Source organism: Salinarchaeum chitinilyticum (assembly GCF_055390775.1).
In genome coordinates this window covers 1,615,719-1,672,646 of the sequence record NZ_AP043888.1, presented here as the reverse complement: position 1 = coordinate 1,672,646, position 56,928 = coordinate 1,615,719, and the positions used below count along the sequence as shown (strand labels likewise).

The window sequence follows — 56,928 nt, the reverse complement described above, 5'->3', positions numbered from 1 at the left end:
ACGAGGGAGGCAGATCGACGTTCACACCACCGACACCACGACCGCCGAAATCGACCCCACCACCGCCTCCCAGACCGAGAATCCGGTCGCGATCGCGAGCAGGGTGTCCGCCGCGAAGAACGCGAAGATCGCCGCGCCGACGAAGTGAGCTTTCCGGAGGTCGATCCGGTGGGCGAAGCGGTGGAAGGCGTAGGCGTTCGCGAGGCTCACCGGGACGATCACGAGCATCTCGCCGAGCCAGATCGCGGACGTCGCACCGTAGGTCGCCGCGAGGCTGATGGTGATCAGCTGGGTCTTGTCGCCGAACTCGCCGGCGGCCATCAGCGCGAAGATCGAGCAGAACGTGCCGAGCCGGCCGTCAATTGAGCGACCGAACACCGAGAACTCGCCGTCGACGTCGGGCGCGATCCGGTGGGCTGCCGCGACGCCACCGTCGGTCTCGGTGCCCGGCGATCCGGCGCCGGGGGCCGAGCTGGGACCGGACGCCGTTTCGCTGGCGTCTGCAGTTCCGGCAGCGTTCCACTCCGCGTCCGCGGCCGGTGCCGAGCGGACGAGCATCACCGCGAACAGCAGGAACAGCGCGACGGTGAACCCATCGAGGACGATCGCGGGCAGCAGCCGCTGGATCGCCTGGCCGAACGCGATCTCGAGGGCGGTCCAGCCCGCGAAGGCCGTGCCGGCCGCGCCGACGACGAGCAGCGGATCGTACCGCGTGGCGAGCCCGGCGATGATGAACTGCACTTTCTCGCCGGGCAGCACCGTCAGCTGGGCGATCGCGGCGATCACGACGATCTCGAGGTAGCCGGCCATGGTTGGACTGGACTGCCGTCCGGTGCCGGTCGGGCGGCGCGGTGCCGAATGTCGGGCGCGCTCCCGACCGGATTAGCTCCGACGTAGATGGAAATTAGACGCGTCGAATGTATGGGTTGCGGCTCCTGCGAACGATGCGGACTAGACTCGGTCTGGTTTCCCGCCGGGTACTGGACGCGCGTCCACCCGGACGCCGGTTCGAACGCGGCTGCCGGTCCGCCGTTACTGGACCTCAGCCCGTGAGGCCCGCCGGAGCAGCCAGAGCGCGACCGCGCCGAGCACCAGGTTGCAGACCGCGAGCACCGCGATCGCCGGGACGACGGTGTTCCAGAGCCCGCCGAAGATCGCCAGCTCGAGCGTCGTCGACACGTCCTCGCCGAGCAGCAGTGCCCGGACGCCGTCGACGCCGTAGGTCACCGGGTTCAGGGCCGCTGCCGCCTGTATCCACTCGGGGAGCACCGACAGCGGCAGGAACGCACTGGAGAGGAAGAGGAGGGGAAACGTCAGCAGGTTCGCGATCAGGATCGTCGCCTCCTCGTCGCGAGTGACCAGCGCGACGACGTTCGAGAACGCCATGAACGCCCCGGCGAAGACGACCGCGATCGCGATCACGCCGAGGAGGCCCGGGACGCCGACAGCGACGTAGTCGCTCGGCGACGCGCCGGTTTTCAGGAACAGCAGTAGGTACCCACAGCCGAGGATGATCGCCGTCTGGACCACGATCCGCACGACTTCGGCGAGCACCTTTCCGAGGAACATCGCGCCGCGGTGCATCGGCGACGCGAGCGTCTTCTCGAACATCCCCGTGTCCATGTCCACGACGAGGCCGATCCCCGACACCGACGCCGCCGCCAGTGCCGACTGGATGACGATCGCCGGCGTCAGGTAGGTCACGTAGTGGACGTCCTCGCCGACCGCGCTCTGGATGGCGCCGCCAGCGACCGCGCCGAAGACCTCCGCCATCAGCACGAAGAAGATCACCGGTTGGACCAGCGAGGTGAACGTCACGAACGGGTTCCGGGAGGTCTTGACCAGCCAGCGCTTGCAGTTCGTCCAGGTGTCGGCCACGAAGCCAGCCTCTGACTGGCGCTCCGTGGGTCGTGCGCCGTCGAGGTGATCGGCGGTCATCGGCTCCCCTCCGTGCGCGCTCCGTCGTGCTCGTCGGGCTGCTCGCCCGTGAGCGAGAGGAAGACGTCGTCGAGCGTCGGCGAGCGAACGTCCATGCTCGTGACCGTGACGCCGGCGTCGTCGAGCGCGACGAACAGGTCCATCACGCCCTCGCGTGCGTCGGCGGCCGTGATCGAGAGCCCGTCGCTGGTGCGTTCGACGTGTACGCCAGCGGTCTCGTCGCCGTCACTCCGAGGGGCTGGATCGTCGAAGGCGTCGGCCTCGCGGACCGCCGTTTCCGCCCGGTCCAGGGCCGCCCTCGACGCGTCCGCCATCGATAGCTCGAGGACGTCGCCGCCGACGCCAGCCTTCAACGCCGCCGGCGTGTCTCTCGCCACGATCTCCCCGTCCTGGAGCAGCGCGATCCGGTCGCAGAGCCGGTCGACCTCCTCGAGATACTGCGTCGTGAGGAAGACGGTCGTCCCTGCGTCGTTCATCGCCTCGAAGTAGTCCCACAGCTCCATCCTCGCCTCGGGATCGAGCCCGGTCGTGGGTTCGTCGAGAAAGACGACCGGCGGGCGGTGGACCAGCGCCGTCGCCGCGTCGAGGCGCTTTTGCATGCCGCCGGAAAACGCGTCGGCTCGGTCGTCGGCGACGGGCGTGAGGCCGACGACGTCGAGGAATTCCTCGACGCGTGCTTCGCGTTCTGCAGCCGGGACGCCGTGGATCGTCGCGGCGAAGCGGACGTTCTCCCGCGCGGTCAGTTCGGGATCGACGCTGGTCGTCTGGGGCATGTAGCCGACGGCGGCCCGCACGGCGCGTGGATCGTCTGCGACGCCGTGGCCGTGGACGGCGACTGAGCCCTGCGTCGGGCGTATCAGCGACACGAGCGTCTTGATCGTCGTCGACTTCCCGGCGCCGTTGGGGCCGAGGAAGCCGAAGCACTCGCCGGGTTCGATCGCGAGATCGACGCCGCTGACGGCCTCCGTTCCGTCGGCGTAGGTGACGTGGACGTCCTCGGCCGCGATGGCCGGCGGCTCGCCGGACGTGCGGCTGGTCGATTGGCCGTCGCTTTCGGTGGGTTGGGACTGCATGAAGTGCTCCTCGCTGCCGATTCCCCGAAAGGATCGCCCTCAGTGGTGAGCCCGTTTTTACGCGACCCGGCGCTCGACGCCCCGGTCTCGACGGCGCATTCGCACCCGACCGGTCGGATTTCGTATCGCAAAATACGATATATCGTATAAATGGGCCGTCACTGGCGCCCACACTTTTCCAACAGGCGCTCGAACGGTCCGGTGTCCATGTCCGAATTCGAGAGCTTCGAGTGCCGGAACTGCGGCGGATCGTTCAAGGCGTTGCCCGAAGCCAATGCAGCGACGAAGCGCCTCTGCAGTCCGGCCTGTGAAACCGCACAGCTCGCTGTGAGTCAGTGATCGCGGATGCACTGCTCGTTCGCGCACGTATGGTGCGTGTGACAACTGTTGCAAAAGAATGACGTGCGGGTAGCCCGCCGCCGGCCTTTCCTGGGGAGCCTACTCCGCCAGAAACTCCAGTACCGGCTCGGCCACTGCGGCCGGATCCTCGATTCCGGCGTGGCCGACGCCCTCGATCTCGACGAGCGTTCCGTCCCGTAACCGCTCGTGGACTCGTCGTGCAGCCTTCCGGAGGGACGGCGGGCTGTGCTCGCCGGTGAGAACAAGGGTATCGGCGCCACAGTCGAGCGCCCCCGGGAGCTCGTACGTCTCGACGGCGGCAAACTCGCGCTGGGTCGCTTCGGCCAGCGCGATCACCTCGGGCCAGTGTGGGAGCGTTTCGACGTCGTCGATCTCCAACATGACGTCGAACGCGAACCGCATGGCTCCCTCCCGGTCGCCCGACTCGAGGTACTCGGCCATCCGATCGGCCGCGCGTGCGGTCTGGGGGTCGACCGCCGGTACTGCCGGCTCGTAGAGCACCAGCTCGTCGAGGTCGGTTTCGCGGGCGGCCTCGAGTGCACAGAGGCCGCCGAAGGAGTGGCCGAAAAGTCGGTTTGCGCCTGTTGCCGCCAGAACGCTCTGGACGTCCTCGACCTCGCGTTCGAGTGCATAGTCGTCGGCGTCGCCGCTACTGCCGCGGCCCCGACGGTCAACGGCGTGGAGCTCGGCGGCTTCCTCGAGATGTGGAACGTGGGGGTCCCAGGCGTCGCGGGTGGCGGTCGAGCCGTGGACGAGCACCAGCGGCTCGCCTGCGCCGTGCGTTTCGTAGCCGATCGTCGTCCCGTCGGTGGATTTCGTGGTTTGCATGGATGGACTGTCGCTCTCTCGCACTGCTCCCTGAAGGGTGCCCTAAACTGTATGGCGCTTTATCAAATCGGCCCCATCCGCTCCCGGGGCGTCCAGCGAACTGGCGATCAGCGCGTGCTGTGCACGGCGGAGTCGCTCGGAACAGGACGGGGCCGAGATGTCGAGTTCGTTCGCGACGTCCGTGAGCGTCGCACCGCGTGGGACCTCGAAGTAGCCCAGCTCGAAGGCCGTCACCAGGGCCGCTCGCTGGCGATCGGAGAGCGTCGCGGCGCCTGGTGGGCTGGTCTCACAGTCCGGCGATTCGACGAGCCGGTGGATCGTGACCGACCCCTCCTCGCGCCAGAACGACCAGTAGTTCTCGAAGGCTTCGCGGTCGGCACACCGCCGACGCTGGCGCCAGCCGTCGCGGACGACCTCGATCCGCTCGACGATCGCCTCAGTCGCGTGGAGGGATCGTAGGCGGTCGACATCGGAGACTGCCGGCCCGAGCTGTGCTTCCATCGTCGTCGCGGGAGCGATTCTGTAGCGTCGGGCCGCAGCGTCCGCGGCCAGCCGGACCATCTCCGCCACGAAGGGCGAGGCCTCGACGGCGTCGAGCTCCGATGCCCGCACCGTGATCGCGAACGGCGGCGGCCCACTCTGGTTGGGCTGCCCGACCGCGACCGACAGCGTCGCCGACGGGTGCTCGGCAGCGACGTCGACGAGAGGCAGCCGGTCGCAGTGGACCGTGTACTCGGCGAGATAGGCCATGGATCAGCCGGCTATTCGTCGAGATTCTAAAAGTGAATCGAAGTCGAGTCGGTCTCTCACCCGACCCCGCAGAAACTCATCGAAGCGAACTGCCGGCCGGACGAAGCCAGCTACTCGTCGCCGGGGCTGTAGTTCGGCGCCTCGTCCGTGATGACGACGTCGTGGGCGTGGCTCTCGGCCTGGCCGGCGGAGCTGACCCGCACGAACTCCGAGCGCTCCTTGAACTCGGGGATCGACTCCGCGCCGACGTAGCCCATCCCGGACTGCATCCCGCCGGTGAGCTGGTGGAGCTCGCTCTCGACGCTGCCCTTGTAGGGGGTCGCAGCCTCGACGCCTTCGGGAACGTACTCGTCCTCGTTCTCGGGCTCTTCCTTGAGGTAGCGGTTCTCCTCGGAGTCGCCGCCGGCCATCGCGCCGACGGAGCCCATGCCGCGGTACTGCTTGTAGCGCTTGCCGTTCATCGTGATGATGCGGCCGGGCGCCTCGTCGGTGCCCGCGAAGTAGGAGCCCATCATGATCGCGTCGGCACCGGCGGCGATCGCCTTGATCGCGTCGCCGGAGTAGCGGATGCCGCCGTCGGCGATCACGGGCACGTCGTACTGGCTCGCGACGTCGGCGACCTGCGCGACGGCGGTGATCTGGGGCATGCCGGCGCCGGAGACGATCCGGGTCGTGCAGATCGAGCCCGGGCCGATGCCGACCTTGATGCCGTCCGCGAAGTCGACGAGCTCGCGGGCGGCCTCCTGCGTGCCGACGTTGCCGACGACGACGTCGGCGTCGACCTCGTTCGCGATCTCGCGCGAGCCGTCGATGACGTTGCGGTTGTGGGCGTGGGCGGTGTCGATGAACAGCACGTCCGCGCCGGCGGCGTCCGCGCGCTCGGCGCGCTCGGCTTCGAACGGTCCAACCGCGACGCCGACGAGGAGCCGGCCCTGCTGGTCGCGCGCGGCGTTGGTGTGCTCGCGGCGCTGGAGGATCCCCTGCATCGTGATGAGGCCAATCAGCCGGTTCTCGTCGTCGACGATCGGGACGCGCTCGATCTTGTGCTCGTACATGAGCTCGAGGGCCTCCCGCGCGCCGACGTCCCCACCCGCGGTGATGACCTCGTCGGTCATCGCTTCGCTGACCTCGTCGCGCTCGCCGACTTCGAGGTACGGTCGAACGTCCGTCGCAGAGATGATCCCGAGCACGCGGTCGTCCTCGTCGACGACGGGGGCTCCGGAGACGCCCTCCTCGTCCATCATCTCGTCGACCTCGCGAACGGTCTGGTCGGCGGTCGCCGTGACGACGTTCTCGCGGTCGATCACGAGCTCGTCGGCGGTCTTGACGCGCTCGACGTGTTCGACGGTCTCGTCGACGTCCATGTTCCGGTGGAGGACGCCGAGGCCGCCCTGGCGGGCGAGTGCGGTCGCGAGCTCCGCCTCGGTGACGGTGTCCATCGCCGCGGAGAGCACCGGGACCTGCAGCTCGACGTTGGTAGAGACGCGCGTCGAGAGATCGGCCTCGTCTGGCTCGACCGTGCTCTCTTTGGGTCGCAGTAGAACGTCGTCGAAGGTCAGCGCCTCGGGGACGCGTAGCTTCTCGGTAAAGGGCTCCGTGTTAGGAACGTCGTTCGCCATGTAGTGGGTCCGCCGGGATGGGTGAAAAACGTTGTGAGACCGCCCGAACGACCGAGCGAAGCGAGGGAGAGAGGGCGGAAGTCACTAGCACACTCCGCGGTGCGGTGCGGTTGCTGTGCGGAGCTGTGCGGTGCGGCTGCCGTGTGGAGCTGTACGGTGCAGCACTGAAGCGGAGCTGTGCGGCAGCGGTTGCGGTTCTGAAGCTGTGCGGCCCAGTCGCGGAGCGAAGCTGTGTCGAAGCGGCTGCGAAGCGAAGCTGTGCGGAAACGAAGCTGTCCAGAACCGGCTGCGGCGGTGACTGGAACGCTGCACCCCAACGCCTACTAGCCATCCCCGAGAACGCCGTTTCCAAGACCCCGGACGTCTGCGAGTCGATCGACCGGCTGTTCTACGAACACCTTTCCGGCGACTGGGACTCCCTCCAGCGCTGGGCGTGGGTGTATCTCCACGGCTGTATCATGCTCGCGACCGTCCTCATCGGCTACGCCGTCGCTCGCGGCGAGCTGGCCATTGCGGCGCTTCTGTTGCCGTTTCCGGTCTTCTACCTCTATCGGCGGTACACCTACGCCCGGCCGCGTTCGTAAGGACGCTGTCGGTGCCCTGGCCTGGTGGCGCCCCGCGTGGCACCCGGATCGGCCAGTACCGATCGGTTGAAAGGCCGGGCGTGACACAGAGCCGTACGATGACTGCCGACCGCGTCCGTCGTCTCCTCCAAACGGACCGGCTCGCTCGATTTCTCCGGACGGATCGCGTCCGCGCGGAGCTCCAGCCGGACCGGCTTCGCCGCCGGATTCGTGCGAACCCGTGGCTCACGGTCGTGCTGATCGCCGCGGCGATCCTGCTCTATTTCGGCATCTGGCGCGTCGAGCCCCACCAGCTGATCCCCGACGAGTCCGGTGCGGTGGGCCAGCCGTTCACGCTGTTGCAGGGCCGCCCGGGCCTGACCTCCTTCGAGAAGGGCGGCAACCTCCACATCTGGCTGCTGACGCTCGCCTACCTGCCGGTGCTGGTTGTCGTCGGCGCGTACTGGCTCGTGACCGGCCAGATCGGCGAGAACGTCGAGAACGTACAGGAAGTCGCGAAGTACCAGGACGGCACGCAGTGGGACGTCGCGAACCCCGCCGTCGTCGACGCCTTCTCGGCGCTCGTGACGGCCGGCCGATTCGTCTCCGCGACGGCAGGGCTGCTCGCGATCCTCGGGGTCGCCCTGCTCGCCCGGCGGCTGTACGATCGCCCGGCGGGCGTCCTCGCGGGCGCCACGTTGGCGGTCAGTCTGGGGTTCACCCTGACCGCGAAGTACGCGACCGAAGACGTGCTCGCCGGCTGTCTGTTCGTCTGGACGCTCTACCCGCTCGCCGTCCACCACGACACCGGCGAGGACCGGCCGCTCCTCCTGGCTGCACTGGTCGCCGGGCTGGCGATGTCGGCGAAGGCGACGACGGGGATTCTCGCGCTCCCGATCGCGTACTACGCGCTCCGCCGGTACGAGCTCGGAGAGCTCACCAGCTGGCCGGCGATCCGCGAAATCGCCCGCTACCCCGCCGCCGCGATCGCGGCGTACGTCGCGACGACGCCGTCGCTGCTGATCAATCCGGACCTCTACGTCGCGGAGCTCGCCCGGTACGGCTCCGTTCGCGCCGGCGAGGCCGCCTACTACGCCCATCCCGACCCCGGCTATCTCGCCCACGCCGGCCACCTGGCGACGGCACTGGGTGCGCCGCTGTTCGCGCTCGCGCTGGTCGGAACCGTCGCCGCGGTCGCACTCACTGCCACCGGACGACTCGGCCGATTCACCGCGGTGCCACTCGCGCTCGCCGTGCTCTACTACGCCATCATCGCGAGCTGGGGGAACATCCAGTACAACCGCGCACTGTTGCTCCTCCCGCTGCTCGCGCTGTTCGTCGGCCTCGCCGCCGGGTGGGCGATCGACGCTGAGCGCCGGCCGTCTGTCCGGCGCGTCGCCGGGCCGATCGTCGCGATCGTCCTCCTGCTCTCGCTGTTCTACACCGCCAGCGGCGCCGTCGCCTGGAGCACCTCTCGTGCGGAGGCCACGGAGTGGACGCACGACAATCTCGATGACGGCGACGCGGTCACCACGCTCGGCCAGCGGACCTACCTGCCAGAGTTCCCGGAGGGCGTGAACGTCTCGCGGACGGTGATCGATCCGATCTACGACGCCGACAATGCGACGGCGAAACAGCGGGCGATCGCCCGCGTGGAGTGCAACCGGCCCGAACGGCTCGTGCTGACGAGCTTCCACTACGAGCGCTACTTCGAGGATTCGTCCGTCGCGCCGAACGTCACCGCGCTCTACGAGTCGTTGCTCGCCGAGGAGGACTACGAGATCGTCGCGAGCTTCGGACCACCGAACCCCAACCTCCGCGGTGACGCCGCCGAGCGGTTCGAGCGCGCGCTCGCCCTGGAGCCGCCCGCACGGAACACCAACAACCCTCGAATCCTGGTCATGGAGCGGACCGGCGAGCCTGTCGCCGACTGCCCCGGGCTGGAGGACTGAGCGGACCGACTTGCGACGGCGGCCGTTCCGGTCGGTCAGTCCCTACCGTGGTCCATAACGCGCCAGTGTAGCAGGACGCCGTCGTCGATCTCCTCGACGGTCTCCAGCTCGAGATCGACGAACTCGTCGTCGACGAACCCCTCGCCGTCGGCGAGCGTCGGGGCGTCCCGGCCGCCGATGACCGTCGGCCCGACGAACACCGAGAGCTCGTCGACGAGGTCGGCCTCGAAACAGGAGAAGAGGAGCTCTCCGCCGCCCTCGATCATGACCGAGTCGATCCCGTACTTGGTTTCGAGGACCTCGAAGGCCGCGGCGAGGTCCACGCGCCGTTCGCTCTCTCCGGCGCCGTTGGGGCCGGTGGAGCCCGTTCCGCTCGCGCCGGCGACGATCAGCTCCGCGCCCGCGGCGTCGAGCCCACGTTTCCGATCGGCAGGCGCGGCCTCGGAGACCAGCACGTAGGTCGTCGCGCTGTCGTCGAGAATCCGGGCGTCGGTCGGCGTCCGCGCCCGGGAGTCCGCGATCACGCGAGCTGGGTTGGCCGGCGCTCCGCGATCCTCGCGTTCGGCGCGAAGCTCCGGATCGTCGACGGTCAGGCTCGGGTCGTCGGCGAGCACCGTGCCAACCCCGACCATGACTGCGTCCGCGTCCGCGCGCAGCCGGTCGACGCGCTCGAAGTCCGCGGGACCGCTGATTGCCACCTGCTCGCGGTGGCGCGTCGAGAGCTTGCCGTCGACGCTCGTCGCGGCGTTGACGCGGACGTACACGTCGAGGCGTTGCGGCGGGCGGGGCAACGGCGTTTCGATTCTGGATAACGGCCCTGGCCATTCGATTCCTCGGCTCCGATCAGGACGCCTCGGGAAGGAGGAGCTCCACCACGCTCCCGCCGCCGTCGCGCTCCAGGAAGCGAAGCTCGCCGTCGGAGGCGTGGACGGTCCAGTAGACCAGCCAGAGCCCCAGCCCGTTGCCGTGCTCGAGGGCGGTCTCCTCTTTGGAGAAGAGCACGCCCGACTCGTCGGCCGGAATCCCCCCGCCCGTGTCGGCGACAGAGAGCACGACTCCATCCTCGGTCCTGCGACCGGCGGCGGTGATCTCGACGCCGGCGTCGTTGTGCACGACCGCGTTCTCGAGGAGCTCGTCGACGGCGAGCGGGAGGCCGACGTGGGCCTCGACGGTCAGGTCCGGCGGACAGTCGACGCTCGTCCGCACGTGTGGATACGACTCCCGGAGCGCTGCCACGCGCTCCTCGAACAGCGCAGCGCAGTCGAACTCGCTGACGACGTCCTGCTCCCAGATCTCGGAGATGCGGCGGGCCTCCTGGCTGGTCTCGAGGAGGTCGTCGAGATGTCGCCGAACCAGCTTGACCTCGGCCGATTCCTCGACGTCCTCGAGGTAGCCGAGGACGATCGTCACCTCGTTCCGGAGGTTGTGACGCAACACCCGCTGGTTCACCGTCAGCAGCTTCGCCAGCTCCTGGTTGCGCTCGTAGGCCTCCCGGGATTCCACCGTGGAGACCGTCGCGCGACCGCCGACGGCGCTGCCGAGCACGCCCGCGAAGATGATGACGAACTGCGTCTCCTCGGCCGTGCCGTGGTCGAGGTGCCAGATCAGGACGATCGCGGTCGCCAGCAGCAGGAACGAGGCCGTGAACGTGCAGGTGTAGACGAACGCGTCGACGGCACCGCGTTCGGAGAGTTCGCGACCGGAGAGCTCGCGGCCAGTGTACGCGGTGGCAGCGGCGAGCGCGAAGAGGATGACGACTTCCAGCACCGTTCCCACGGTGGCGCCCTCCGTAAGAAAGTGGCCGACGGCGAGCCCGACGCCCGCCGCGCCGAGCGCGTAGAATCCCAGCCTTGGATCGATGGCATCGATCCAGGGAGTCCACTCACGGAGTTCCATTGGCATCTCTCATCACGCCAACTCCTTAAGCGATGACCCGTCCATTCTCGGAAATCCGAACGACGTCCCGAACCGATCGACTCCACAGGAGTGCTCCGACCTGCGTCCAGTCCGCCCGCGAGTGTTCGGTACAGGTAACATCTGCCGGTTCGGTCCGATGGGTGCCGTCTGGATGGCATCGCCCGGAGCACTCGCACCGGCCACCGAGCCGGTGGTAGCGGCGGTCGAGGCTGGACTGGCCAGCGATCCCGGCCCCGGATCGCCGACGATACCGGCAACACTCTCCAGTTGCGGGGACCCCCGTCACCGCTCGCCCGAAGGAGCGTCCCTATATGTCCGGGCCCGTTCACAGGGTGTATGAGCGATACGTCCCGAAGCGGCGGCTGGCCCCCCAGGGGAGCGGGCTGGAGGGCAGCCAGATGAACGCCGATAGACTCGCTACGCTCGACTATCGAGCTCACGGCTCCCACACGAGGTGGTCGCCGTGAACGCCGTCGGAGCGAGCTCCGACGAGCTCATGCTCGCCACAAGGAGGTGGCTCGCATGAACTCGGTGGAGCAGTACAAGCAGAACAAACACCCCCTCGACGTGATCGAGGACGTCAAGGAGTACGCGGAGGAGGGGCTCTCCTTCGACGAGATCGAGGAGCGCGCCGGCGGCGGCGAGTGGGAGCGTCTCAAGTGGGCCGGCATGTACAGCCACGGGGTCCAGCGGGGCTACTTCATGATGCGGACGAAGGTTCCGGGCGGCAAGCTCACGCCCGAGCAGGCCGAGGTCATCGGCGAGGTCGCCGAGGAGTACGCGACCGCGCCCGAGGAGTACGGCGGCGCCGAGCAGAACGAGCTCTGGGGCGACGCCTATCTCGACATCACCACCCGGCAGGACATCCAGAAGCACTGGATCGAGGTCGAGGACGTCCCCGAGATCTGGGAGAAGTACGACGAGGTCGGGCTCACCACGATCCAGGGCTGTGGCGACTCCGCCCGGAACGTGCTGGGCTGCCCCGCTGCCGGGCTCGACGACCACGAGTGCTTCGACGCCCAGCCGGTCATCGACGCCGTCTCGGACTACTTCACGGAGAACCGCGAGTACGCGAACCTCCCGCGGAAGTACAAGATGACGATCACGGGCTGCCGCGAGGACTGCGCGCAGTCCCAGATCAACGACGTCGGGTTGACGCCGGCGCGGAAGGAGATCGAGCCCGCCGACGGCGAGAGCGGAGACGGCGAGGAGATCTACGGCTTCCACGCCAAGATCGGCGGCGGGCTCTCCGACGGGCCGCGAATGGCCTCCCCGATCGAGGTGTTCGTCCGTCCGGAGGACACCGTCGAGTTCTGCCGCGCCGTCGCCCAGACGTTCAAGGAGATCGGCGACCGCAACAATCGCGGCGTCTGCCGGATGCGCTACCTCGTCGAGCAGGTCGGCCCCGACACGTTCGAGCAGGCCATCCGCGACCGCTGCGAGGTCGACCTCCACGAGCGCGGCACGGACCTCACCGAGGGGTACACCGGCGACCACGTCGGCGTCCACGAGCAGAAGCAGGACGGCCTGAACTACGTCGGGTTCAACGTCATCACCGGGCGCATGGGCGGCGACGAGTTCGCCCAGGCAGCCCGAGCCGCCGAGAAGTACGGCACCGAGGACAGCACGATCCGCCTCGCGACCGACCAGAACTTCCTCATCACGCACGTTCCCGACGAGAACGTCGAGGACCTCCTCGCGGAGCCGTTCGCCCAGGAGTACAAGCCCGATCCCGGTCCCTTCGAGCGGGGCGCCGTCGGCTGTACGGGTTCGGAGTTCTGCAACTACGGCATCATCGAGACGAAAAAGCGGGTCAAACGCTGGGCCCGCGAACTGGAGGAGCGCATCGACACGCCCGACGACCTCGAGGTCGTCCGAATGCACATGTCGGGCTGCTCGGCGTCCTGTGCCCAGCCCCAAATCGCGGACATCGGGTTCCGCGGCGAGACGGTGAAGGTCACGGGAGACGCCGAGAGCGACGCGCCGCAGTCGCCGGAAGCCGAGAACGAGAACAGCGACATGGTCGAGGGGATGGACTTCGGTCTGGGCGGCGCGCTCGGCAGCGACAACGAGTTCCTCGACTGGGTCGAGACCGCCGTGCCCGCCGACGCCGTGATCCCGGCGCTCGAGGAGCTGTTCGACGCCTTCGCCGACGAGCACCACGACGGCGAGCGCTTCTACGAGTGGTGCCGTCGCGTCGACAACGACCGGCTTCGGTCGGTCATGCAGGACGCCGACGCGCCCGTGGCGCAGGGGGTGGCGTCCGATGACTGAGGACGAGATGGTCGAGGAGACGGAGTCGACGACGGAGCGCTCCGAGGAGTCCTCCGAGCAACAGCCTCGCCACCCCGCCGTCCCGAAGCTCGGTGACGGCGAGGACGGGCACTCCGTCCCGCGCGCCGAAGGGGTCCGCACCCACCGCCCCGCCAGCGAGCACGGGACGATTCCCGCCGACCAGATCGGCCCGGCCGATCCCGACGGCCCGGTGCCGGCTGCGCCCGAGCACGACCACGAGCACGAATCCGGTGCCGCCGAGAGCGGCGACGACTGCGGCTGCGGGAGTAGCTGTGGCTGCTCGGACGATGCGTCGGAGAGCAAGCCCACCGTCGCAGCGGACGGAGGGGCAGCACCCTCGAACGTCACCTCCGACGGCCAGCTCGAACTCGGCGAGATGACCGAGCCTGCGGAGGGGAAAAGCCAGGACATCGAGCACGAGGATCCCCCGGACGAGCGCGTGGGGCTCCCCGACGGCGTCGAAATCGACACGCCGAGCTACGAGATCCGCGAGCGGATGAACGACATCGAGACGCCCGACGAGAAGACCTGGTTCATGGAGCTCGACGAAGCCGTCATCGACGACGACCGCTGTATCCAGTGTGGGACCTGCGTGGCCGCCTGCCCCTCCGACTCCATCGGGATCGGCGAGGACGACCTGCCCGAACTGGTCAAGATGTGCACCGGCTGCTCGCTGTGCTGGGACTTCTGTCCCCGCGGCGGGCTGCGCTACGAACGTCAGTGGAAGCTCACCGGCGGCGACGACAACGTCAAGGGCGCCGGCGACCCGATCACGGAGTTCTCCGCGACGGTCGAGGAGGACTGGCGCGAGAACGCCCAGGACGGCGGCGTCGTCACCTCACTGTTGATCCACCTGCTGGAGGCCGGCGAGATCGACGGCGCGCTGGTCGCGAAGGAGTCCGAGGACGAGCCCTGGAAGGCGGAGGCGTTCCTCGCGACGACGCCCGAGGAGCTGATCGAGAGCGCCGGGAGCTTCTACAACCAGACGATGGCGCTCGGGGAGGTCGACCTCGGGCAGTGGGAGCACAAGCTCCCGACCGTCGATCCCGAGGACCTCTCGCTCGCGCTCGTGGGGACGCCCTGCGAGATCGAGGGGATCAGCGCGCTGCAGGACTTCGACTGGGACTACGCCGCCCAGGAGACGGGCGTGCGCGCGATCAACTACAAGATCGCGCTGATGTGCACGAAGAACTTCAACTACGAGACGCTGCTCGGCGAGATGGTCGAGGAGCAGCGCGGGATCCCGATCGAGTCGATCGGCAAGCTCGACGTCCTCCACGGCGACCTGATGGTCTGGGACACCGACGGCGAGATGGTGCTCCAGGAGGAGATCGAGAACTTCCACGACGCCGCGCTCAAGGGCTGTGACGAGTGTGCAGACTTCACCGGCTACACTGCCGACCTCACCGTCGGCTCCGTCGGCTCCTCCGACGAGTACTCCTCCGTCATCGTCCGCACCGAGCAGGGGCTGACGGCGTGGGACTGCACCAAGGACGACCTGGACTACCACGACCTCGAGGATCGCTCCGCGATCGGCAAGCTCCAGGGCTGGGACAAGAAGAAGGCCTTCGAGTCCCTGGAGCGCGAGTTCGACCCCGACGCGCCACGGTTCATCGACTACACCGACCACGCCGAGAACTACGGCACCGAGCTGAACCCCCACGAAGCGGGGCACTGAGCGCGAGGGACGGGCATCCCCGGCGCTCCCGCATTCTCCGTCGGACGGCACCGGCAATCACGGGCGTTCGCGGCGCTCTCCGGCCCGAACTCCTCCTCGGGGTAACGATGCATTCTTGCCGCGACGGTTCTGAAACGTGGGAAAGCCATGAGCGAGAAGGTCGAGGACGTGCTGGTCGTCGGTGGCGGCGACGTCGGGCTGTTGACGGCGCTCGGCATCCGGAAGAAGCTCCCGGACGTCGACGTCCGGGTCGTCGACGACTTCGGCACGCAGGTGCCACAGGTCGGGAAGAGCACCTATCTCAGCATCCAGAACATCCTTCACGGACAGCTGGAGATCGAGGAGCCGGAGTTCATCGCCGAAGTCAAGCCGATCTGGAAGGCGACGGTCTACTTCCGGGACTGGTGTGACGCCAGCGAGTTCCACTACCCCTTCGACGTCTCGGACACGTTCAAACAGCCCCAGACCCAGAACTCCGCGGAGCACTTCTTTCACTACTACGACTCCCTCTATCGGAGCTCGAACCACCAGACTCGCTGTGAGCAGATCGTCACCCACGGCAAGTCGCCGTGGTTCCGCGACCAGAACGGCGACCTCGACCGTTACCAGAAGTGCGCCTACCACCTCAACACCCGGCGGTTCAACGGCTACCTCCGCAAGCTCTGTCGCCAGCGCGGGGTCGATCTCGTGGACGACGAAATCACCGACGTCGAGACCACCGGCTCGCACGTCGACGCCGTCCACAGCGCGAGCGCCTCCTACGACGCCGACCTGTTCGTCGACGCGACGGGGTTCAACCGCGTGCTCCGATCCGAACAGGAGGAGGCCACGTTCCGCGACTTCGAGTTCCCACTCGACGCGGCGTTCAACGTCCGGATCGACCGGTCGCTCGACGACGTGATCCCGGCGACGGTCGTCGAAACGGGCGACTACGGCTGGTTCTGGCACATCGACACCTACGACAACCGCGACCTCGGCTACGTGTTCGCCTCCGACTACGTCGACGACGAGGACGCCCTCGACGAGTTCCGCGAGTACGTCGAGGAGGTCGCGACCGACGACGCCGATCCCGACCCCGTCGGTGACCTCGAGGAGGTCGATCGCTACGCCTTCACCTCGGGCTACTACGAGCAGGCCTGGGTGGACAACTGTCTCGCGGTCGGCAACGCGGAGGGGTTCGTCGAGCCGCTGCAGTCCACCGCGCTCACGGCGAACGCGTCGCTGTCGATGCAGTTCGCGAACCTGCTCTCCGCGCACGGCCGGATCGTCGACGACGACGTCCGCACTGCGTTCAACCGCGCCGTCGAGCGGACCTGGGAGTCGATCTACGACTTCATCGCCGTCCACTACAAGTACTCCTACGACGACACCGAGCTCTGGCGGGAGATGGCGACCCGGGAGTACAGCGACCGGCTGGACCGGATCGCCGAGGAGTTCGACCGCTACGGCTACGACTGGCAGATCGAGCGCGCCAACGAGGACGGTCTCTCCGAGCTGACGGTGTTCACCGTCCCGGACTTCTTCGCGATGATGCGGCCCCTCGGCGCGAGCTCCGTGTTCTACGACACCAACGAGTTCGAGGTGAGCAACGAACTCGTGCGGGAGCTCGACCAGTTCTACAGCCAGGTCCGGAAGCAGGTCACGAACCAGCATCTCACCGTTCGCGAGCTCTACGAGGGCGTCCTGAACGGCTGATCGCGGAGACCGACCGGGTCGCGACCGGAGTGTGTCGACCGCGGAGCTGTCCGACGAAGTGAGCGTGAGCTGATCGGGGCAGATCGCGTGACGGAGCGCCGAACGGCGAGCGACAGCTGGGCGGCCGGCTCGCCGCTGGCTGCCGATAAGCGACTCCTTACAAAGGCGGCGTAGTCGGAACCGGGCACCCGATGACCAACTCGACACCGTTCGACGACCACCTGGCCGCCGGCGAGACGCCAGTGGCCGACGGCTCGTCGGTGCTCTTCCAGGAGACGAGGTGGACGCCGGCGGCGGTCTGCGTGACGGACCGTCGGGTCCTGTTCGTCACCGAGGCGGACGGGTTCGTCGACGTCGCCCGAAACCAGGTGCTCTCGATCCGGAGCCGCCCGACGACGCGGCCGGCGAACCGGGCAATCGGCGCGCAGGCCGCGCTGGTCGGTGGCGTCGTGCTCGCGACGCTCGCCGCGGGTGCGCTCCTCGCGGGCGCGAGCGGCCCGCTCGTCCCGCTGCTCGCGCTCGTCGCTGCAGCCGGGAGCCTCACGACCGGTGCGCTGGTCGCGCTGGAGTCGGGGCTGCTCGGAGGTGCGGCTGGACCGCTCGAACGGGACGCGGGCGCCATCGACGACGAGTCCGGAACCACGGGCCCCATGGGACTCACCGCCGATCACGTCGAACTGGCGGTCGATCGCGTCGACGCCGCGCTCGCCAGGCTCGCCGACGTACTGGAGGGCACCCCGATCGACGACGCGGTCGGTGTCGCGGCGCCGGTCGCGGCCGTCGACGTCCACCGCCGACACGAGCGTCCAGTTGCCCGATTCGTCGACGAGCGGCCGCTCCTGCAGTGGCTCGCCGGCGCCGTCGGGCTGGTCGGCGCAGCCGGCCTGGCCGTCCTCGGCGCGTGGATAGCGCTCGGGCTGACGGCCGCGACGGTAGCCGGGATCGGCCTCGCGGCGTTCGGGCTCGACGGGAAACGCGCGCTCGACGACGCCGGGCACGGCGTTCGTCGCGAGCGGTCGGTCTGTCTCTACCTGCTCGGCGGCCGGACCGTCCGGTTCCGGATCGACGCGGACGCGGACATCGACCGCGAACTGAGCAGGCTCACCGTGGGCCGTCCCGCATTACCAGCCACCGACGGCGCGCCCGCGCAACTCGATGAGCGTCCGCCAGAGCAGGGTGCTTCGCCTGGTCGCTGAGCTGTCCTGGATTGGGACGACGCGGGGTGCACGATCGTCTTCGCTGGTGTACGCTATGCGCCCTTCTTGCCTCGGAGTGTCTCGGACTGGTCGGCACTCCGGTTCGGGCCTTCGGAAAGCAATTACCCCGCCGACGCAGTCTGTCGCACCGACGTGGTCGCGGCGACCGCTGGCCACGCGGACTGATTCGAACCGGCCGACCGCTCGTCGTCGCCCGCGTGACCGGACGACTGTTACTTGCGACCGAGCAGTCGCCTGAGCACCGAGCTATCGGTCGGCCGTTCGGCCATCGCGACGGAGCACTCGACCCGCTCGGCGACGTCCCGGTGGAGCGTCCCGTGGACGAGCCGGGTGAGGAGCCCTCGCTCGGTCGCACCCAGGACGACGAGCGTCCGGTCGGCAGCTGCCCGGACGATCGCGTCCTCGACGTCGCCGTGTTCGACGAGGATCTCGGCGCCGTCGAGGTCGTGGGCGTTCGCCCAGGCTTCCAGCTCGGCCTCGGTGTCGGGGACGGCGGCCTCGTTGTCCGCGACCTGTAGCAGTGTTATCTCCGCGCCGACCGCGGTCCGGAGGTCCCTCGCGACCGACGCCGAGAGCGTGGAGTCCGGGCCGCCCTTCGTCGGGAGCAGGATTCGCGAGGGGTCGAGTTCGCGGGGGTCCACGACCAGGAAGTCACAGGGGAGCTGCCCGACGAGCTGGTCGAAGGGACTCTCCGCGCGCGCCGCGTCCCAGTGTTGCCCCTCGCCCCAGCCCATCACGACGAGGTCGGGGTCGGCCTGCTCGGCCGCGTCGAACACGTCCTCGAACGATCGGTTGCTGACGATCGTGGAGTGGTGGTAGTCGACGTCGTGGCCGTCGACGGTCTCCCGGATGCCGGCCATCAGCCGATCGGACTCCCGGACGATCCGTCGGTGCTGCCCGCTGTCCCGATCGAGGTCCATCCGTTCCGGCGTCTGGACGACGTGGACGGTCTGGACGACGGCGTTGTCGTGGGCGCTCGCGAGCGTGCACGCGAACTCGACGAGTTCGGTTTCGAGCCGGGGGTTCGAGACCGGCACGAACACGTGGAAATCGTCGTCCTCGACCTCGAGATCGACGCCCTCGACGGAGTCGAACAGCGGCACGTAGGAGCGCCCGGCGACGCGACCGAACAGGACTTCCGAGGGCGAGAGCCGGCGGACGCCCTCGAAGCGGTCGATCTCCAGGCGACGGTCGCTGGTCTGGTAGTAGTTGACGATCGTGACCAGCACCACCCCGCCGATCGTGTTGCCGAGGAACACCGGGAGGACGAACTCCGTCAGCCCCGGCACCAACGCGAGCTCGCCCTCGGCGACGAGGTAGACGGTCTCCGTGACCGAGACCACGGAGTGGAAGAGGTTGCCCAGCGGGATCGCGAGGAAGGCGAGGTAGACCATCACGACGCGGGAGATCGTGTCCGTCGCCGAGAAGTCGACCCACACGACGCCGGCGACGATCAACCCGGCGAACGCGCCCTTGACGAAGAGGTCCCACCAGCCGGTCTCGATCCCCTTCTCGGAGATGTAGATCGCCTCCGCGGCGGCTGCGGGCTCGAACACGCCGGTGTAGGCGAGGATCAGCGCGCCGAGCACGCCGCCGGCGAAGTTCCCGCCGAAGACGATGAGCCAGTGGCGCAGGAGCGCGGGGATGCTCGCGAGCCGCTCGAGCACGAGGGCGACCGGCGGCAGCGTGTTCTCGGTGTAGAGCTGGTAGCCGCCGATGATGATGTAGAGGAAGCCCAGCGGGTAGAGGATCGAGGCGAGAAACGGGCTGTCGGTCTGTGCCGACAGCGAGGCGTACAGCAGGAAGGTCACCGAGATCGCGAGCCCGCCAGCGACGCCGCTGAAGAACAGCTCTCGCACCCCCGAGGTGATCTCGTGGTCCGCGTCCGCGACGATCCGCTGGAACACCTCGTCGGAGGAGAACCGATCCTGTACGACCGAGCCGGTCGAGGGCGCCATCGGCTCCTCGGGATGGTCGTCCTGGGCGTCGTCGAGGCCTGACACGTCGGGAGCATCGATCCGCTCGGTGCAAAGCGTTTGGGTTCGCAGCCGGGAGGCGCCGCTCGCGGCCGTCGCCGTGACTCCGCGTCGGCAGGTGTCGCCTTCACCCGAGCACGCCGTAGAGCCTCCAGGCACCCATCCCGAACAGTAGCTCCCGGCTCCCCGCGTCCATACGTATCCGGGAAGATAGGTGTGCAATACAAAACCGCTACTCGTCGCTACTCACCGCTACTCCCCGCCGTCGGGCAACACGACCAGCGGCACCGGCGCGTCCGTCAGCAGGTCCAGCGACGTGTCGCCGGTGAGCAGCCGGGTCAGCCGGCCGGCCTCCCGCGGCGAGAAGGCGATCAGGTCGGCGTCGAGGTCCTCGGCCGTCGCCCCGATCGTATCTGCGACGTCGGTGCCGTAGCGAATCTCGGTCTCGACGGTCCGTCCGTCGGCCGCGAGGTGGTCGCGCGCGGCCTCGAAGATCTCCTCGGCACGGAGCTCTCGTTGCTCCACGCTGGCCTTGTCCGGGGCGCCGCCGGCCTTCTCGATCACGTGGAGGAGGACGATCCGTCCCTCCGCGTCGATCGCCGCCGAGAGCGCCGCGGCGGTCGTCGCCGCGTCGTCTTCGCTGGCGAGCGGCACGAGAACCGTATCCGCAGTAATCGAGAGCATGCGTGGTTGTTCGCAGGGACGGGATAAGGGCGTTCGGGCGCGTCGGCGACGGCCCGCGAGGCAGTCGGGGGATCCGAGCGAGATCGACGGGGGCTCCGGCGACGTGGCGCTCAGTCGCTGCCGAAGAGCCGCTCCCGGAGCGAGCGCGTCCGGGCGCGCTCGGCCAGCAGCACGGAACAGTCGACGTCGTCGACCACGTCGACGTGGATCGAGTCGGTGACGAGCCGCGAGAGCAGCCCCCGCTCGGTCGCGCCGAGCAAGAGTAGCGTGTGGTCCGCGGCGGCGTCGACGATCGCGTCGCGCGGCGGATCGGCGGAGACGATCGTACCGACGCCCTCGAGGCCGTGCTCGTCGGCCCAGTCGTCGATGAACGCCTGGCCGTCGGCCTCGGTCTCGCCCTCCCCGAGTGCGTGCAGCAGCGTCACCTCGCTGTCGTACTCCGTCTGCAGGACGCGGGCGAGGTCGGCGCTGAGGTCGGAGTCCGGGCCGCCCGCGGTCGGGAGGAGCACCCGCGAGGGGTCCCAGCCGCGGTCCCGGAGGATCAAGAAGTCACACGGGAGGTCGTGGGTCAGCTCGTCCATGCGGGACTCCGCACGGGCGGGATGGTCGGGACTCCAGCCCATCACGACGAGGTCAGCCTCGTGACGCCGGGCGGCGTCGAAGACCTCCTCGAAGGCGCGGTGGGAGAGGATCGTGTGCGTCTCGAGGTCGACGTCGAACGTCTCGGCGTCCTCCCGGGCCTGCTCGAGCAGCCGCTCGGACTCGGCGGAGAGGTCGGCGACGTGGTCGGCGCCGGCCTGGAGCGTCGTCTGGTCGGGGACCTGCACGACGTGTGCGGCGTCGACGGTGCCGCCCCGGGAGCGGGCCATCGCGCTCGCGATGGAGATGAGGTCGGTCTCCGTTCGGGGGTTCGAGACCGGGACGAACACCCGGAACTCGTCGCCCTCGGGCTGGACGGAGTCGGCGGCGTCGACGGCGGCGTCGGGGAACGCCTCGGATCGCTCCTGGACGTACTGACCGAGGACGCCCTGCTTGGTCGCGTGGCTGCGGGCGTAGAGCAGGTACCACAGCGCGGCGAAGACGACGAACCCGACGGAGAGCGCGATGATCGTCGGTGCCATGAACCCGATCAGAGCGAGCGAACAGACGATCCCCAGTACCGGAATGATCGGGTAGAGCGGTACGTGAAAGGAGGGTTCGTACTCGGGCGGATCCGCCGTGCGCATCACGATCACGGCGACGTTGATCAGCGCGAAGATGATCAGGTGGAGTACGGAGCCGGCGGTCGCGAGCGGCTCGACGCCACCGATCGCGATGAAGACGAGAATGAGCCCGCCGGTGAGTGCGATCGAGCGGTAGGGCGTCGCGAACCGGTCGTGGATCTCGTTGAGCTGGGTCGAGACGATGCGATCCCGGCCCATCGCGAAGTTGATGCGCGAGGAGGCGAGGATCGAGGCGTTGGCGGAGGAGGCCGTCGCGAGCAACGCGCCGAAGAGCACGACGGCGCTGCCGACCGCGGCGAGCCCGAAGGGCTCCATCATGTTCTCGGCGGCGTCGACCGCGGCGGTCTCGTTGCCCGCGACGAGTTCGACGGGGACCGCGGCAAGCATGACGACCATCAGCAGGGCGTACATGAGCGTCACGACGACCACGCTGCCGACGATCGCCAGTGGGAGGTTCCGGCCGGGGTTCTTGATCTCCTCGCCGACGGAGGCGATCTGTCCGAAGCCGAGGTAGGAGACGAACACGACCGCGGTGACGGGCATGAGTTCGGCGACCCACGCGTCCTCGATCGGGGTGAGCGAGGACGGCTCGGCGTTGACGACGCCGACCGCCGTGAACGCCGTGAGGATCCCCAGCAGGATGATCACGATGACGTTCTGGAGCCGGCCGGTCTCCTTCGCGCCGACGTAGTTGACGCCCACGAAGAAGCTCCCGCCGACGAGGCCCCAGAGCTGGGCCGAGGAGAAGGTGATCAGGCCGAGATCGATCGCCGGGAGCGCGAGGAAGGCGGAGACGTACGCGCCGAAGCCGATCATGTAGAAGGCCGAGGCGAAGGCGAGCCCGAGCCAGTTGCCCCAGCCCGCGATCGAGCCAAAGAGCGGCCCGAGCGCGTGGTTCACGTAGTAGTACATGCCGCCGGACTTGGGCATCGCTGTCCCGAGTTCGGCGACGGAGAAGGCAGTGAGCAGCGCGACGGCACCACCGATGACGAACGCCGCGCCGGCGAGCGAGCCCGCGTCGGCGACGGCGGTTCCGGGGAGGACGAAGATCCCCGCGCCGATCATCGTCCCGATGCCGATCGTCAGGGCGGCGAGCGGCCCGAGGTCTTTGGCCAGCTCCTCGTCGGCGCTCATCCGTACTCACCGCCCGTCGAAGCGACGGTCGCGTTCGCGGATTGGGGCGCGTCCCGGTCCGCCGGCCACCAGATTCGCTGGGGCGACGCGCGGCTCGGGATTCGTTCGTGCACGTTCGAAGTGGCCGCTTTCCTTCCACATAGTCCTTCGGAGTGCGGCCGTTCTGTCGGGGACCGGCTCGCCCCGCTGTCGGTTCGCCGTTCCTGCGGTAGCCCCCCACAGTGGCGTCGCTGCCACCGAGGTCGTCGCCGAGCACACGCGGCAGCGACCGATTACCTGGCCGGCCACCGGTGCGTCCGGTGCGTTCGATCAGTCGCCGTCGAGCCCCGCGACGAACAGCGCCAGCACCGGCACGATCTCGAGGCGACCGATCCACATGAGGAAGATCATCAGCAGCTTGGAGCCGTTCGAGAAGTGGAGGTAGCTCCCGAAGGGGCCGAGCTGTCCGAACCCCGGCCCGATGTTGCCGAGCGTCGCCAGCGACGCACTGAACCCTTCGAGCACGGTCAGCTCCTGGGGATAGGTGTGGTAGGGGTCGAGCATGATGAACACGCCAGCGAGGACGAACAGCACCAGGTAGAGCAGCGTGAACACCATGATCCCGCGGATGGCGTCCTCGTCGACGACCATCCCACCGAGGCGAACCGGCTCGACCCGTTCGGGGTGTGCGGTCGTGGAGAGTTCGCGCTTCGTCGCTTTCAGCACGACCAGCCAGCGGATCACCTTGACGCCACCGCCAGTCGAACCCGCGGAGCCGCCGACGAACATCGCGAACAGCAGGAGTGCCTGGGCGTTCCCGTCCCACTGCGCGAAGTTCGCGTTCGCGTACCCCGTGGAGTTCAGCAGGGAGCCGATCTGGAAGGCGGCGTGGCGCAGCGAGCGCTCGGTCAGCCCCTGGGTCGCGCCGCCGATCTCCGGTCCCATCGTCGCGCCGCGGTAGAGCAGGGCGAACAGGACGGCGATCAGCACCGCGATCGCACCGGCGTACGCCCGGAACTCGGCGTTGCGGAACATCGCCTCGGCCTCGCCGCGGAACACGTGCCAGAACAGCGCGAAGTTGACCCCCGCGACGACCATGAACGGGATAATGACCCACTGGACTGCTGCCGAGAAGTAGGCGATACTCTTGGCCTGCGGGGAGAACCCGCCCGTCGGGAGCGTCGAAAACCCGTGTGCGACGGCGTTGTAGAGGTTCATCTCCGGCGCGTAGCCCGCGAGGTGGAGCGCGTACAGCGACGCCGCACAGAGCACGGTGAAGCCGAAGTAGATCAGCCAGAGCGCTCGCGCGGTCTCCGCGATCTTGGGGGTCAGCTTCTGGAGCTCCGGCCCCGGTGCCTCCGAGCGCATCAGCTGTGCGCCGTTGACGGCGATCTCGGGGAGAATCGCGATCATCAACACGATGATCCCCATCCCGCCGAGCCACTGGGTGAGCTGGCGCCACAGCATGAGTGCGTGAGAGTGCCGGTCGGTGCCGATATCGCCGAGCACCGTCGCGCCGGTCGTCGTGACGCCGCTGGTGGACTCGAAGAGGGCGTTGACGATCGAGTCGACGAACGCGCCGGGCGAGGCGAGGCTGAGCCCGACCGTCGACTCCGTGCCGTACCCCGCGAGCAGGTAGGGAATCGCGCCGATCACCGCCGCGGCCAGCCACGAGAGCGAGACCAGCAGGAGGGCTTCTTGCGGGCCGAGGTCAGGATCCGGATCGAGCCGGTCCAGCGCGAGCCCGATTCCGCCCGCGATCGCGATCGAGACGACGAACACCCAGACGTCCTCGCCGTAGGCGATCGCGACGGCGAGGGGCACCAGCATCGTCAGCGAGAAGTAGGTCACGACGGTGCCCAGCAGGCTCCCGGTGGCGCGGAGATCGACGCGCCACGCCATCAGTCGCCCACCCCGCGGCCGGTGACGCTCGCGGCGATCGCAGTCATACAAAGCGGATCTGCCCATCGCGACATGTAGGCGTCGAAACGACCCGTACGTGGCAACCGCACCGAACGGTCTGTCCACGGCGCCCGCGACGAGTGGCCAGTTCGCGACGATCGCGACGAGTGGGCCGTTCGCGACGAGCCACTGTCAGCGTGCGTTGGTGCCATCGGTACCGTTAGATGCGTTGGCTGACCTCGTCGAGGACGGTCGAATCGACGAAAATGACGACGTGGTCGCCGGGCTGAACCGTCGTCTCTCCCCGCGGGACCACCAGCTCGCCGTCCCGCGAGATCGCGCCGATCACGACGCAGTCTGGGAGGTCGGCGGTCGCTTCGACGATCGTCCGGTTCGCGAGCACGCTGTCCTCGTCGATCTCGATCTCGAGGACCTCCCCGCGGTCGTGTTCGAGCATCGAGACCTTCTCGGTCTGGCCCGCCCGGGTGAACCGGACGATCTCCTCGGCGACCTCTTCGCGAGGGTTGATCGCCGCGTCGATCCCGACGGCCTCGAACAGGTCGGCGTAGTCGACGGTTTCGACGACGGCGAGCGTCCGCGGGGTGCCGATGCGCTCGGCGAGCAGCGACGCGAGGAGGTTCTGCTCGTCGGTGCCGAGCGTGGCGACGACGACGTCGGACTCGTCGACGTGCTCGCGGACGAGGAACTCGGTGTCCGTGACGTCGCTCTCCATGACCGTCGTGTTCGGCAACCGTTCGGCGAGTTCGCGTGCACGGTCGTGATCGACCTCGATCAGTCGCGGTCGGTAGCCCCGGTCCTCGAAGAGCTTCGCGATCTGGAAGCCCAGCTCGCTGCCGCCAAGGATCACCACGTCGTCGGCGTCCTGTGCCGGCGCGGCGGTGACCTCGTCGGCGAACTCGCGGATCGAGTCCTCGCTTCCGATCACGACGACTCGATCGCCGGCGGCGAACCTCGTGTCGCCCTGTGGGACGATCAGGTCTTCGTCGCGGAAGACGCCCGCGAACGTCATCGAGTCGAACTGGTCGGCTTCGGCGACGGTCTTCCCGACGACGGGGCTGTCCTCGTCCAGCTCGAACTCGACCATCCGGACGAGCCCGTCGGCGAACTGGTCGACGTCCAGCGCCCGGGGGAGCCCCGAGATCCGGAAGATCGCCTCGGCGGTCAGCAGGTCCGTACAGACCATAAAGTCGACGCCGAAGGCGTCGTCGGCGTGCTCCCAGGTGTCGAGCAGGCCACGGCGCTTGACGCGGGCCACCGTGAACACGTCCGCGACGGTCTTGGCTGCGCCGCAGGCCACGATGTTGGTCTCGTCGACGTCGGTACAGGCCAGCAGCATGTCGGCCTGTTCGATCCCCGCCTCGCGGAGCACCTCGAGGTCCGTCCCGTCGCCCTCGACGGGCAGGATGTCCATCGAGTAGGTCAGCTCCTCGATCACGGCGGGGTCGCTGTCGATCACGACGACGTCGTGGGTGCCCTCGAGGTTCGACGCGATCGAGCGCCCCACCTCGCCTGCCCCGACGATGATTACTCGCACGACCGATCCCTCCGATACATTCGTTGGGAACTGCATCCGGACGGTGTGCTGAAGGGTGTTTCGGAGCGCGGACGGGCGCCCAACGCCGGCAAGCTGCCGATCACACCGCTTCTCCGTGCCTACGACGGAACGACGATCCGTTCGGCGCTCCGGCGAGCCCCGCCCGAACGCCGCTGGCTCACGACCCCGCTTCCGCCGACGCTCCGACGCGCCGCCAGCGCACGAGCAGGTAGACGACCGTCGTCAGCCAGAGCACGCCCATGAACGCGTAGATGGCGTCGCCGGCCGGGTTCGCCGAGTCCCAGAGCGGGCTCGCCAACAGGGCCGTTCCCACGCCCGCCACTGCCGGCGGCGCGAGGAACGCCGGCCAGTTCGGCCGCCACGCCGCGTTCGCTCGCTGCAGCGCCCGGACGTCCCGGAGCAGTGCGGCGACGGCGAGGCCCGAGCCGAGGAACGCGGCCAGAATCAGTGCGAACGCGACGGAGAAGAGCACGTCGACGCCGACGGCCACACCAGCCAGGGAGCCAGCCGCCAGCGGCACGACGACCACGTAGCCGAGGAGGGCGAGTCGCCACGGCTCGCGTCCGACCGTTCGGGCGGCGATCCAGCCGACGGCGTCGGGCGCGACCGGGTACGTCCACGCTTCGCCGAAGATGGCCTTGCCGGTCGCGATCAGCGGGAACACGAAGTTCAGCAGGGAGAGCAGCATGAGTATCACGAACCAGGCGAACACGAGCAGTACCGCCAGGAACCCAAACGCGGTCGCGACGACGTCCGGCACCGCAAACGCGTCCGACACGGCCTCGGGCACTGTGAACGCGTCGGGGACCTGGAGCTCCGAGAGGCCGAACACCGCCGCGACCGAACCGATGAACGTGACCAGGAAGAACAGCTGCCAGTTCGTCGCGTTCCGGGCGTTGCGCCTGGTGAACTCGTGCTCGGAGACCAGGTAGGCGACGGCGGGACCGGCAGCGAGCGTGAACAGCCCCAGCAGGTGGACGAGAATGCCCGTCAGCGGGCGCTGGGCGAGCAGCTCGGGACCCTGGTTCGTCGTCGATGCGGCCGTGGCGTCGCGTTCGTCGGACATTGGTAACGGGGAGTGCTGTCAGCGGGGATCGGCGTCGAGGCGGTCGGCGGACGTTCGACGGGGCGGTGGGAACAGTCGAGCGGTTCGATCCGTGCGCGTTCGGCGGGCAGTGCGCTCCGGTGGTTGGGGTGGCTGGCCCATAACACCCGGCGGGAATTTTGCGGCCGCAAAACGACCAAACCGGGCGGTACCGCGTCGAAGCGTCGCCCCACGAGACGGTACCGCGGGGTCCGGCGGCGCACACGGAGTCTCCCCCGAGTGAGCGAACGACACCTCAACCGGGCGTCCGCGGGAAACGGACGCCGAGAGCGGGGCGACGGCCGAGGCCCCGCGCCGTCTCACCGAGAGCAAAGCCTTTAGCGCGGCGCCCACCTACCCGGTTTCAAATGGTACTCGACGATCTGGGAAGCTCTCTGCGGGGCACCCTCGACGATCTCCGGGGGAAGGGCCGCCTCTCCGAGGAGGACGTCGACGAGGTCGTCCGGGAGATCCAGCGATCGCTGCTCCAGGGCGACGTCGACGTCGAACTCGTCCAGGAGCTGTCGGACTCGATCAAGCAGCGCTCGCTGGACGAGGAGCCGCCGGCGGGCACCTCCGCCCGCGAGCACGTGCTGCGCATCGTCTACGAGGAGCTGGTCGAGCTCGTCGGCGAGTCGACCGACCTGCCGCTGGAGGACCAGACGATCCTGCTGGCGGGGCTCCAGGGGTCGGGGAAGACCACGTCCTCCGCGAAGATGGCGTGGTGGTTCCAGACGAAGGGGCTCCAGCCGGCCGTGATCCAGACCGACACGTTCCGGCCGGGCGCCTACGACCAGGGCAAGGAGATGGCCGAGCGCGCGGAGGTCGACTTCTACGGCGACCCCGACGGCGACGACCCCGTCCAGATCGCGAAGGACGGCCTCGAGGCGACGTCCGACGCCGACGTCCACATCGTGGACACCGCGGGTCGGCACGCGCTGGAGGACGACCTCATCGCGGAGATCGAGGAGATCGAGCAGGCAGTCGATCCCGACCGCTCCCTGCTCGTCCTCGACGCGGCGATCGGTCAGGGCGCGAAGGAGCAGGCCCAGCAGTTCGACGAGTCGATCGGCATCGACGGCGTCGTGATAACGAAGCTCGACGGCACGGCGAAAGGTGGCGGGGCGCTCGCGGCCGTCGACCAGACCGACTCCTCGATCGCGTTCCTCGGGACCGGTGAGGGCGTCAAGGACGTCGAGCGGTTCGAGCCCGACGGGTTCATCTCGCGGCTGCTCGGCATGGGCGACCTCAAGCAGCTCGCCGAGCGCGTCGAGCGCGCGATGGACGAGACGGAGATGGAAGAGGAGGACTGGGACCCCGAGGACATGCTCGAGGGGCAGTTCACCCTCCGCGACATGCAAAAGCAGATGGAGGCGATGAACAAGATGGGGCCCCTCGACCAGGTGATGGACATGATTCCCGGGATGGGCGGCGGGATGATGGACCAGCTGCCCGACGACGCGATGGGCGTCACCGAGGAGCGCATGCGCGAGTTCGAGGTGATCATGGACTCGATGACCGACGGCGAGCTCGAGAACCCCCGGAGCGTCGGCCAGAGCCGCGTCGAGCGCATCGCGCGGGGCTCGGGCACGAGCGAGGACCGGGTCCGGGAGCTGCTCCAGCAACACAAGATGATGGAGCGCACGATCAAGCAGTTCCAGGGGATGGGCGACGCCGACATGCAGCGGATGATGAAGCAGATGGAGCAGGGCGGCGGCCCGGGCGGCCCCGGCGGTCCCGGCGGGATGGGTGGTATGGGTGGTGGCGGAGGCGGCGGCAACCCCTTCGGCGACTGAACTCGAGTTCGGTCCGTCGCGCGCCGGTTCTTCTCGCGCCAATTCGTCACGCAGTCAGTGACGCCCGACCGCTCGCGTAGCGGTCTCGCGTCGCCGCGAATCGTCGTCGACTCGACCGTTCAGTGCCACGTCTGCCCGCCCGGAACCGTTAACGGGCCTGACCTCACATGCAGCGCATATGCGACGCCGAGGACTGATCGTCGGTGCGGCCGGGCTCGCGGCGTCGGCGTTCGCGGGCTGTCTGGGGAACGGACAGACGGCGCTCTCCGAGCGGCCGCCCGAGAACGACGTCGAGGACGGCATCCGGACCGCCATCGGCGAGGCGAACGTCGTCGCGCTCGAACTCGCATCGGCGCGGGAGGACGCCGACGACGCTAGCGACGTGTCGATCGACGACGCGGCGCTCGAGGAGCAACTCGCCGCCGGCCGGCAGGAACTCCAGTCCGTCGCCGACGCCGACGCTGCCGCGGACTACGAAGCCCAGATCTCGGCCGCTGGCTCCTACCTCGACGTCGTCGAGGGGCTCCTCCAGGCGACTGCGACGCTCGCAGACGTCGCCGAACAGCTCCAGGGCCTCGAGCAGTCGCTGCAGGCCCAGGACTTCGACGCGGCCGCGACGGAACTCGACGCGATCGGGCCCGACGTCGAGAGCGCCCGGGCAACAGCGGGCGATGCCGAGTCCACCGCGGGGGAGTTCGACGCCGAGGCACTCGACGCCTACGGCGCGAAGATGGGTGAGCTAACGGAGGGCGTCACGACGGTCTCCAACCTCGCCGTGGGCTCCGACGAGCTGGTCACCGGTTACCAGGCCGTGCTGACCGGTCGGAGCGACCTCGAGGATGGCCGCGCCGCGATCGAGAGCGGGAACTTCGCGGCGGCCGAGTCCGACTTCCAGTCTGCGGAGGCCTCGTTCGGGACTGCCACGGGATACTTCGAGACCGCAGCGCAGGAGACCGACGGCGAGCTCGACACCGAGATTCAGACTGCGCTCTGTCGATCCACCGGGCTCACCGACGCCGCCGGCCACTTCGAGGCGTCCGCCGCTGCCGCTCAGGACGGCCGACTCGGTGACGCACAGGACCAGCAGGCCGCCGGCGAGGCCGCTCTGGACGCCGTCGGCGAGTGCGGGCAGTAATCGGCTGCAGGGACTGCTGTGGACTGCTGGCGGCCGCGACGCCGCTGGGGGTTAGCGACGTACTGCTTCGACCATCGCAAACTGGCCAGGGGACTGCCCAGGAGAGCGCTGCGGCTCGCTTGCGGTGCTGCCCCATCTCGAACGCGAGTACCGACCGGCACTGCCACTCGACTAGGTCGCCGTGCAGTCACCCCCGCTGCCGCGGCGTCACTCGTCCTCGTCGCCCTCGGGCGGCTCGTCCGACGCGAACTCGGCCGGCCCGACGGCGCCGTCCGCGCCGCCGAACTCGAACTCCTCGCCGCCCTCGCCGCTTCCTTCGCCGGGCGGTGCGCCCTCGGCGGCATCGGCGGGCGGCCCGTCGCCGTTACCGGGCGGCGTCCCCTCGACCTCCGGCACGTCCGAGTCGTCGCCCATGCCGAACGCCTCGAGGAAGGAGGGGCCCTCGCCCTCGCTCTGGCCGCCGGGCCAGGCGACGCGGTTCCAGTCGCCGTCCTTGCTGTAGTAGTAGACGACCTCGCCGCTGATGACGGCGAAGACGTTGCGACGGTCGTCGTAGACCACGCGCTGGTTCGTGTCGATGGCGACGTCGACGACGTCCTTCAGCGAGTTCAGCGAGACGTACTCCGTGCCGACGCCCATCGGGAGGTCGCCGTCGGAGATCCAGTCGTCGTAGCGCTGGCGGTGGAGCTCCTGTTGCAGCCAGTCGATGTCCGCCTCGACGCGGTAGGTCGCGGCGGCCGCGGCGCCGCCGACGGCGGTCAGCCCGAGCAGGACCAGCAGGACGACGGTGCCCCAGTCGATCGGCGCCGTGCGCTCGACGGTGACCGTCTGGCTCCGCGGGTCGCTGTCACTCGGGGTCCCCTCGATCCAGTAGGCCTGGCTGGTCACCGAGAGGGGTCCCGTCGCGCTCAGCGAACCCTCGTACTGGTCGGTCTCGTACTGCACGTCCGCGACGATCCGGGTCTGGACCGTGCCGACGCCCGCGAACTCGCTCTGGAGCGCCTGCCGTTCGGTCTGGACGGCCTCGACGTCGATCTCGGCGGTCGAGGTCGCCGTGCCGTTCGTCGCGGTGACCTCCTCCGTCGCGAGCGATTCGGTGCGCTCCCAGACCACCTCGCCGTCGCGAACGACGCGCAGTTGGAGGCGCGCGTCGTGGAACACCGTCGATCCCGGCGGTGCGTCCGTCTCGATTTCCACGTCGAGGACCGGCGAGGCGTTCAGCAGGTACGCGGGATGATCCTCGAGGACGGTGCCCTGCTCCCAGGGCGAACTGCTGGACGTGACCGTCGCGGAGTGGGTCACCTCCGTCTCGATGGACTGCACGTCCGTCCGCTCCTGCGTGGACTCCGTCGCCGGCGTCGCGACCGTCCAGATCGCGAGCACCAGCATGACCGCACCGAGCACCGCCAGCGCGATCGCGATCTGGCGGCCGCGCTCGGCGAGCGCGAGACGAACCCGTGGGTTCTCGATCACGAGTTCCCCTCCGGGGCCGACGGCTGGCCGACCCCCCGCACGACTCCCACCATACCCACTGTCTATTTGTACGTACTGTTAAGTCCTCTGGCAGGTCTGACGGCCGTCAGACTGTCGTTTGCGGGCGATTGACACGGTTGTGTGCGATGTAATTGCACGTAGAATCGACGCCGCAACGCGATGAATGGAGTCCGGAACAAGGTAACCCTTAAGGCTGGCACTCGGGTAGTTTCGGATACCGGGTTGGTGGTCTAGTCCGGTTATGACAGCTCCTTCACACGGAGCGGGTCGGCGGTTCGAATCCGCCCCAACCCATTCTGGTGTCGAACGCGACGAGCGCAGCGAGGAGCCTGCGTCACCAGAATGGTGCCGAAGGATTCGAACCCTGGAAGACACAGCCCGGGAGCGCAGCGAAGCGAGCACCCCGGACTGTCTTCCTCCGGTTCGAATCCCGTCCCAATCAACTTCTGCCGAACGCAGGCCAAGTAGAGCGAACTACTCGGGCGCTCTGGCAGCGGGCGTACGAAGCAAAACCTACGAGCTTGTGAACGAGCGCGCCGGTTCAGCTTAGGACAGAAATTCGGGACAGCTCACGTCTCCTTGGTGAACTGTGGGACATCATTCCGGCGGCGACCAGCGATGTTCTGCCCATCCCTCGTAGTGTTTCAACCGCAACTGAATCTGGTCCTCCGTCCATCCATCACATCGAGCATAGAGATAATCCGCCAGCGTCCCGAAGCTACTGCTATCCAATTCGATCCCACGGGCACCACGGTCGACGACGAATGGGGCCTCCTCCCGAAGCTCCTCGAACGCCTCTTTTGCCTCTCCCAATTGGTCGCTACGCACGCCCGCTCTGTTCACAGCAAATTCCTTCCCGGTCGGCGACCCGTAGCTGTGTTCGCTAATGAGGAACGCGAGTACGCTACAGATCACCTCGTGTGACGCCATCGGGGTATTTATTCGATGTACTATATGGGGAAATAGGTTGGGTGCCAATATGGTTTGGCAGACTGCCAAAACTTATCCCGGGGGACGCACAATCGTCTTCCATGCCGACTGAAGACGGGAGTGAGTTCGATATGAAGCAATCACGGCTCGACAATCCGAGTGGGTGGATCGAACTCACCCGGTACGAAACCGTACGGCTGCTCATCGATGCGTTACTCGAAGCGCCGCCAGGATATCAGTTCAACAAGTCCGAACTCGAACGCCGAACTGGGGTGAGCCGTGAGGCGATCCGGGAGCATCTCCCTCGCCTCATCGAGCTCGGTATCGTAGAGCGCCTCGAGAGCGGAGCGTGGCCCGAGTACCAGCTCAACGACGACGGGAAGGTGACGAAAGAACTGTTCGAACTGAACAGCGCGGTGAACTCGGTTCTCAGTGGAGAGCCAAAGAGCATCGACGAAGACGTACGGATGCCGATCACGCTCGACGACTTTGGAGGCGACAACGACGAGGGCCGGAGCGATCTCCACCCACCGTTTGAAGACATCGACAACGCATCGCGGGACGACCGGGACGACGATCTGATCGACCAGCCACCGGCCGGACTATCAACGACCAATGCCGCGTAGGGAACGGGTCCGGGGCGCGATCGTCGAAGTGGCCGAACTACTGCCCAAACTTGGCTACGAGGCCCACGACGTCATTGGGCCTGTCGACGAACAGGGAGAGGACGTACCGATGGAGGCCCTGGAAGCCGAGGAGGAACTCGAACGGAGCGTTCAGTATTATCTCACTGGAAGTGCAGGCGGTGCGAACTTCTACGTCATGTTCGAACTCGACAAAGAGTTCGCGTTGATCGTCTATCCGATGGACGTCCTTCGCCACCTCGGATCACTGCTCGACGAGGACGAGGCGCGCCAGATTCTCGACGAGCCGATCGATTGGGACGACGTCGAACCCCAGGCCGAGGATCGACTCTACAGAACCGCCGCCAGGACGGTCGTGAACAATACGGATCCCGAGCAGTTCCACCGAGCTGCGTTCACCCTCTCGGCACAAGCCAGCACGTCTATCGTCGATTATCATCACACGACAACGGAGAACGGATTTCCGGTCGAGTTCCAGTGTGCCCGTGGCATGTTCCCCTACACCGAGCGCCTGTCGATCGAACGTCTCGATAATCGACTGTTTCCCGTCAGAGTCGCCGGAGAACGTGGCCGGCGATACGTCGAATACTCGTTCCACATCGCGAAAGAGGATCGAGAGCCAGCGGAGTACGAGTTCCGGAATCTAATCTAACCAGCACCGGCCACGAGCCGTGTCGGGACGAACGCGGACGGCCTGCACTCAGAACACTTTGAGATACTCCTCCACCACGTCCCGCTCGTCCTCGGTCAGCTCGAACAGGTCGTAGACCGCCTCGTCGATCTCGGCTTCCAGCGCCTCCGCGTCGGTCTCTGCCACCGTCTTGCGGTCGGCTTCGAGGTGCTGCAGCAGTTCCTCGACGCCGTCGTCGCTCCGGAGGGGATCGTTATCTCCTCGCCGCTCTTGACGTTCCGGCCGTCGACAGCGGCGTGGACGTGCTCCGCGCGACGCTTGCGGGCGTCGCGATCGACGGCGTACATGGCAGGGTCGTTGATGACGTCTGAGCGACCGACCGGGCATGGTAGCGAAACGATCGAATGAATTTGAGTGGTACTATTCGAATTGCTCTTACTTACGCTCAGAGGTATTCCTTTGCTCGCCGTTCAATTTCATCGAGATGAGCGACTGATTCACGTGCAACGGACCCGATTCTTCTAGCACGGCATGCCCGCCCTTCTGACAGACAGATGCGATACACCTTCCACCCACTCGGCTCCTCCTTCACCCCGACGCCGACAGCGGCCCCACAGTGCGGACAGTCCCGATCGTCCAGTCGTCGCACCAACACGCCACTGCTTCGCTCCGGCTTCGGATTTCAACCTGTGGCCCCAGTAGATATTTGAAGCTAATCGACAAATCATCGGAACATGGCATACGACGGGCCGGAGATCTTTCTCGCGCCGTACGGGAACGACGCGGCGCTCGAGAACTTCGAGAACACCGTCGTCGAGGGGATCCCTTCCGAGCGGATCGCGAAACTGAGCGACGACGTGCCAGCGGATGGCGACGTCGTTCGACTGTGGGGAACAAAGTCGACGCTCGACGGCACTTGGAGTGACGTCGATCCCGACGACTATCTCCTCTTCTACCGGGACGGAAGCTACACCCACTCGACGAGAGTTCTCGGCACTGAGCTCAACGAAGCACTCGGCCGCGAGATATGGCCGAACTTCGACGACGAACCGTGGAGCCGGATCATCTACCTCGACGCACCGAACGAGATCGACGTCTCGTCTGCGGAGGTCCACGACCTCGCGGGCTACGACCGCGAGTTCCCGATGGGATTCAGCCCGCTCAACGAACTCGGCGTCGGTGGGATCAGGGGCCGCTACGGGTCGGTCGCAGCGTTCGCGGAGGGCGAGGAATCCGCTCAGCAAACACTTCCAGACGTGGCAGAGACCGAGGATACTGCTATCGACGTTCACTCTGCCCCGGAGATCGATCTCGACGCCGACATCCTCGACGGCCTCTACTTCCCCGACGATCGCGCCGAGGAGATCCTCGATCAGGTCGCGTCGGCGTTCGACAGCGGAAAGCACGTCATCTTCACCGGTCCGCCCGGAACGGGGAAGACCGAACTCGCCCGACGTGTATGCTCCGAGATGGTGGCTGCGAACCCTGGCATCTACTCGGGCCAGCAGATCACCACCGCCACCGCCGATTGGTCGACGTTCGAGACCGTCGGCGGCTACATGCCGACCGAGACCGACGGCGAGAACCTTTCCTTCGAGCCGGGCCAGGTCCTCCGCCGGTTCAAGCAGGACGGACGGCAGGAGAACGAACTCCTCGTCATCGACGAGATCAACCGGGCGGACATCGACAAGGCGTTCGGCCAGTTGTTCACGCTGCTCTCGGGGCAGTCGGTCCAGCTTCCGTACCGCAGAGGCGGCGAGGAGATCGTCATCCAACCAGCCTCCACGACCGATGGAGCGCCGGCACCGCACGAGTACGTGATGCCCGATTCCTGGCGGCTCATCGCAACGATGAACACCTACGACAAGACGTCGCTCTACGAACTCTCCTACGCGTTCATGCGCCGATTCTCCTTCGTCCACGTCGACGCGCCGACGATCCCCGAGGATCGGGCTGACCGCATCGAACTCCTCCGCGAGTACACCGACGGCTGGGATCTCGACCCGAGCGAAGAGACGCTCGACGCAGTCTCGGAGGTATGGCGCGTCCTGAACGGCGGTCGCGTCGATCGGAAGATCGGCCCAGCGATCGTTCAGGACATCATCCGCGGCGTCGAGCACGGCCCCCACCGCGACCAGCGAACCGCGGTAACTGCAGCCGTCGGGAACTACGTGCTTCCACAACTGGAGGGTGCTCCGCGAAGAGAAGCGATCGTCAACAGGCTCTCCCGGATCGAAGCGATCGATCGCCCGCGACTCGCCGCCCTCTCGCGGGACGTACTCCAGGTCGAGATCGATGGATAGGGAGGCGCTCATCGACTCGGTGTCGGAGGACCTGTTCGCGTACGTGATGGGTGGCTCGATGCCGGAGGACCACGTCGCCGCGCAGATCAAACCGAACGGGCTCGACGAACGGTTCGAGGACTTCGACTCACTCGTCGACCTCCACTTCGTCCTGCGGCCAGACGTGGTCGAGTTCGTCGAGTCCCTCTCTCACCGGATCCGGAGCATCAAGACCCAGACCAAGAACGTCACGACGGCGAGTCGGGGCGAGATATCCGGCCGCATCGACTGGGAGTCGACGATGACGACGCGGGCATCGAGCGCCCCCGGCGATCGGTCGCTGTTCGTCTGTGACACCCGCCACGAGAGCTACGACATCGACGAGAACGTCGTGCTCAAGCGGCTCCTCTCGCTAATCTACACGACGCTGGAGGAATCGGAGGCGTATCTCCGTGCCGAGTACGACTGGGTCACGGACCGCTGGCAGGAGAACCTCGAACTCGTCGATCGGATGCGGGACCTCTTCGAACGGAACGTCCACGTCACGCGAATTCGAGAGCCCGAAGGATACGAGCCGACCGATCGGATGCTCCTGCGTGCGGAGACGGCCCGGAACGAAATCTACCGGGACGCGGCGTCGCTGCTTCGTGACCATCGAGCGAGCCGCCGCGGCGACGTCGACGCGATTCGGAATCTCCTCGAAGAGACGACGATTACGCCCGACGACGAGGAGACGCTGTTCGAGCTGTACGTCCTCTTTCAGTACGTTGGCGCGATCGAAGATCATCAGGACGGCGATGCGAGGGTCGCGACGATCGAGACCGATCGACAGGAGGTCGCGCGGATCGAGAGCGAGGACGGCTCCGACGTCGTGCTCTATCACGACAACTCCGCGCGAGATCGAAACCTCTCCTTCGTCCGTGCGCCGATCGAGAAAACCGATGCCGAACTCACTCGCTCCGAGCGCGTCCGGCGAGAGTCCCGTCGGGTGCTCGATCGGTACTTCGAAGACGACGAGTTCCACCTACACACGAACCGTCCCGACGTCATCGTCCTCGAGATCCAACGCGACGATCGGTACGAGTATCTGGTGACGGAGGTCAAACACTCGACGCGAGCGGAGACGATTCACGAGGGCGTCACGGAGACGCTCGAGTATCTGGCCTTCCTTCGAAAGGACGAACAGCTGGTCTTCGAAGAGGGATCGCCATTTGGTTCGGGGTGGAACGGCGTGCTAGTGGTGCAGGACATCGATGGCCGCTCGACTGCGCCGATGAACGATCAGGAGACGATCCGCATCCTGCAGGCGTCGGAGCTCTCGGATTCGATTCCGGAGGTGCTCGAAGAAGTGCTGTGAGTGAAACCGAATACTGGCGGTGACAGTTCACTCCGCTCGCTTCCGAACCGTCTCCAGCACCGCCGGCACCAGCTCCTCTGCTAGCGGCGAAAGTTCGTACACACGACTGTTACCGTCGTGGAACTTCCCGACGAGCCCGGCTTCCTCGAGCCTGTTCAGATGATGGTAGAGGTCGTTCTGCCGCCTGTCCAGCAACGTCGCGAGTTCGCCACTCGGTAGCTGTCCCTCCTCTGCGAGCAGGTAGAGCAACGTAAATCGCGTCCGCTCGCCCATCGCGTCGAGTCGCTGGACTTCGCGCTCCAGGTCCAGCGTCTCACCGAGTAGCTCCGATTCGACGCGTTCGATGCCCGGGGGCGTGGAATCGGCCGTCACTTCCCGTTCGCTCATACGCAACGGTTTGCCTCCACGGCAAAGAGATTAACGGATATTAAGACAGACAACAGATAGTACGTACGTATTTCAGCGATACCGCGGCGATTGCTCTCCGATGGCTGCGCTGGAGCGCTACCAGGGACGGTCGATCGAGTCGATCATCTCCGAGTCGATACCCAGAGCATCGATCGAGGACGAATTCGTCTTTCTCATGGGTCCGTACCGACAGCTCGATCCCTCGTATCTGTATCCAGCCGATCGATATCCGCTTCCACCAGACCCACTCGCACCGAAGCAGGACGACGTGGCACCGGACGTGGTCGAACGAACGCTCCAGCGAGTCGCCGAACGAGTATCGAACGCCTCGGGAGTAACGGCGTTCATCGCGACCGATATCGACCATCCGACCCGACAGACGGTGGCAATCGAAGATCTCGACGAACCGGGAATGCCCGTCATCGACCAGTCGATTGCTTTTGCACGCGCGAGTGACGGTTGCGCTTTCGTCTTCACGAAGGCAGGGTTCACGACTGGGACGGGCGCTGAAGCGGATGCGATTCCCGAGCACTTTCGCTTGCGAAGCGCCGATGATCGCCGGCGAGATCCCCGGTGTTTTTGTTGCTTCATGGAAGCCCGACGGAGCGGATCTGCCGAGAACTACGTCTTCGAGTACGAATTCACAAGCGCGTCGATCGACGAAATGGACGACGCGTACGGTCTCCGACATCGTCCGTTCGTCGATCGCGACCACCTCGTCGACGGCCTCGTGCAGTTCGCGGAATCGTACGTGGTACCGCTGGCTCGCTGATCCTCCGAACCCACCAGCCGCTCACCACCTGCTTCCCACATTCTGACTCCCCACAACCAACACTTATTGTGCAAACGGACGAACTGTTTGCACATGGCACACGCCCCCGAATCGATCGAGCAGTACGTCTGTGCAGCCTGTCAGACGATGCACGCCGGCACGCCGGTCCACGAATCCGGTGGCACGCACAGCTGGGATCCGCCCGCGGTTTGTGGCGCCTGCGGCGACGACGAGCTGGTCCCGGTCGACGAGTGGACGCACCATCACGAGTAGGCCGACGGCTGTCCCGTCGGGAACGCCGTCGCAGGCCCCTCCCGCCCGATCAGGCCACCGAATCGCGTCCGTCGCTCCGGTCCTGTTCCCCGCGGCCGAATCGCCCGCCGAGGTGGCCGCCGATCGCTCCGAGGCCGCCGCCGATCGCGACGAGGAAGGTCACCACGAGCAACGCGCCCGCGACGACCACGAGCGCCGGCCCGGCCTCCCCGATCGCGAGCAGCCCCGACGTGACGCCGCCGCCGACGAACACGAGGACGACGATCGCGGGTACCGTCGACAGCGCGCCAGCGACCGCGCCGACGCTGGTCTCGCGATCGGACGTGGGGCTCTCGAGGTAGCCCGCGACGAACCCGCCCAGGGCCTGCGAGCCCGGGAGAAACGCCAGGACGACCGCGACGAGCGCACCGAGCACCGCGTTCGCGCCGTAATGGCTGACCGGCTCGCCCGCCGCGGCGCGGCTGTGGGTGCGCCGGCGCAGGAGGACGTACGCGATCCCGGCGACGGCCAGGATCGCGCCGGTCGCGATCAGGCCAGCGGCGCTCCAGTTCCCGAGGGCCTGCACCACGTCGACCGTTTCGGGGTCCGAGAGCCCCTCGATCTGGACGTTCTCGTTGGCGACGGCCTCGCGGATCTCCGAGCGGTCGACGACGGAGTACAGCGCCGCGCCGCCGAGCACCGAGGCCAGCCCGACGATCACGAGGACCGTGCCGACGAGCCAGTCGACGAGCTCGGGAATCGGGCGGTCCGCTGACGGAACCGCGTCCGACGTGTCGGACGTCGCTGCTGATGAGGAGGGCATCGTATCAGTGGTCTTCGTTCCGAACTCGCTTGTAACTGCTGGAGCGACGCCACAGCGTGCTGGACCGATGCAACAGCGTGCTGAATTGATGCAGCAACGGGCTGACAGATCGCTACAGCGAGCGGGCGTGCGAATCGTGGAACGAGACTGCCGTGCACCGGTTTCGAGCGCCAGAAACTTGCCTCGCTCGCGGAATGCGATCGGCCAGCCCTAGCCCTCCCAGGTCAGCGCCGTCGCCGCCCAGGTGTAGCCGGTACCGGCCGCGAGGAAGAGCAGAACGTCGCCGGGATCGAGCAGCCCGGCGTCGAGCGCCTCGTCGACGGCCAGCAGCTGGTCGACGCTCTGGACGTGGCCGTACTGATCGAGGTAGTAGCCGTCAGCTTCGGGGTCGACGCCTAGCTCTTCGAGCAGCGTCTCGTGGAACGACCGCTTCATGTGCGTGACCGCGACGAAGTCCAGGTCCGCTCGATCGAACCCCGATCGCTCCAGGGCCTCGTCGGCCACGTCGAGGTAGTTCGGCAACGAGACGGGCGCGAGTCGCTCCTTCATCCCCTCCTGGTCGGGGACGTCGAGGGTGTGCCGACCGGCTTCCACGCTCTCGTGGGAGGGCGGTTCGACGGAGCCTCCGGCGGGCACGATCACGTCCCGCGAGAAGGAGCCGTCCGTGATCGCGGCGGAGTGGTGGACCGTGGCGCGGGTGCGATAGGCAGCGAGCTCGGTTTCGAGGACGGCCGCCGACGCGCCGGAGCCGAAGTTGAACATGAACGAGGACCGCTCGTTGGCGTAGTCGACGAGGTCCTCCTCGCGGCTCGCGCTCACGAGCAGGGCGGTGTCGATCGGCTCGGCGAGCAGCTGTGCGCGGGCCTGTCGCAGCGCGATCGGTGCGCCGGCACACAGCGAGTAGGATTCCGTCGCGTAGGCTTCGCTCGCGCCGAGGCGCTCGGCCACGTCCGCGGCGGCGCTCCAGACGACGTAGTCCTTGAACTCGCTGCCGTGGAACAGGACGAGGTCGACGTCGGTGGGTTCGACGCCAGCGTCCGCCAGCGCGCGTTCGCCCGCTTTCACGCACATGTCGCTGACGTGATCGCCGTCGGATCCATCACCCGAATCCCGCGGGCAGACGCGCTTCTCCCGGAGGCCCATCTTCTCGACCACGACCTCTTCGGGGATCCCACTCGCCTCCGCAATCTCGGCACCGGTGACGATCTCGTCGGGCACGTAGACGCCGTAGCCGGTGATGCCGACCGCCGTCGCGGTCCCGCCGCCAGCGCCGCTGGTCACTTGCTCTCACCCGGACCGCCGCCGCGGTAGCGCTGGAGTCGCTCGGGGAGGCGCTCGGCGACCGTCCCGCCGAGGCGCTCCCGGAGCGTCCCCAGGATGCCGTTCGGCACGTAGAGCACGAAGAGGATGAACACGATCCCCACGTACAGCGGCCCGCGCCCGTCGATCAGGAGGTTGATCGCCTCCAGGACGGTCGCGTCGCCGACGCCGGCCTCCAGCACCGAGCCGGGGAGGTTCTCCCGGAGATAGCGCGCGAGTCCGTCGCTCTCCGTCGAGAGGATGCCCTCGAGGACATCCTGGAAGAGCACGCCGTAGAGCGCGCCGGCGAGGGTGCCGAAGCCGCCGATGATCGCCGCCAGCAGCGCGTCGGCGGTCACGAACAGGTCGAAGCTGTTCGAGGGTGCGGCGTTCCGGCGATACGCCGCGATCAGCCCGCCGGCGATCGCCGCGAAGAAGGCGCTGATCGCGAACGCACCCATCTTGTAGTAGAACGTGTTGAAGCCGATCGCCTCGGCGCGCTCCTCGTTCTCGCGGATGGCGACCATCACCTGGCCGAACGGCGAGTGGACGATCCGCTGCATCGCGAAGTAACACAGCATGACGACCACGCCGATCGCCCAGAAGGAGACGTCGGCGTCCGTGAACTCCAGGCCGGTCCCCAGGACGTTCTGGTAGCTGTCTCCGACGATCCGGCCCACGTCGACGCTGAACACCCCTGGAATTCCGATCGAGAACCCGCCGTCGTGGGAGACTCCCGTTCGGGGGTTCGAGCCCACGTAGTCCCAGTTCCGGATGAACACGTGGGCGACCTCCGCGAACCCGAGCGTGATCATCGCGAAGTAGACGCCGGTGAGCCGGAAGGAGACGGCACCGACGAGCAGCGCCGCCACTGCCGCGAGCAGCCCACCGACCACCAGCAGGACCACCAGCGGCGTCCCATCCGGAAGCAACGGCACCTTCCCGTTCGCGACGAGCACGACGAAGTACGCGCCGATGCCGTAGAACATCGCGTGCCCGAAGGAGAGGTAGCCGGTGTAGCCCGAGACGAAGTCGAAGCTCATCGCGAACAGGCCGACGCAGAGCACCAGCACCATCGTGTCCGGATCCGGGAAGAAGACGTCGAGCTCGGTGCCCAGCGGCGACGCCATCAGCTGCGTGTAGAGCAGCGGGTAGATCGCGAAGAACGCGATCACGGCGAGGTGGACGCTGTGGTCGGCGATGATCCGTCGGAGCGTCCCTGCAGGACCGCCGTCCTCGCCACCGCCGCCGTCGCTGGCGTCGCCGTCCTCGTCACCGCCGCTTGCGTCCCCGCGACCGGGCTCGGGCGAACCGCCGTCACGCAGCGCGATCTTTTCGGACCGCTGTGGGTCCCCGTCCGTTCGGCGCGGATCGGTGGGGCTAATGGCCACCCACCTCCGCGATGCCGAAGAGCCCCTTCGGACGCACGACCAGCACGAGCACGAGCACGAGGAACATCACCAGCTCGGGCAGGCCGGCGAAGTCGACGTGGTTGACGAACAGCCAGGACATCACCGCGTCGACGAAGCCGACGATCGCCGCGGCGACGACGGTCCCCTTGAACGAGCCGAGTCCGCCGATGATCACGACCACGAACGCGATCAGCAGCGTCTCGACGCCCAGCGGAACGCTCGCGCCGTAGCGAGGGTCCCACATCAACAGGACGCCCGCCAGTGCGGCGAGCCCGGCACCGACGCCGAACACGACGGTGAAGGAGCGATGGACGTCGATGCCCAGCGCCTGGGCCATCTCGCCGTCCTCCGACCCGGCACGGATGTAGAGCCCGTAGCGCGTGCGGGTGAGGAACCACCACGTCGCGATCACGACGAGGACCCCAACGAGCGCCTCGAACTGGTAGATCCCCTGCGTCGAGACGCCGGCGATCTCGTGGAAGCCGAGGATCTCGGGCCGGGTTCCCTCCGCCGCCGACCAGTCGACGTTGGGCTGGATCTCCCGGAGTTCGAGGACGATCCGGACGACCTCCTCGATGACCAGGACGAGCCCGAAGGTCAGCAGGATCTGGAAGAGCGGCGGCCTGTCGTAGATCGGGCGGACGAGCCCGACCTCCAGCGCCGCGCCCAGCCCGGTGACGATCGCGAACACGAGCGCCATCGTCAGGAAGAAGAAGACGATCGTCAGCAGGTCGCCCGTCGCGGAGCCGACGAACGTCAGCATGAGCGCGCCGCCGAGGTACGCCCCGATCATCGTCAGGGAGCCGTGGGCGAAGTTGAGCACGCCCATCAGCCCGAAGATCAGCGAGAGCCCGGCGGCGATGGTGACGTAGAGACCGAACTTCGAGATGCCGTTCAGGAAGATCCCCAGCAGCGTCTGGAGGTCGGCCAGGTCGGTGAGGATCTCGCCGATCGACGCGATCGGGAGCGCGTCGAACGAAGCAAGCAATGCACCCGTCATGCCGTCAGATACCTCCGGAGGCGTTCGTCCTCCAGCGACGCGTCGGCGGAGTCGCCCTCCGCGACGACCTCGCCGTGGTCGAGGACGTAGAAGCGGTCGGTCAGCTCCAGCGCCATCGGGACGTTCTGCTCGACGAGCACGAGCGTCCGGTCGTCGGGCAGGTCCGCGAGGGCCTCGACGACCTCCTCGACGATCAGTGGCGCGAGCCCCTCGCTGGGCTCGTCGACGAGCAACACGTCGTTGTCGCCGACGAGCGCCCGCGCGATCGCGAGCATCTGCTGTTGCCCACCGCTGAGGCTCCCCGCCTCGTGCTCCCGGAGGTCCTCGAGATCGGGGAACCGATCGAAGGCCAACCGCATCCGCTCGCCGAGGTCGGCGTCGGCGGGGGTCGCCGCCCGAATATTCTCCGCGACGGTCAGGTGGCCGAACATCCGGCGCTCTTCGGGCACCCAGCCCACCCCGCGCCGCGCGACCTCGTGGGTCGGGAGGCCGGTGACGTCCTCGCCGTGGAGCCGGACGGTCCCCGAGCGCGGCGGCGTGAGCTGCAGGATCGAGCGCAGCGTCGTCGTCTTCCCGACGCCGTTGCGTCCCAGCAGCGCGACGTTCTCGCCCTCCTCGACGGTCAGCGAGACGCCCTGCAGGACGTGGCTCTGGCCGTAGTACGTGTGGACGTCCTCGAGTTCGAGGACAGTCACGGGGAGCTCACCCCATCGTCGCTGGTCGACCTCTCGTCGTCACTGGACGACGCATCGCCACTCTCCTGGGAATCGGCGTCCTCGTCTCCATCCCCACCCTCGTAGCCGCCGAGGTACGCCCGCTGGACGGCCGGATCGGCCCGGACGGCCGCGGGCTCGTCGTCGGCGATCAGCTCGCCCTGGTGGAGCACCGCGATCCGGTCGCTGACGTCCATCACGACGTCCATGTTGTGCTCGACCAGCAGGATCGCGTGGTCGGCGGCCACGTCGTCGATCAGCGAGACGATCCGGTCGATGCCGTCCCGCGAGACGCCCGCCGTCGGCTCGTCGAGCAGGAGGACGTCGGGGTCGCCCGCGAGCGCGATCGCGACCTCGAGGTGGCGCTTCTGGCCGTGGGAGAGCGTGTCCGCGACGACGTCGGCCTCGTCGGCGAGGTCGACCCGTTCGAGGATCCGCCGGGCCTCCGCCTCGTACTCCTCGAACGCACCGACGTTTCGCCAGAGCCGCCAGCTGTCCGCCCCGCCGTGGGCCTGGGCGGCGATCCTGACGTTCTCCAGCACCGTCGATGCCGGGAAGACGTTCGTGATCTGGTAGGAACGGTGGATCCCCAGCCGGGCGGTTTCGTCGGGCGAGGCATCCGTAATGTCCTGCCAGCCGGCGTCGGTGGCGGCGCGCTGGCTATCCGCTCCCGCCGTCGCCGTGCCGCCGTCGGTCACGGCCTGGTGCTGTACGCTGTCGCCAGTGGGCCGGTACTCGACGGTCCCCTCGGTTGGCGCCAGCGTCCCGGTCAGGAGGTTGAAGAAGGTCGTCTTGCCGGCGCCGTTGGGGCCGATCAGCGAGCAGCACTCGTCGGCGGCGAGCTCGAAGTCGACCGCGTCGACGGCGGTCAGCCCGCCGAAGCGCTTGGTCAGGCCCCGCGTTCGCAGCAGCGACATTACAGCGAGCAGCCCATGTCCTCGTGGTCGGCGGGCAGCGTGACCTCGTCGGCGCCGACGGTCTCGAGGGGCTCGCCGGGCATGATCGAGGCGTCCCAGTCGTCGGCCCACTCGTCGGTGGTCGGGACCGGGTAAGCAACGGTCATCGAGGAGCGCGCCTGGTTGTTGTACTCCTGGTAGGTGTAGCCGTCCTCGCCCTTGGGCGTGTCCGAGACGGTCATCCCGCGCATCGCCTCGGCGATATCGGTGCCGGTCGTCGAGCCCGATTCGACCACGCCCTGGTGGATCGAGGAGGCGGCCGTGAACGTCCCCGAGGTGAACAGGTCCGGGAGCGTCCCGTAGACGTTGGAATAGTTCTCGACGAACCAGTCGTTGATCTCGTTGTCGTACTGGTTCCAGTGGTAGCGGGTGGTGAAGGGCCCCAGCTCCGCCTCGCGGATCGACTCGGCGGTCACTTCGTCGAGGGTGTTCGAGACGACTTCGCCGACGGCGCTGGCGGTGATGCGGGTCGCGAAGCCGCCGAACAGCCGCAGGTCGTAGCCACCGGCGAGCCCCGTGCCGAGGAACGCCGGCAGCGTCTGGACGGTGAACCCGCCGATGACGGCGTCGGCGTCGGCTTCGACGGCGTTCTCGAAGTGCCCCTCGAACTCGGAGTACTGCTGGGGAACGAAGTCCGTCCCGACGACCTCGATGCCGTTGGCCTCGAGCACCGAGGTGTAGTTCGCCGCGACGGCCTGCCCGAAGCTGTAGTCCGCGGCCATGATGTACACGCGCTCGACGTCGGTCTCCTGGGCGACGTACCGGCCGCCGCTCCGGGCGTCCATCGCGGTGTTCTCGTTGGCGCGGAAGATGTGCTCGCCGCAGTAGTCGGCGCTGCTCGTGATGTCCGCCGCGGCCGCCGGTCCGACGACCATCGGCGTGTCACCGGGTTTGGCGACGCTGCTGATGACCTGCCGGGCCGAGCCCGAACTCGCGGTGCCGAAGAGGATGTCCACCTCCCGTTCCTGGACGAGCGTCGTCGCGACGGACTGGGCCTGGTCGGGCAGGAACTCCGTGTTCTCGACGTAGAGCTCGTAGGTGGTGTCGTCGACCTCGACGGTCACCTCCCCGGCGCTTTCCACCATCTCCGGCTCGGAATCGGCCTTGTAGGCCAGTCCCGAGAGGAACCCCCAGAGGCTCTGGAGCCCGTAGTACTGGACCCCGCCGGTCATCGGCTGCATCACGCCGATCGAGACGGTCCCCTCGACGGAGCCGTCGCCACCGCCGTCGCCCGCCAGACAGCCTGCGAGCCCGAAGGTCGTGGCTGCGGCAGCGCCCCCCGCTGCCTTGAGTACGTCCCGCCGATTGTGATCTCGTGCCATGCTAGTAGTGTTCTAGGACATATAGCGCCAAAGCAGGGGAGGTTGATATCTCAACCCCGGCGGCCTGGCGGTCCGGTTTCCCGCGGACTGGCCGTCGCAGCGCGGGATGCGCAGGTGGCCCCGAACCGCGCCGGATCGCACTGGATCGCGCCACGTTCGCCGGCTCACTCGTAGGTCAGGGTCATTCCGCCGTCGAACAGCAGATCGCCGCCGTTGAGGTGCGTCGCAAGGTGGGAGAAGCCCAGCACGAAGAGGTTCGCGACCTCCGCCGGCGTCATCATCTCCTTCGTGCGGGCCTGCCCAAGCATGACGTCTTCGACTACCTCCTCGACGGAGATGCCGCGGCGTTCGGCCGTGTCTTCGAGCTGGTTCGTCACGAGCGGCGTCTCGACGTAGCCCGTGCTGACCGAGAACGAGCGGAGGTCGCCCTCGCCCTCCGCAGCGATCGACTGGGTCAGCCCGCGGATCCCGAACTTGACGGCGTTGTAGGCGACCTTGTCCGCCGTGACGTAGTGGCCGTGGACGGAGGCCATGTTGCCGACGCAGCCGTCGTTGGCCTCGAGGTCGTCCCAGAGTTCACGGGTCAGGAGGAACGGCGCCCGGAGCATCACCGCCTGGATGCGGTCGTAGGCGTCCGTGGGGAACTCGCCGATCGGCGCGACGTGCTGGAGGCCGGCGACGTTCGCGAGGAAGGTGACGTCGCCGAGATTCCGGGCGGCACTCGCGATGGCCTGAATTTCGTCCTCTTCCTGGAGGTCCGCTTCGAAGGGCTCGATCGCGTCGGCTGGCTCGCCGATCTCGCTCGGGGGGTCGCCGATCGCCTCCGCGCGTTCGACGGTCCCGGCGAGCCCCGCCGCGTCGACGTCCGTCGCGAGGACGGAGAGCCCGTTCACCGCGGCCGCGAGCGCGGTCGCGCGCCCGATGCCAGAGGCAGCGCCGGTGACGACGGCCACCCGGTCCCGGGCGAACCGCTCGTCGTCGATCTCGTGGACGTCCTCGCGCTCCAGGGTGGGCGGCGCGACCTCGTTGCTCATGGTGGACTAGACGACGGGACGGACCGTCACAGGGCGGGTTGACATGCGAACCCGCGGTCCACAGAATGCCGAAGGAACGTCCGCTCGCAATGCGTCGTATTATCGCACGCGCTGGGACGACCCCTCCAGCGTATCGAGCGCGTTCACGACCCGCCGGAGCACCTTGCGCTCGCCGCGTCGGAGGTTCTTCGAGACGGCGGTGTCGGAGACGTCGAACTCGTCGGCGAGCGTCTGGAGCGTGGCGTCCCGGGGCTGTTCGAAGTAGCCCGCCTCCGCGGCGACGGCGAGCGTCCGGCGTTCGGTCTCGGAGAGGTCCCGACAGCCTTCGAGGAGCTCCGCGGCGGCGTTGGCGTTGTCCAGCAGGTCGAAGGTGTCGTCGAGGGCGAGCACGTCCCGGGATTCGACGGAGAACTCGTTGTTCCGATCGAGTTCGGAGAGGGCGTCGCTGGCCACCCGCTCGTCGTCGAAGCCGACCTCCCAGGTCTCCGAGCCGTCGGCGATCCGGAACGGACCGGTAATGTAGCCGTCGTTGGCCCGGATGACGCCCATCGCGTCGGTCTCCTCGATCACCGTCCGGATGAACGCCGTGTCCCCGCGCTTGCGGAAGAGGTCGCACTGGTTCATTCCGGGATGGGACTGCAGCGCGTCGAGTCCGGTCTCCAGCGTGGGCTGGGAGCTCCCCTCCACCACGAGCCGGGTCTCGAGCTCTCGTGCGCCCTCGTCGAACTCCCAGTGGACGGCGGCGAAGGAGACCTCGTGGTCGTCCGTGGTGGCGATGAACGGGCAGTCGTACTGCTCCATGTCCATCGTGAGGTCGATCATGAACGATTCGTATGGAATGGGTGTGCTTAACGTTGGCGCAGGGATCGGGTTCGGAGATGGTAGTAGATGGTCTGAGATGGTGGGGGCCCTCTAGAGTCTGACTGAACCGATGAAACGTGCGTACTGAACACAGTGTGCAAGTCATGCTGACGGGCACGGCGGTGTTAGCACGGGTTGAATCTCGAGACCGAAATGTCATCCTCCCCCGATGCTTTATCAACTCGGCACGCGACAGCACGAGAGCTTACTTAGTCAAATATTGAATATATTTATCTAATTGATTCCTTCTCTTCGGCTTCTAGAGGGAGCCCCAAGTCATCAATCCACTCACGGAGTTCTTGGCTGCTCTCCATCTTATCCAGTGCGGCACGACTGAACTCGTCGGTCGTTGCTGAACCAAGTCCCAAGAAGGCCATGACGGCGAAGAAGTCGAGGTCGAACACAACTCTAAATGAGTACCCAATTCTTTCCTCGGTCGTCAGGAAGTTTCGAGCCACCCTGCCCATCTCGTGAGCGAACGAAATGGCGAGCGAGTATCGGGACCAACGATCCCACTCGCGCTGATCCTTCTGGACGAGCATGTAGTTCGTCATCCGATCGGCGACTGATCCGCCATGAGTCACCTCCCCAAGCGCGTGTGACTCCACTTCCACCAGATCCTCATCGTCCGAGACTACCTCCACAATCTCCTCCTCAACCTTATCGAAATAGTACGCCCGGTCATCGTCCGTCACGCCCAGCAAAAGCCACGCGTAGTACTCATTCTCTTGGTCGAGTTTGCCGGCTTCCTGGGGGAAAATCTCTAGGTCCGACTCGGTCACCTCTTCATGGAATATCCAGGACTCCCGATTTTCTCGTACCGCTCGGAGCTCGCCCCGACCCTTGTCGGTGATTTCGTAGAGCCCACGTGTTATCTGCTCGACATACCCGCTTCGACCGAGGCGGACGAGAACTGTGTTCACGTCCCCTTTGTCTAATGCGGTTCTTTCGCGAATTAGGAGGGGGTTCGCCCTGCCCTCCCGCATCGTTTGGAGAACCTCGTAATCGCGCTCTTTGAGTTTCGCCATTTCTGGCTCTTGCTTACTCATACAGGCTACGTATGAATTGGGACTCCATAAGACTTTCTCCAAACTTACAATGTAAGATTTGTGGATGGCGGCACGAATAGGAAATGGAAGCGTGGAGAACGATTTGATAATCAGCCAATTAAGGCGAGAATAATTGAAATAATACAGCATATATTCTCTAGCAATTTGAATTTTTGTTATCTTTATCCCGACTTTGATGCGCTGTGTTGAATCCTCTCTCTATAGAACACGACCCACTGGCGTGGTCTGTTTAATTAAAACATCAGTGACGATGTTGGTCGCGTTGCAGCCACCAAATTGTAGCCCGAAAGCCCCACCCGGACCGCACCTCGGACCTCCCCAACCTCTTGCGCTGCTCGCTCCTGACGTCGCTCCGCTGCTCATCCCTCGCACGATGCCAGCGACCGGCTGCTCGCCTGTCACGGGGCTCGCAGCCAACGCCAGCGCGCGCCGGAGGGATTTGGGGTGTCGCGATCGGTGGATGCTCAATGGGGGGACTCCGGAAGGGGCCGACCGCTCGGCGGTTTAGGCGAAGTAAGCACCGCAGCCGACCGAAGGGAGGCAAGGAGCGAAGCGAGCGTAAACCGTCGAGCGGGAGGGGGCTTCCGTAGGCGGTTGCGGAAGAAACGGTACTGGCGATCGCACGAGAAAATCTGCTCACTCCCCGAACTCGTCCTGGATGGCCTGGCGATCGATCTTGGAGGGGCCGCTCGTCGGCAGCTCGTCCACGAACGCCAACGCTTTCGGAACCTCGAACCTGGCCAGCCGATCCGCCAAAAACTCCTCCAGCTCCCCGAGGTCGAAGGGCTCCCCACCCGCATCCCCAGCAGGCTCCACCACGGCCTTCCCGACGGTCCCCCAGGTCTCGTCGGGGATCCCGATCACGACCACGTCGCCGACGTCGGGGTGCTCCGCGATGGCGTCCTCGACGGCGGGCGGGTAGACGTTCTCGCCGCCGCTGACGAACATGTTCTTCTTGCGCCCCTCGATGTGGAAGAACCCGTCATCGTCGACGCGCGCGAGGTCGCCCGTCGAGACCCAGCGTCGGGTCTGATCCGCCGCGCCGCCGGGCGTATTCGCAGCCGCGCCGAACGCCGCTTCGGTCTCCTCGGGATTGCGCCAGTAACCCGCGGCTGCGTGCTGGCCGGCGAGTTCGAGTTCGCCGATCTCGCCGTCGGGCAGGGGCTCGCCGAGGTCGTCGACGACCCGCGCGTCGACGTGCATGGCGGGCTTGCCGACGCTCGCGACGCGCTCGCGGACCTGCCCCTCGGGCGCGTCGGCCCACCCCTCGGGCATCGCGAAGTTGTTGGGCCCACACTCCGTCAGCCCGTAGCCCTGCGAGAGGTCGACGCCGTCGTCGGCCGGAACCGGCCCGTCGCGCTCGCGCCACGCCCGGATGACGGACTCGCGACAGGGGCCGCCGCCGCTCTTGACGAACCGCAGGGTGGACAGATCCCGCTCCGCCCAGTCGTCGTGCGTGGCCATCATCCGCAGGACGGCGGGCACGGCCACCAGCAGCGTGGCGCCCTCCGACTCGATCTGCTCGAGCACTGCTCCCGGCTCGACCTCGCGGTCGATCACTATCGTGCCGCCCAGGTGGAACAGCGGGACCGTGATGACGTTCCAGCCGCCGGTGTGGAACGTCGGGAACACCATCGGCGTCACGTCGTCGGGGCGGAGGCCCCAGGACGCGATCGTGTTCAGCGAGTTCCACGCGATGGAGCCGTGGGTGATAATCGTCTCCTTTGGCGTCCCCGTCGAGCCGCCGGTGTGGAGCAGGAGGTGGGGATCGTCGAGCGCGACGTCCGCCGATTCGACCGGCGAATCGTCCGCGGGAAGCTCTTCGTGGTAGCGTTCCGCACCGATTGCCTCCAGCCCGTCCTCGCCAGAGCTTCCCTCCGCCGCATCGTCCGGCAGCCTGAGTACCGTCGGATCGACGTCGGCGTGCTCCAGCGCCTTCCCAACGAGCTCCGTGAAGGCCGCCTCGACGACGAGCAGTCTCGGTTCGACGAGCTCCAGCAGCTCCCCGAGCTCTCGCGAGGCCAATCTGTGGGACAGCGGCGCGAGCACGCCGCCGGTTTTCCCGGTCGCGAAGAAGAGATCGAACACCTCGACGCGGTTTCGAGAGATGACGGCGACCCGCTCGCCGCTTTCACCGTCCGACTCCTTCGCTTCCACGCCGTACTCGGCGAGCAAGCGCGCCGTCCGATTCGCCCGCCGGTCCAGCGCCGCGTAGGTGTAGCGCTCGCCCGTCGTGGCGTCGACGATCGCCTCCCTGTCGGGCGTGAGCGACGCCCGGCGGGCGCTCCAGTCGCCGACCCACTCGTAGGGGCGTGGGTTCCAGTTCATGGCGACTGCTGGATCGGATGTTCCGCCAGGTGGTCCCGCGTCACCGTCGCGACCCGATCGGGGTCCTCGATGAAGAACAGGTGCGGGCCGCCCTCCACGATCTCGAGGTCGCTGTCCGGGAGCTTCTCGTGGAGCAGCCGGCCGTTCTCGACGGGCACTACGCGGTCGGCGTCGCCGTGGAGGAGCTGGACCGGCAGTTCGATCTCGCCGACGCGGTCGCTGACGTCGAACGCCTGGACTGCGGCGGCCTGGGCGTTCCGCCCGGCCTCCGTCGCGTCGCCGGCCAGCCGCCAGTCGACGATCGATTCGACGAGATCGGGGTGGGCCTCGTAGAATCCCTCGGAGACGGCGGGCTCCATCCGATGTCTGATCGTCTCGCGCTCGTCGTACCCCTCCGGCACTGCCACGATCCGCTGGGCGGTCTCTTCCGGGATCGGCACGGACTCCTCGCCGCCGTGGCTGGTACAGAGCAGGGTGAGTGTTGCGGCGCGGTCGTACTCCAGCGCGTACTGCTGGGCGATCATCCCGCCCATGCTCGCGCCAACGAGGTGAGCGTGCTCGACACCGGCAGTGCCGTCGGCGGCGTCGACGTCCGCCAGGACTGCCTCGACGTCGGCCGCCATCTCGGCCATCGTGTAGGGCCCCTCGGGCACGTCCGAATCGCCGGTGCCGCGGTTGTCCGGCAGGATCACGCGGTAGTCCTCGGCGAGTCGCTCGCGCTGCCAGCGCCACATCCAGCGGCCGTAGCCCAGCCCCTCGATCAGGACGACGGGCTCGGCGTCGCTCGGCCCGTCGAGTTCGTAGTGGATCTCGACGTCGCCGTTGTGCGCAGTGGGCATGGGTGAAAGTGGGCCTCCTGTTCGATGTAATGGCGCGTTTGTATATCAACGGGGGCGGTGTAACGCCGGCCAGCCAATCGGTATTCCCTTCGGAATCGAGTCAGCTGGCGTTTCGCTCGGCTCGGGATTCGACGGCGCTCCGCTCGGCTTCGATCTGCTCGACGTACGCGTCCACGACCGTCCGGATGATCGTCTCGCCGGCCTCGGCGGTCGCCTTCCCGGGGTCGCCGAGCACGCCGTTCTCGGTGATCGCATCGAAGCCCTCGCCGAGGAGCCGTGCGGTGGAGAACTCGCCTTCAGGCCCGGATTCGATCGCCTCGGTCCTGACGAGCCCCTCGTCGATCGCGAGCACGATCGCCGTCTCCGCCGCCCCGGCGTGGATCACGTCTTGCTCGTAGTCGATCCCCGCCTCGTCGAGTCCGTCGTTGAGCAACTGCATGTGCTCCTCGAGGTCGGCGAGTGGAATCACGCTCGCGTCGATCTCCCGGGCGATCTCGGGCGCGACCGTTTTGACGGGACCGAAGTTCCCGCCGTGGGTCGGGACGAGGACGACGTGCTCGAACCCGTGCTCGTCGAGCGACCGGCAGTACCCCCGGATCACGTCCATCAGCGTCTCGGGCGGGACGGTGATCGTGCCGGGGAACGCCATGTGGTGGCCCGAACAGCCGGGACGGATCGTGGGCGCAGCCAGAGCGTCGCCAAGCGCTTCCGCGATCCGGCAGGCGAGTTCGTCGCCGTCGAGCGTGTCCATGTTCACGGGCAGGTGGGGCCCGTGCTGTTCGATCGAGCCGACGGCAACGATCGCCGTGTCCGTGCCGTCCTCGATCGCCGCTTCGATTGCTGGCGATACCATCTCCTCGAGACGTACTGACCTGCGAGAAGACACGGCGTCACGTTACCCGTACTGGAACGAATGCGTTGTGGAAGCGTGACACCGTCACTCATCCGGGCCGGCAATCCGTGAACCGGTCACAGGCCCGGCTCCGCCACTGGTTTATCACCGATGCATGCCTATCTGCATACATGTCCGACACCTCGATCCAGCTCTCCGTCGAGGCGAAGGAGCGTCTCGAGCGGCACAAACGGCCCGGCGAGAGCTTCGAGGACGTAATTTTGCGGTTAACGAGCGACGACAAGTGGGCTGGATTCGGCGCCCTCTCGGACGCGGACGGCGATCTGCAGGAGGGCATGGAGCGCGTCCGCGAGGAGATGCGAGAGGGGTTCGCACAGGACATCGAGGAGATGTCCTCCGGGGCAACGGATTCGATGGACGAGGTGGCGGTCGACGAAGACGGCCAAGAATCGGACGGCCACAGCTAATGCTTTTCCTCGACAACTCCCTGCTCAGCGACTACCTCACCGGGAGGGAGGCGGCACGATCCTTCCTCGACGACCGAACTGACGAGCCCTGGGCGACCTCGAGCATCGTCACGTTCGAGGCATATGCCGGTACGCTGCACGCGCAACACGAGATACCGTTCGAGTCGATCGAGAGCGCAATTTCACCGATGGTGGACGTACTGGACGTGACGGGGGCGACGGCGATGGAAGCCGCTCGCCTCCAGTCGAACCTAGTCGATCGCGGCGTTCCTGCCGAGCATCCCGACGTGTTGATCGCCGCAAACGCGAGCGAGAACGGGGCCACGTTCGCCACGGCTGATCGCTTCTTCTGGCAGGACGAGGTGCAAGACGTGCTTTCCGTCGCTGAATACCAACGCGATCTGTAACTCCCGCGTTATCGACGGGCACGTGGTCCCCGTCCCTGTCCGAAACCCGTGCGTTCAGTAGCCCCCGGGGGCAACCCTGTCGTATCCCACGGGGTTATTCATGACCGGCCACGACACCGGCACTCCTTTCGCACCGCACACGCCCGAAGAGACCGCGGCGATGCTCGACGCCGTCGGCGCAGACACCGTCGAGGACCTCTTCGACGTGCCCGAGTCCGTTCGCTTCGACGGCGAGTTCGACATCGCAGCTCGCGACGAGCGGGCCGTCAGGGCCGAGTTCACCGAGCAGCTCGACCGGAACGACGAGCTGGTCGAGTTCCTCGGCCGCGGGCACTACGACCACTACGTTCCATCGGCGGTCGAGCACCTCGCCGACCGCTCGGAGTTCCTCACGAGCTACACGCAGTACCAGCCCGAGGTCGCACAGGGGTTCCTGCAGGCGCTCTTCGAGTACCAGTCGATCGTCGTCGAGCTGACCGGCCTCGACGTCGCCAACTGCTCGCTCTACGACGCCGCCACGGCGCTGGGCGAGGCGGCGCTGCTCGCCAAGCGCGTTCGCGCGACCGATGGGAACGTGATTCTCGTCCCGGAGCTCTTGCGGACGGAGCGGCGGTCCGTCCTCGAGAACTACGTCGACGGCACCGACCTCGTCGTCGAGACGTACGATTCCGACGACGGGGCGGCGGACCTCGACGCCCTCCGCGAGCGCGTCGATTCGGACGTGACCATGATCTACGCGGAGTCGCCGACCGTCCGCGGAACGCTCGATCCCGGCCTGGCGACGATCGGCGACCTCGCCGAGGACCACGACGCGCTGTTCACGCTCGGCTCGGATCCGATCGCGCTCTCGGTGCTGGAGCGACCGTCCGTGCTCGGTGCCGACGTCGTCGTCGGCGACGCGAGCGTGCTCGGCCTTCCCGCGAGCTACGGGACCGGCCTCGGCCTGTTCGCCACGCGAGACGAGTTCCTCCGGCAGGTCCCCGGCAGACTCGTCGGGGCGAGCGAAGACGCGGACGGCCAGCGGGCCTACACGCTCACGCTCCAGACCCGCGAGCAGCACATCCGCAAGGAGCGTGCGACCTCCAACGTCTGTACGAATCAGGCGTGGGTCGCGCTCCGCTCGGCGATGCACGCGGTTTCCCTGGGCCCGGAGGGACTCGCCGAACTCGCCGGGACCTGTATCGACGCGCCGAAATCCCTGGCGAGCGCGGTCGATGCGATCGACGGCTATCGCGCACCTATCCACGACCGCCACCACTTCCGGGAGTTCCTGGTCGAGACGGAGCAGCCAGCGGATGCGATTGAATCGGCACTGCGCGAGGAGGGGTTCGCCGTGCATGTCGTCGGAGAGCATCGACTGCAGTTGTGTGTGACCGACACGAACCGCGAGCATTCGGGCGATCTGGTCGAGGCACTCGAGGTGATTCGATGAAATTTGATCAAGCACGCTGGAGTCGCGACGACGCGCCGGTGTACGAGCCGCTCCTCTCGGAGTCGGATGAGCGGACCGTCGACGTGGACGTTGACCTCCCGGACGAGCTCACCCGCAACGAGCTCACCTTGCCCGACCCGGCCGAACCCCAGCTCGCCCGGCACTACACCCGGCTCTCCGAGATGACCTACGGCGTCGAGCACGGGCCCTACCCGCTGGGCTCCTGTACGATGAAGTACAACCCCTGGTTCGTCGAGGACCTCGCGGCGGACCCGAACGCGCTCGTCCACCCCGACCGGCCGGACGAGTCGCTCCAGGGAATTCTCGCGGTCCAGCATCGGCTACAGGAGGATCTCGCAGCCATCGGCGGGATGGACGCGGTGACGCTCCAGCCACCCGCCGGCGCAGCGGGCGAGTTCGCGGGCATCCTAGTCGCCAAAGCCTACCACGAGGCCAACGGCGAGGACCGCTCGGAGGTCATCGTCCCCGACACTGCCCACGGGACGAACTTCGCCTCCGCGGCGATGGGCGGCTACGAAGTCGTCGAGCTTCCCAGCGGCGAGGACGGCCGCGTCGACGTCGACGCGCTCGAAGCAGCGCTCTCGGATGAGACAGCCGCGCTCATGCTCACCAATCCGAACACGCTCGGGCTGTTCGAGCGGGACATCGAGCGGATCGCCGACCTCGTCCACGACGTCGGCGGGCTGCTCTACTACGACGGCGCGAACCTCAACGCGCTGCTCGGCCGCGCTCGCCCCGGCGACATGGGGTTCGACGTGATGCACTACAACGTCCACAAGACGTTCGCGACGCCCCACGGCGGCGGTGGCCCCGGCGCTGGACCGGTCGGCGTCGCGGAGCGCCTCGCCGAGTTCCTGCCGGATCCGCACGTGCGGAAAACCGAGGAGAGCAGCGCCGACGGCGCCACGGATCGCCCACAGTTCGAGCGCTATACCCCCGCCAACTCC

At 67.3% G+C, this 56,928-nt stretch carries 49 protein-coding genes and 1 tRNA gene (1 of these 50 cut by a window edge); 20 read left to right on the top strand and 30 right to left on the bottom strand.

Annotated features, from left to right (window positions below):
• Window positions 1–21: 21 nt before the first annotated feature.
• The 3 genes from ACZ5KP_RS08135 to ACZ5KP_RS08125 all read right to left on the bottom strand — a co-directional run bounded on the left by ACZ5KP_RS08135 (window position 22) and on the right by ACZ5KP_RS08125 (window position 3,011).
• A complete protein-coding gene (locus tag ACZ5KP_RS08135; protein WP_460922637.1) occupies window positions 22–810 on the bottom strand; it encodes a TMEM165/GDT1 family protein in 789 nt (262 codons plus the stop codon).
• A 222-nt stretch (window positions 811–1,032) separates the two neighbouring features.
• Window positions 1,033–1,938: an ABC transporter permease gene (locus tag ACZ5KP_RS08130; RefSeq protein ID WP_460922640.1), complete on the bottom strand. Its 906-nt coding sequence runs from the start codon at window positions 1,936–1,938 to the stop codon at window positions 1,033–1,035.
• Window positions 1,935–3,011: an ABC transporter ATP-binding protein gene (locus tag ACZ5KP_RS08125; RefSeq protein WP_460922643.1), complete on the bottom strand. Its 1,077-nt coding sequence runs from the start codon at window positions 3,009–3,011 to the stop codon at window positions 1,935–1,937. Before ACZ5KP_RS08125 ends, ACZ5KP_RS08130 begins: the two co-directional genes overlap by 4 nt.
• Window positions 3,012–3,218: 207 nt before the next feature.
• Between ACZ5KP_RS08125 and ACZ5KP_RS08120 the strand changes: the two genes are divergently transcribed.
• Window positions 3,219–3,350 (top strand): hypothetical protein, encoded by a 132-nt coding sequence (locus ACZ5KP_RS08120; protein ID WP_460922646.1) that lies wholly within the window; start codon window positions 3,219–3,221, stop codon window positions 3,348–3,350.
• Between the two features lie 99 nt (window positions 3,351–3,449).
• On the opposite strand, the gene ACZ5KP_RS08115 is transcribed toward ACZ5KP_RS08120, so the two are convergent.
• The 3 genes from ACZ5KP_RS08115 to guaB all read right to left on the bottom strand — a co-directional run bounded on the left by ACZ5KP_RS08115 (window position 3,450) and on the right by guaB (window position 6,568).
• Window positions 3,450–4,199: an alpha/beta fold hydrolase gene (locus ACZ5KP_RS08115; protein ID WP_460922648.1), complete on the bottom strand. Its 750-nt coding sequence runs from the start codon at window positions 4,197–4,199 to the stop codon at window positions 3,450–3,452.
• 42 nt (window positions 4,200–4,241) lie between these two features.
• On the bottom strand, window positions 4,242–4,949 hold the full coding sequence (locus ACZ5KP_RS08110; RefSeq protein WP_460922651.1) for a helix-turn-helix domain-containing protein: 708 nt from the start codon (window positions 4,947–4,949) through the stop codon (window positions 4,242–4,244).
• Window positions 4,950–5,059: 110 nt separating this feature from the next.
• Window positions 5,060–6,568 carry an IMP dehydrogenase gene (guaB, locus tag ACZ5KP_RS08105; protein WP_460922654.1) on the bottom strand — a complete coding sequence of 503 codons (1,509 nt, stop codon included), beginning with the start codon at window positions 6,566–6,568 and terminating at the stop codon, window positions 5,060–5,062.
• A gap of 143 nt (window positions 6,569–6,711) precedes the next feature.
• Between guaB and ACZ5KP_RS08100 the strand changes: the two genes are divergently transcribed.
• Together ACZ5KP_RS08100 and ACZ5KP_RS08095 are read left to right on the top strand one after the other, a co-directional pair.
• Window positions 6,712–7,152 carry a hypothetical protein gene (locus ACZ5KP_RS08100; protein WP_460922657.1) on the top strand — a complete coding sequence of 147 codons (441 nt, stop codon included), beginning with the start codon at window positions 6,712–6,714 and terminating at the stop codon, window positions 7,150–7,152.
• 98 nt (window positions 7,153–7,250) lie between these two features.
• Window positions 7,251–9,083, top strand: coding sequence for an ArnT family glycosyltransferase (locus ACZ5KP_RS08095; RefSeq protein ID WP_460922660.1), 1,833 nt, complete (start codon window positions 7,251–7,253; stop codon window positions 9,081–9,083).
• 35 nt (window positions 9,084–9,118) lie between these two features.
• On the opposite strand, the gene ACZ5KP_RS08090 is transcribed toward ACZ5KP_RS08095, so the two are convergent.
• Window positions 9,119–9,847, bottom strand: coding sequence for a 2,5-diamino-6-(ribosylamino)-4(3H)-pyrimidinone 5'-phosphate reductase (locus ACZ5KP_RS08090; RefSeq protein ID WP_460922663.1), 729 nt, complete (start codon window positions 9,845–9,847; stop codon window positions 9,119–9,121).
• A gap of 79 nt (window positions 9,848–9,926) precedes the next feature.
• A complete protein-coding gene (locus ACZ5KP_RS08085) occupies window positions 9,927–10,979 on the bottom strand; it encodes a sensor histidine kinase (protein ID WP_460922666.1) in 1,053 nt (350 codons plus the stop codon).
• Window positions 10,980–11,522: 543 nt separating this feature from the next.
• Here ACZ5KP_RS08085 and ACZ5KP_RS08080 point away from each other — a divergent pair.
• The 4 genes from ACZ5KP_RS08080 (at window position 11,523) to ACZ5KP_RS08065 (ending at window position 17,864) form a co-directional block, all read left to right on the top strand.
• The gene (locus ACZ5KP_RS08080) at window positions 11,523–13,274 is read left to right on the top strand and encodes a nitrite/sulfite reductase (protein ID WP_460922669.1); all 1,752 of its coding nucleotides are present in this window, start codon (window positions 11,523–11,525) and stop codon (window positions 13,272–13,274) included.
• Complete coding sequence (locus ACZ5KP_RS08075; RefSeq protein ID WP_460922673.1) at window positions 13,267–14,973, top strand: Coenzyme F420 hydrogenase/dehydrogenase, beta subunit C-terminal domain; 1,707 nt, start codon at window positions 13,267–13,269, stop codon at window positions 14,971–14,973. Before ACZ5KP_RS08080 ends, ACZ5KP_RS08075 begins: the two co-directional genes overlap by 8 nt.
• A 147-nt stretch (window positions 14,974–15,120) precedes the next feature.
• Complete coding sequence (locus tag ACZ5KP_RS08070) at window positions 15,121–16,668, top strand: FAD-dependent oxidoreductase (RefSeq protein ID WP_460922676.1); 1,548 nt, start codon at window positions 15,121–15,123, stop codon at window positions 16,666–16,668.
• Between the two features lie 191 nt (window positions 16,669–16,859).
• Window positions 16,860–17,864, top strand: coding sequence for a hypothetical protein (locus ACZ5KP_RS08065; protein WP_460922678.1), 1,005 nt, complete (start codon window positions 16,860–16,862; stop codon window positions 17,862–17,864).
• Between the two features lie 233 nt (window positions 17,865–18,097).
• On the opposite strand, the gene ACZ5KP_RS08060 is transcribed toward ACZ5KP_RS08065, so the two are convergent.
• From ACZ5KP_RS08060 to ACZ5KP_RS08035, 6 genes are all read right to left on the bottom strand, one after another.
• Complete coding sequence (locus ACZ5KP_RS08060; RefSeq protein ID WP_460922681.1) at window positions 18,098–19,888, bottom strand: formate/nitrite transporter family protein; 1,791 nt, start codon at window positions 19,886–19,888, stop codon at window positions 18,098–18,100.
• A 225-nt stretch (window positions 19,889–20,113) separates the two neighbouring features.
• The gene (locus tag ACZ5KP_RS08055; protein WP_460922684.1) at window positions 20,114–20,545 is read right to left on the bottom strand and encodes a universal stress protein; all 432 of its coding nucleotides are present in this window, start codon (window positions 20,543–20,545) and stop codon (window positions 20,114–20,116) included.
• A gap of 110 nt (window positions 20,546–20,655) precedes the next feature.
• On the bottom strand, window positions 20,656–22,902 hold the full coding sequence (locus ACZ5KP_RS08050; RefSeq protein ID WP_460922687.1) for an amino acid permease: 2,247 nt from the start codon (window positions 22,900–22,902) through the stop codon (window positions 20,656–20,658).
• Window positions 22,903–23,211: 309 nt separating this feature from the next.
• Window positions 23,212–24,783, bottom strand: a complete 1,572-nt coding sequence (locus ACZ5KP_RS08045; protein WP_460922690.1) for a TrkH family potassium uptake protein — start codon at window positions 24,781–24,783, stop codon at window positions 23,212–23,214.
• A gap of 220 nt (window positions 24,784–25,003) precedes the next feature.
• Entirely contained in the window at window positions 25,004–26,338 is a 1,335-nt protein-coding gene (gene trkA, locus ACZ5KP_RS08040; protein ID WP_460922693.1) for a Trk system potassium transporter TrkA, read from the bottom strand.
• 178 nt (window positions 26,339–26,516) lie between these two features.
• Entirely contained in the window at window positions 26,517–27,425 is a 909-nt protein-coding gene (locus ACZ5KP_RS08035) for a magnetosome magnetite crystal formation protein family (protein ID WP_460922696.1), read from the bottom strand.
• A 386-nt stretch (window positions 27,426–27,811) separates the two neighbouring features.
• On the opposite strand from ACZ5KP_RS08035, the gene ACZ5KP_RS08030 reads away from it, so the two are divergent.
• A complete protein-coding gene (locus tag ACZ5KP_RS08030) occupies window positions 27,812–29,239 on the top strand; it encodes a signal recognition particle protein Srp54 (RefSeq protein ID WP_460922700.1) in 1,428 nt (475 codons plus the stop codon).
• A 178-nt stretch (window positions 29,240–29,417) separates the two neighbouring features.
• Window positions 29,418–30,374: a hypothetical protein gene (locus ACZ5KP_RS08025; RefSeq protein ID WP_460922703.1), complete on the top strand. Its 957-nt coding sequence runs from the start codon at window positions 29,418–29,420 to the stop codon at window positions 30,372–30,374.
• Window positions 30,375–30,581: 207 nt separating this feature from the next.
• On the opposite strand, the gene ACZ5KP_RS08020 is transcribed toward ACZ5KP_RS08025, so the two are convergent.
• Window positions 30,582–31,847: a DUF5305 domain-containing protein gene (locus ACZ5KP_RS08020; protein ID WP_460922707.1), complete on the bottom strand. Its 1,266-nt coding sequence runs from the start codon at window positions 31,845–31,847 to the stop codon at window positions 30,582–30,584.
• Window positions 31,848–32,087: 240 nt separating this feature from the next.
• Between ACZ5KP_RS08020 and ACZ5KP_RS08015 the strand changes: the two genes are divergently transcribed.
• Window positions 32,088–32,162 (top strand) — tRNA-Val (locus ACZ5KP_RS08015).
• Between the two features lie 303 nt (window positions 32,163–32,465).
• Here the strand turns inward: ACZ5KP_RS08015 and ACZ5KP_RS08010 are convergent.
• A complete protein-coding gene (locus tag ACZ5KP_RS08010; RefSeq protein ID WP_460922710.1) occupies window positions 32,466–32,798 on the bottom strand; it encodes a hypothetical protein in 333 nt (110 codons plus the stop codon).
• Window positions 32,799–32,899: 101 nt separating this feature from the next.
• On the opposite strand from ACZ5KP_RS08010, the gene ACZ5KP_RS08005 reads away from it, so the two are divergent.
• From ACZ5KP_RS08005 to ACZ5KP_RS07990, 4 genes are all read left to right on the top strand, one after another.
• Window positions 32,900–33,424, top strand: a complete 525-nt coding sequence (locus ACZ5KP_RS08005) for a winged helix-turn-helix domain-containing protein (RefSeq protein ID WP_460922713.1) — start codon at window positions 32,900–32,902, stop codon at window positions 33,422–33,424.
• The gene (locus ACZ5KP_RS08000) at window positions 33,414–34,094 is read left to right on the top strand and encodes a hypothetical protein (RefSeq protein WP_460922716.1); all 681 of its coding nucleotides are present in this window, start codon (window positions 33,414–33,416) and stop codon (window positions 34,092–34,094) included. Before ACZ5KP_RS08005 ends, ACZ5KP_RS08000 begins: the two co-directional genes overlap by 11 nt.
• Before the next feature lie 713 nt (window positions 34,095–34,807).
• Window positions 34,808–36,376 (top strand): AAA family ATPase, encoded by a 1,569-nt coding sequence (locus tag ACZ5KP_RS07995; protein ID WP_460922719.1) that lies wholly within the window; start codon window positions 34,808–34,810, stop codon window positions 36,374–36,376.
• Window positions 36,369–37,712: a hypothetical protein gene (locus ACZ5KP_RS07990; protein WP_460922722.1), complete on the top strand. Its 1,344-nt coding sequence runs from the start codon at window positions 36,369–36,371 to the stop codon at window positions 37,710–37,712. Before ACZ5KP_RS07995 ends, ACZ5KP_RS07990 begins: the two co-directional genes overlap by 8 nt.
• 27 nt (window positions 37,713–37,739) lie before the next feature.
• On the opposite strand, the gene ACZ5KP_RS07985 is transcribed toward ACZ5KP_RS07990, so the two are convergent.
• Complete coding sequence (locus ACZ5KP_RS07985) at window positions 37,740–38,099, bottom strand: ArsR/SmtB family transcription factor (RefSeq protein ID WP_460922725.1); 360 nt, start codon at window positions 38,097–38,099, stop codon at window positions 37,740–37,742.
• 100 nt (window positions 38,100–38,199) lie between these two features.
• Between ACZ5KP_RS07985 and ACZ5KP_RS07980 the strand changes: the two genes are divergently transcribed.
• Both ACZ5KP_RS07980 and ACZ5KP_RS07975 read left to right on the top strand, forming a co-directional pair.
• A complete protein-coding gene (locus ACZ5KP_RS07980; RefSeq protein ID WP_460922728.1) occupies window positions 38,200–38,892 on the top strand; it encodes a DUF7509 family protein in 693 nt (230 codons plus the stop codon).
• Between the two features lie 93 nt (window positions 38,893–38,985).
• Window positions 38,986–39,165, top strand: a complete 180-nt coding sequence (locus ACZ5KP_RS07975; RefSeq protein ID WP_460922731.1) for a hypothetical protein — start codon at window positions 38,986–38,988, stop codon at window positions 39,163–39,165.
• A gap of 49 nt (window positions 39,166–39,214) precedes the next feature.
• On the opposite strand, the gene ACZ5KP_RS07970 is transcribed toward ACZ5KP_RS07975, so the two are convergent.
• From ACZ5KP_RS07970 to ACZ5KP_RS07910, 13 genes are all read right to left on the bottom strand, one after another.
• Window positions 39,215–39,967, bottom strand: a complete 753-nt coding sequence (locus ACZ5KP_RS07970; RefSeq protein WP_460922733.1) for a DUF5518 domain-containing protein — start codon at window positions 39,965–39,967, stop codon at window positions 39,215–39,217.
• Window positions 39,968–40,177: 210 nt separating this feature from the next.
• Entirely contained in the window at window positions 40,178–41,248 is a 1,071-nt protein-coding gene (locus ACZ5KP_RS07965) for a 3-oxoacyl-ACP synthase (protein ID WP_460922736.1), read from the bottom strand.
• Window positions 41,245–42,657: a branched-chain amino acid ABC transporter permease gene (locus ACZ5KP_RS07960; RefSeq protein ID WP_460922739.1), complete on the bottom strand. Its 1,413-nt coding sequence runs from the start codon at window positions 42,655–42,657 to the stop codon at window positions 41,245–41,247. Before ACZ5KP_RS07960 ends, ACZ5KP_RS07965 begins: the two co-directional genes overlap by 4 nt.
• Window positions 42,647–43,678, bottom strand: coding sequence for a branched-chain amino acid ABC transporter permease (locus tag ACZ5KP_RS07955; RefSeq protein ID WP_460922742.1), 1,032 nt, complete (start codon window positions 43,676–43,678; stop codon window positions 42,647–42,649). Before ACZ5KP_RS07955 ends, ACZ5KP_RS07960 begins: the two co-directional genes overlap by 11 nt.
• The gene (locus tag ACZ5KP_RS07950) at window positions 43,675–44,373 is read right to left on the bottom strand and encodes an ABC transporter ATP-binding protein (RefSeq protein WP_460922745.1); all 699 of its coding nucleotides are present in this window, start codon (window positions 44,371–44,373) and stop codon (window positions 43,675–43,677) included. Before ACZ5KP_RS07950 ends, ACZ5KP_RS07955 begins: the two co-directional genes overlap by 4 nt.
• The gene (locus tag ACZ5KP_RS07945; RefSeq protein ID WP_460922748.1) at window positions 44,370–45,308 is read right to left on the bottom strand and encodes an ABC transporter ATP-binding protein; all 939 of its coding nucleotides are present in this window, start codon (window positions 45,306–45,308) and stop codon (window positions 44,370–44,372) included. The genes ACZ5KP_RS07950 and ACZ5KP_RS07945 overlap by 4 nt, the downstream gene beginning before the upstream one ends.
• Window positions 45,308–46,669, bottom strand: coding sequence for an ABC transporter substrate-binding protein (locus tag ACZ5KP_RS07940; RefSeq protein WP_460922751.1), 1,362 nt, complete (start codon window positions 46,667–46,669; stop codon window positions 45,308–45,310). Before ACZ5KP_RS07940 ends, ACZ5KP_RS07945 begins: the two co-directional genes overlap by 1 nt.
• Before the next feature lie 164 nt (window positions 46,670–46,833).
• Window positions 46,834–47,703: an SDR family NAD(P)-dependent oxidoreductase gene (locus ACZ5KP_RS07935; protein ID WP_460922754.1), complete on the bottom strand. Its 870-nt coding sequence runs from the start codon at window positions 47,701–47,703 to the stop codon at window positions 46,834–46,836.
• Between the two features lie 99 nt (window positions 47,704–47,802).
• Window positions 47,803–48,525, bottom strand: a complete 723-nt coding sequence (locus ACZ5KP_RS07930; protein WP_460922756.1) for a helix-turn-helix domain-containing protein — start codon at window positions 48,523–48,525, stop codon at window positions 47,803–47,805.
• A 269-nt stretch (window positions 48,526–48,794) separates the two neighbouring features.
• Window positions 48,795–49,613, bottom strand: a complete 819-nt coding sequence (locus ACZ5KP_RS07925; RefSeq protein WP_460922759.1) for a hypothetical protein — start codon at window positions 49,611–49,613, stop codon at window positions 48,795–48,797.
• Between the two features lie 657 nt (window positions 49,614–50,270).
• Window positions 50,271–51,962, bottom strand: coding sequence for an AMP-binding protein (locus tag ACZ5KP_RS07920; protein WP_460922762.1), 1,692 nt, complete (start codon window positions 51,960–51,962; stop codon window positions 50,271–50,273).
• Complete coding sequence (locus ACZ5KP_RS07915; RefSeq protein ID WP_460922765.1) at window positions 51,959–52,801, bottom strand: alpha/beta fold hydrolase; 843 nt, start codon at window positions 52,799–52,801, stop codon at window positions 51,959–51,961. Before ACZ5KP_RS07915 ends, ACZ5KP_RS07920 begins: the two co-directional genes overlap by 4 nt.
• A 100-nt stretch (window positions 52,802–52,901) precedes the next feature.
• Window positions 52,902–53,687: a creatininase family protein gene (locus tag ACZ5KP_RS07910; RefSeq protein ID WP_460922768.1), complete on the bottom strand. Its 786-nt coding sequence runs from the start codon at window positions 53,685–53,687 to the stop codon at window positions 52,902–52,904.
• A 137-nt stretch (window positions 53,688–53,824) separates the two neighbouring features.
• On the opposite strand from ACZ5KP_RS07910, the gene ACZ5KP_RS07905 reads away from it, so the two are divergent.
• The 4 genes from ACZ5KP_RS07905 to gcvPB all read left to right on the top strand — a co-directional run.
• Window positions 53,825–54,121, top strand: a complete 297-nt coding sequence (locus tag ACZ5KP_RS07905) for an antitoxin VapB family protein (RefSeq protein WP_460922771.1) — start codon at window positions 53,825–53,827, stop codon at window positions 54,119–54,121.
• A complete protein-coding gene (locus ACZ5KP_RS07900) occupies window positions 54,121–54,528 on the top strand; it encodes a PIN domain-containing protein (protein WP_460922774.1) in 408 nt (135 codons plus the stop codon). The genes ACZ5KP_RS07905 and ACZ5KP_RS07900 overlap by 1 nt, the downstream gene beginning before the upstream one ends.
• Window positions 54,529–54,628: 100 nt before the next feature.
• On the top strand, window positions 54,629–55,960 hold the full coding sequence (gene gcvPA, locus ACZ5KP_RS07895; protein ID WP_460922776.1) for an aminomethyl-transferring glycine dehydrogenase subunit GcvPA: 1,332 nt from the start codon (window positions 54,629–54,631) through the stop codon (window positions 55,958–55,960).
• Window positions 55,957–56,928: the 5' portion of an aminomethyl-transferring glycine dehydrogenase subunit GcvPB gene (gcvPB, locus tag ACZ5KP_RS07890; protein ID WP_460922780.1), read on the top strand. The gene runs 480 nt beyond the window's last position; the window shows 972 of its 1,452 coding nt (coding positions 1–972); the start codon lies at window positions 55,957–55,959; its stop codon lies beyond the right edge, outside the window. The genes gcvPA and gcvPB overlap by 4 nt, the downstream gene beginning before the upstream one ends.

What these genes read in the sequence shown, in the direction of transcription:
- ACZ5KP_RS07970 (WP_460922733.1), bottom strand. Translation starts at nt 39,967, where the DNA reads ATGCCCTCCTCATCAGCAGCGACGTCCGACACGTCGGACGCGGTTCCG.
- ACZ5KP_RS07935 (WP_460922754.1), bottom strand. Translation starts at nt 47,703, where the DNA reads ATGAGCAACGAGGTCGCGCCGCCCACCCTGGAGCGCGAGGACGTCCAC.
- ACZ5KP_RS07940 (WP_460922751.1), bottom strand. Translation starts at nt 46,669, where the DNA reads ATGGCACGAGATCACAATCGGCGGGACGTACTCAAGGCAGCGGGGGGC.
- ACZ5KP_RS07930 (WP_460922756.1), bottom strand. Translation starts at nt 48,525, where the DNA reads ATGATCGACCTCACGATGGACATGGAGCAGTACGACTGCCCGTTCATC.
- guaB (WP_460922654.1), bottom strand. Translation starts at nt 6,568, where the DNA reads ATGGCGAACGACGTTCCTAACACGGAGCCCTTTACCGAGAAGCTACGC.
- ACZ5KP_RS08080 (WP_460922669.1), top strand. Translation starts at nt 11,523, where the DNA reads ATGAACTCGGTGGAGCAGTACAAGCAGAACAAACACCCCCTCGACGTG.
- ACZ5KP_RS07945 (WP_460922748.1), bottom strand. Translation starts at nt 45,308, where the DNA reads ATGTCGCTGCTGCGAACGCGGGGCCTGACCAAGCGCTTCGGCGGGCTG.
- ACZ5KP_RS08010 (WP_460922710.1), bottom strand. Translation starts at nt 32,798, where the DNA reads ATGGCGTCACACGAGGTGATCTGTAGCGTACTCGCGTTCCTCATTAGC.
- ACZ5KP_RS08055 (WP_460922684.1), bottom strand. Translation starts at nt 20,545, where the DNA reads ATGCTCTCGATTACTGCGGATACGGTTCTCGTGCCGCTCGCCAGCGAA.
- ACZ5KP_RS08085 (WP_460922666.1), bottom strand. Translation starts at nt 10,979, where the DNA reads ATGGAACTCCGTGAGTGGACTCCCTGGATCGATGCCATCGATCCAAGG.
- ACZ5KP_RS08035 (WP_460922696.1), bottom strand. Translation starts at nt 27,425, where the DNA reads ATGTCCGACGAACGCGACGCCACGGCCGCATCGACGACGAACCAGGGT.
- ACZ5KP_RS07985 (WP_460922725.1), bottom strand. Translation starts at nt 38,099, where the DNA reads ATGAGCGAACGGGAAGTGACGGCCGATTCCACGCCCCCGGGCATCGAA.
- ACZ5KP_RS08070 (WP_460922676.1), top strand. Translation starts at nt 15,121, where the DNA reads ATGAGCGAGAAGGTCGAGGACGTGCTGGTCGTCGGTGGCGGCGACGTC.
- ACZ5KP_RS08050 (WP_460922687.1), bottom strand. Translation starts at nt 22,902, where the DNA reads ATGAGCGCCGACGAGGAGCTGGCCAAAGACCTCGGGCCGCTCGCCGCC.
- ACZ5KP_RS08095 (WP_460922660.1), top strand. Translation starts at nt 7,251, where the DNA reads ATGACTGCCGACCGCGTCCGTCGTCTCCTCCAAACGGACCGGCTCGCT.
- ACZ5KP_RS07995 (WP_460922719.1), top strand. Translation starts at nt 34,808, where the DNA reads ATGGCATACGACGGGCCGGAGATCTTTCTCGCGCCGTACGGGAACGAC.
- ACZ5KP_RS07990 (WP_460922722.1), top strand. Translation starts at nt 36,369, where the DNA reads ATGGATAGGGAGGCGCTCATCGACTCGGTGTCGGAGGACCTGTTCGCG.
- ACZ5KP_RS08005 (WP_460922713.1), top strand. Translation starts at nt 32,900, where the DNA reads ATGCCGACTGAAGACGGGAGTGAGTTCGATATGAAGCAATCACGGCTC.
- ACZ5KP_RS08135 (WP_460922637.1), bottom strand. Translation starts at nt 810, where the DNA reads ATGGCCGGCTACCTCGAGATCGTCGTGATCGCCGCGATCGCCCAGCTG.
- ACZ5KP_RS08120 (WP_460922646.1), top strand. Translation starts at nt 3,219, where the DNA reads ATGTCCGAATTCGAGAGCTTCGAGTGCCGGAACTGCGGCGGATCGTTC.
- ACZ5KP_RS07925 (WP_460922759.1), bottom strand. Translation starts at nt 49,613, where the DNA reads ATGAGTAAGCAAGAGCCAGAAATGGCGAAACTCAAAGAGCGCGATTAC.
- ACZ5KP_RS07980 (WP_460922728.1), top strand. Translation starts at nt 38,200, where the DNA reads ATGGCTGCGCTGGAGCGCTACCAGGGACGGTCGATCGAGTCGATCATC.
- ACZ5KP_RS07915 (WP_460922765.1), bottom strand. Translation starts at nt 52,801, where the DNA reads ATGCCCACTGCGCACAACGGCGACGTCGAGATCCACTACGAACTCGAC.
- ACZ5KP_RS08000 (WP_460922716.1), top strand. Translation starts at nt 33,414, where the DNA reads ATGCCGCGTAGGGAACGGGTCCGGGGCGCGATCGTCGAAGTGGCCGAA.
- ACZ5KP_RS07920 (WP_460922762.1), bottom strand. Translation starts at nt 51,962, where the DNA reads ATGAACTGGAACCCACGCCCCTACGAGTGGGTCGGCGACTGGAGCGCC.
- ACZ5KP_RS08025 (WP_460922703.1), top strand. Translation starts at nt 29,418, where the DNA reads ATGCGACGCCGAGGACTGATCGTCGGTGCGGCCGGGCTCGCGGCGTCG.
- ACZ5KP_RS07955 (WP_460922742.1), bottom strand. Translation starts at nt 43,678, where the DNA reads ATGACGGGTGCATTGCTTGCTTCGTTCGACGCGCTCCCGATCGCGTCG.
- ACZ5KP_RS07905 (WP_460922771.1), top strand. Translation starts at nt 53,825, where the DNA reads ATGTCCGACACCTCGATCCAGCTCTCCGTCGAGGCGAAGGAGCGTCTC.
- ACZ5KP_RS07975 (WP_460922731.1), top strand. Translation starts at nt 38,986, where the DNA reads ATGGCACACGCCCCCGAATCGATCGAGCAGTACGTCTGTGCAGCCTGT.
- gcvPA (WP_460922776.1), top strand. Translation starts at nt 54,629, where the DNA reads ATGACCGGCCACGACACCGGCACTCCTTTCGCACCGCACACGCCCGAA.
- ACZ5KP_RS08065 (WP_460922678.1), top strand. Translation starts at nt 16,860, where the DNA reads ATGACCAACTCGACACCGTTCGACGACCACCTGGCCGCCGGCGAGACG.
- ACZ5KP_RS08115 (WP_460922648.1), bottom strand. Translation starts at nt 4,199, where the DNA reads ATGCAAACCACGAAATCCACCGACGGGACGACGATCGGCTACGAAACG.
- ACZ5KP_RS08130 (WP_460922640.1), bottom strand. Translation starts at nt 1,938, where the DNA reads ATGACCGCCGATCACCTCGACGGCGCACGACCCACGGAGCGCCAGTCA.
- ACZ5KP_RS08045 (WP_460922690.1), bottom strand. Translation starts at nt 24,783, where the DNA reads ATGGCGTGGCGCGTCGATCTCCGCGCCACCGGGAGCCTGCTGGGCACC.
- ACZ5KP_RS08110 (WP_460922651.1), bottom strand. Translation starts at nt 4,949, where the DNA reads ATGGCCTATCTCGCCGAGTACACGGTCCACTGCGACCGGCTGCCTCTC.
- ACZ5KP_RS07900 (WP_460922774.1), top strand. Translation starts at nt 54,121, where the DNA reads ATGCTTTTCCTCGACAACTCCCTGCTCAGCGACTACCTCACCGGGAGG.
- ACZ5KP_RS08075 (WP_460922673.1), top strand. Translation starts at nt 13,267, where the DNA reads ATGACTGAGGACGAGATGGTCGAGGAGACGGAGTCGACGACGGAGCGC.
- ACZ5KP_RS08030 (WP_460922700.1), top strand. Translation starts at nt 27,812, where the DNA reads ATGGTACTCGACGATCTGGGAAGCTCTCTGCGGGGCACCCTCGACGAT.
- ACZ5KP_RS08125 (WP_460922643.1), bottom strand. Translation starts at nt 3,011, where the DNA reads ATGCAGTCCCAACCCACCGAAAGCGACGGCCAATCGACCAGCCGCACG.